Raw genomic sequence first — 57,671 nt, forward strand, 5'->3', positions numbered from 1 at the left:
CGGACGACGAGGCATGGGCGCGAGGGCCGGGGCCGGACGGGACGACGGGGTCGGCGCCGGGGCGGGCGGTGGCCGACGGTGGCCAGGCATCGCGGAGCTGGGCGCGCAACTGACGCCGCGAGCCGTTGCGTAGCCGCAGCGTCACCGTTGCCGAGCCACCGAGCCAGCAGGTCCGGTCGCCGTCGCGGCGCAGGGCGAGGTCCCGGAGCGGGGCGGCCATGGCCACGTCGACCGAGGCGAGCGCGACCACCGTGCCGGTCACCACGATCAGCCCCAACCACGGCTGCGGCCACCAGGGCAGGGTGGCCGCACCCAGACAGAGCAGGGCGGCTACGCGCCAGGTCACCATCGCTACCCGCCGGCCGGCTAGCGCGGCGCCGGTACGGTGGTCAGCACCGCGTCGAGCACCCCGTCCGCGGTGATCCCTTCCAGTTCGGCCTCGGGCCGCAACCGTACGCGGTGGCGCAGAGTGGCCCGGGTGACCGCCTTGACGTCGTCCGGGGTGACGTATTCGCGTCCGCCGAGCCACGCCCAGGCCTTCGCGGTGCCCAACAGCGCGGTGGTGCCCCGCGGCGAGGCACCGAGCTGGAGCGCGGGCGAGGTCCGGGTGGCCCGACCCAGGTCCACGATGTAGCCGAAGACCTCTTCGCTGACCCGCACCCGCCCGGTGGCCGCCCGGGCCGCGTCGAGATCGGCCACGCCGGCCACCGGGCGTACGCCGGCCGCGCCCAGATCGCTCGGATCGAATCCGCCATGATGGGCGCGTAGGACGCCGAGTTCCTCGTCCCGGCTCGGCAGCGGCACGGTCAGCTTCAGCAGGAACCGGTCGAGCTGCGCCTCGGGCAGCGGATAGGTGCCTTCGTACTCGATCGGGTTCTGCGTCGCGGCCACGATGAACGGCACCGGCAGCGCCCGGCGGCTGCCTTCCACCGAGACCTGGCGCTCCTCCATCACCTCCAGCAACGCGGACTGCGTCTTGGGCGGGGTCCGGTTGATCTCGTCGGCGAGCAGCAGGTTGGTGAAGACCGGGCCTTCCCGGAAGGTGAAAGCCGCGGTACGCGGGTCGAACACGAGCGAGCCGGTGACGTCGCCGGGCATCAGGTCGGGAGTGAACTGCAGGCGCTTGGCGTCCAGGTCGAGCGCTTCGGCGAACGTCCGGACCAGCAGCGTCTTGGCCACCCCGGGGCCGCCTTCGAGCAGCACGTGCCCGCGGCAGAGCAGGGCGATCAGCAGGCCGGTCACCACCGCGTCCTGGCCGACCACGACCTTGCCGACCTCGAGCCGCAGCCGGTGCAACGCGGCCCGGGCGTCGTCGTCGCCGGCTGTCACGGTCGGCCGGCCGACCGTGTCGGGTTGGCTCACCGCTGTTCTCCTTCGCTCGCTGATGGGCTACGGGGCGCCGGCAACCCGGCGGCTGTCGGCCCGACGGACGGCTGACCGGCGGACGGCTGACCGGCGGACGGCTGACCGGTGCCGGTCAGGGTAGCCAGCTGCTGTGTCAGGTGGAGCAGCTCGGCATCGGTGCTCGGCGGTGGACCGTACAACAGCATGTCGATGTGATCACGTGGCCGGCCGCTGCGTTTCGCCACGGCCCGGACCACGTCGGCCGCGTGCGCCTCGGTCGGCAGGCCGAGCCGCCGGGCGAGCCGGTCCAGCGTGGCGGTACGCAGGATCCGTGCGGCCGGTTCGCGGGCTCGCGCCCGGCGGTAGAGGCTTGCGCGACCGAGTACGGTCTCCGCCGCCGCCACCGTCACCGGCAGAGGTTCGGCGACCGGCGGTCCCAGCCGACGGGCTCGCCACATCGCCAGCGCGAGGGCCGCGACGGCGAGCTGCGCCAACAGCGCCCAAAACCATGCCGGGAACGCTGCCAACAATCGGTTCGGCGCTCGATCCGGGGCCGCCTGTTCGCGCTGTTCACGCTGAACTGATCCGCCGGGCAGCTGTGGCCCGGACGCGGAATCCGAACCGGGCCCCGGGCTCGTGGTCGGCCCGTGGGAGGCCGACGGCTCTCCCGGCCGCACCGGCTGGCCGGGGACCACCGGCGGCGTGTCCGGTCCGTCGAGGTCCAGCCAAACCACCTGCGGACGGGTACCGAGCAGGGCGGTGGCGAACCGGACGTTGCGGTGCTCGTCGATCCGATCGTTGCGGAACGGGTCGCTGGCACCGGCCACGACCAGCTCCACCTGTCCCCACAGGACCCGGGCCAGGCCCGCGTCGTAGCAGAGGTGGAACCGGTCCGGGTCCGTCTCCGGCGGTGCCACGTACCGCTGCCGTACCGTCGCCGCCGGCCCGACCGTGGCCACCTCGGACAGCCGACAGGGCTGTCCCCGCTCGCCGGGGCCACTGGCGGTGGCCGCCCACCGTCGGGCGGCGGGTACCACCGGCACCGGGTTACCGTGCAGCTGCCGGGCTGGCGGATCGACCAGCAATATCCGGGTGGTCGCCGGCAGCCGCGCGAAGACCTGCAGGTAGTCACGGTGGATGAGAGTCGGGGCGGGGACGAAGACGGTGGTCGGTCCCTGCCGGGCGGCGGTAAGGGCGTCCGCGGTGCGGTTGGCCGTCCGTACCGCTATGGCCCGCTCGCGCAAGGCCGCGGCGAGTTCGCTGCCGCCGTCGTGGCCGGCGTTGGCCGGCGACAGGAAGCCGGGCCGGGTGGGATCCGGATGCGCCAGCTGGTACGCCACGGCCGTGCCGGTGAGCAGCGCGCCGACCACCGCGAACGGGATTGCCAGCCGTAGCCAGCGCCGCCGACGGTCGCGCCTGGCGGTCACCACCGTGTCGCCGCCGTCCCATCGGGCTGTCCAACTTCGGGCGAGCCGGCGCGCGGATCACGACTGGCCAACGCGTGTCGCAACAGCTTGGTGAGTTCCTGCATCCGCCGGTCGTGGACGGCTTGGGCGGGCCGCTGTCCGTACCACAGGTCGGCGTGGAGCCGATCGGCCTCTACCAGGGCGGGGCGGGCGCCGGGCACCACTCGGGCAGCGGCGTCGGTCAATTCGGTGGTGGTCCGGCCGGGCTGGTTGGCGGCCAGGCCGTGTTCGGTGATCTCCCGCAGGATCCCCCGCAGACGCTCACGAACCGCCTCGGCGTACCGACCCTGCGCGGCCAGCAGGTCGGCGAGCTCGTCGCCGGCGCTACCCGCGATCCTCTGGTCCGTCCCGTTGCCGTCCGGCGGGTCGACGCCCGGTGGGTCGCCGGCCGGCGCGGCGGTGCGCGCCGCCGCGCTTGGCCGGTTCTTCGTCCCGACCCGCTGCCGCCGGCGACGATCCCGCCACCGTTGCCAGCGGCGTGCCAACGCCCGCCACCAGAGGTTGGGCCCCCGAAGGCTGGGACGCCCCCAAGGGCTGGGCCGCCCCCAGAGGCTGGGAAACGATCGGGCTGGCCACCACCGCAACCGCGGTAGTGACCACCAGCGTGGCCACCGCGACCACCAGCGTGGCCACCAGTACCAGCCGGCGCCGATCAGCCCGGCGCCGCTCACCAACAGCAGCAGAGCCAGTGGCAGCGGCACCAGATCGCCGACCGTCGCCACGAGCTCGGTCCACCAGCGGCTGACCTCGGCCGTCATCTGCTGGGCACCAGCTGATCTGCCGTGCGACGGCTGCCCGACGTGCGGGCCCGACGCAGCCGGATGTCCAGACCTTCGGTGCGGATCCTGGTCTCCACGTGCAGCAGGGCATCCAGACAAGCGAGCGCCGGATAGGCGATGGCGTTGATCGCGGTCCAGCCGACCAGGCTCGCCGCCGCGAGCCACCTCGCCTGCCCGTCGAGTGATCCCGCTTCCAGCAGCGTCAGCGCACCGAACCCGAGACCGGCCCGCACCGCCAGCCAGACCAGGTAGCCGAGGATCCGGATCAGCCCGGCGCGTAGGCCGGCCCGGCAGGCGAGCGCGGTGGACCGGGACAGCGACTGCCACACCGGCACCCGGTCGAGCACCAGCGCCGGGACGGCGAGTCCGAGCACCGCGTACGCCACGAACCACACCGGGCCGGCCAGCGCCGCGCTGAACATGACGACCCCGCCGGCACCGGCGACGAGCACGACGGCCGCGCACCGGCTGCCCCGAGGGTCGAGCAGCCGGTGCGCGGGCAGCCGGTGGCCCAGCGCCGCCGCGCCGGCCGCCCGGGAGGCGAGCCCGCCGAGCAACGCGATCAGCACCATCTCGCAGGCGGCCCCGGTAGCGAGCAGAAGCCAGTAGATGTCGAGCCGGTGCCAGGTGGGCAGGTAGGCCGGCGGGCTGACGCCGGCGGCCGTACGCAGCGGAAGCAGCACCAACTGTTCGGCGAGGGCGCCGAGCGCGCCGGCCGGCAGCAGCACCGGCGCGTAGCCGCGCAGCAGCGCGACCGCCGAGTCGAGTAGTTCGCCGGTGGTGAGCGGGCGCAGCGGCAGTACGTCGGACGGGCAGGCGTCGACCACGCTCGTGTCCGACGGGCCGGCGTGGTCCACGCGTACTCCTGATCGCCGCGGTTGACGGTGTTGCCGGAGGTGACTGACGGTGCGCATGCGGCGCCAGCATCCCATCGTGACACGCGGTTCCGTCGGAGGCCGGCCAGGGCCGGACGAGCAACCGGCGGTGGCGGTGCCGTGCGGTTCGCGGCGGGATGAAATATTGGTCGCATGAGAGCCCGCGTGCTGGTTGTCGATGACGATCCCGCCCTGGCGGAGATGATGGGTATCGTGCTGCGCAGCGAGGGCTTCCTGCCGTCGTTCGTGGCGGACGGCGAGCGGGCGCTCGCCGCGTTTCGCGACAACCGGCCGGACATCGTGCTGCTCGACCTGATGCTGCCCGGCATGAGCGGGATCGACGTCTGTCGGGCGATCCGGTCGGAATCCGGCATCCCGATCGTGATGCTGACCGCGAAGAGTGACACCGTCGACGTGGTTCTCGGCCTGGAGTCCGGTGCCGACGACTACGTGGTCAAGCCGTTCAAGCCCAAGGAACTGGTGGCCCGGATGCGGGCCCGGCTGCGCCGGGGTGAGGACGTGGCCCCGGAACTGCTCACCATCGGGCCATCAGGCAACCAGATCACCATCGACGTGCCCGCCCACACGGTCAGCCGTGACGGCGACGAGGTCAAGCTGACCCCGCTGGAGTTCGACCTGCTGGTGGCGCTGGCCCGCAAGCCGCGGCAGGTCTTCACCCGCGAGGTGCTGTTGGAGCAGGTGTGGGGTTACCGGCACGCGGCCGACACCCGGCTGGTCAACGTGCACGTTCAGCGGTTGCGCGCCAAGATCGAACCGGATCCGGAGCGACCGGAAATCATCCTCACCGTCCGGGGCGTGGGCTACAAGGCGGGTACGGGCTAGCCTGGTCTGCACTGTGGCTGGCCGATTCCGTACCGCGACCGTTCTACGCACCCGCGCGCTGAGGGCTACCCGCCCGGCGCGGGAGCTGGCGCTGGCCCGGTTCCGGGCGCTGGTCACGGTGGTCCGGGGGACGTGGCGGCGGTCGTTGCAGCTGCGGGTCGTCACCATCACCCTGGTCGCCTCCGGCCTGCTGGTCGGTGGCTTCGCGTACATGGTGGCCTCGCAGAGCACCAATATCCTGCTGGACCGGGCCCGGGAGGACGTCAAGCGCCGGCTGGAGCACGGCGGGGACTACGCCGCCGAGCAGATGAGCGTGCACCCGCAGTACTTCGACCCGCAGGTCCGGGTCACCTTCGAGCAGACGGTGGCGAACCTGGCCGGCGGCGAGCCGGACCAGGTGGGCGGGGTGGTCGTGGTGATGACGGCGAGTAGCTATCCGCTCATCCAGCCGGCCATCTCGCCGGCGGCCGACGTCAGCGGCATGATCACCCCGGAGCTGGCCCAGCACGTCGGTTCCGGTGCCCAGGCGCACCAGATCCGCTCCGGCGATCTCGGCGAGGGCCGGCTGAAGTACCTGGTGTACGGCTCCCCGGTGCCGACCAAGTTCGGCCAGGTGGAGCTCTACTACCTGGCCCCGTTGACGACCCAGGACCAGGCGGCCAACCAGATCCGGGCCACCGTGCTGATCACCGGACTTGCCCTGGTGATGCTCCTCGGCCTGCTGGCCGCGTTGGTCACCCGGCTGGTGGTGACACCGGTACGGGTGGCGGCGCGCACCGCGCAGCGGCTGTCGGCCGGTCTGCTCGACCAACGGATGGTGGTCGACGGCGAGGACGATCTGGCGATGCTCGCCGCCTCGTTCAACCAGATGGCCACCAACCTGCAGCGGCAGATCACCCGGCTGGAGGAGATGTCCCGGTTGCAGCGCCGGTTCACCTCCGACGTCTCGCACGAGCTGCGCACCCCGCTGACCACCGTACGGATGGCGGCCGACCTGCTGTTCGCCGAGCGCGACGGCTTCGACCCGGCGGCCGCGCGCAGCGCCGAGCTGCTGCAGACGGAACTGGACCGCTTCGAGAGCCTGTTGACCGACCTGCTGGAGATCAGCCGGTTCGATGCCGGGTTCGCGGTACTGGACTCGGAGCCGACCGACCTGGTGCCGGTGGTCCGGCGGGTGGTGGACCGCTTCGACGGGTTGGCCGAGCGACTCGGCGTACGGGTGGATCTGCGGCTGCCGTCGACGCCGGTGATCGCCGAGGTGGACCCGCGCCGGGTGGAACGGGTGCTGCGCAACCTGATCGGCAACGCGGTCGAGCACGGTGAGGGCCAGCCGGTCGTGGTCACGCTCGGCATGGACGACACGGCGGTAGCGGTCACCGTGCGTGATCACGGGGTGGGTCTGCGGACCGGAGAGGACAAGCTGGTGTTCAACCGCTTCTGGCGGGCGGATCCGTCCCGGGCGCGGCAGACCGGTGGGACCGGGCTCGGTCTGTCGATCAGCTTGGAGGACGCCCGACTGCACGGTGGCTGGTTGGAGGCGTGGGGTGCGCCGGGGCAGGGCGCCCAGTTCCGGCTCACGTTGCCGGCCCGTGCCGGTGACCGGCTGGTGTCCTCCCCGCTGCGGCTGATGCCGGAGGATCTTCCGGCCGATGGTTCGCAGTCGGCTGTCGCGCCGGCTGGTGAACCGCAGTCGGTCGTCGCGCCGCTGGCGACAGTGCCTGAACAGGCTGCCGGTGATCCGGCGGCGGCGGGAGCCCGGAAATGAGTCCGTCCCGGCTGCGCTGGTCGGTCGTGATTGCGGTGCTCGCCACCGTCGTGCTGCTGGGTGGCTGCGGCATCCCGGAGAACACCGATGTGCGGGTGGACGGGCAGGGTCCGGCACCGGGACTGCCGAGTGGCGGCGAAGGCGCGCAGACGCCGGCGTCGCGGCTCGACGAACGCAACAACACCGAGACGTTCGTGCTCAACTTCCTGCAGGCCGCCGCGGTCGAGGCGGAGCGGGCGGTGGAGCAGGTCCGCGAGTTCGTGGCGCCACAGCATCGGGCGGACGTCAAGGAGCCCAATCCCGAGGTCGTGCTGACCGTGGTGCGGCTGCGGGAACGCCCGCAGATCACCCGCGCCGAAGCCGGCGTCGACGAGGTCGCGCTCAGCGTCCAGCAGGTGGGGCTGCTGCGCCCGAACGGTGCGCTGGAACCCCTGCCGGCGCAGGCCTCCGAGTTCACCGAGTACACGTTCCAGGTCGGCGGGGTCGGTGGGGAGCAAGGTAAGTTCATCCTCAACCCGCCGCAGGTGCTGCTGCTCAGCGAGGAAGCGTTGAAGACGTTCTACTGGCAGCGCACGATCTACTTCTGGGACACCAGCCAGCGGGCCCTCGTGCCGGATCTACGCTACCTGCCGGTGGCGGTGCCGCGCGAGCGCCAGCGCACCGTCCTGCTCGAGTCGTTGATCAGCGGTCCGTCGACCTGGATCGCGCCGGCCGTCCAGGCGCTGCCCAGCGGGACCCGTTCGGGCGGCAACGTGCCGGACACCGGTGACCGGGTCAAGGTCACGCTGACCGCGGAGGCCATGCCGTCGAACGATCCACGTCAGCTCGACCGGTTGGCCGCCCAGCTGATGTGGTCGCTGTGGCCGGACTTCGGCAACGATCTGGAGTTGACCATCCAGGGGCAGAGCCCGCAGGTCTACCGGGGCGCCGACCTGCTCGCCATGAACAGCACCCAGGCGTTGCTGGAGACGCCCGAGCGGTTCGTCGTGTACGAGGGACGGGTGCACCGGCTGCGCAGTTCGGCGCGTGCCGGGGAAGCGGTCCCGGTGCTCACCGAGGACATCAACAAGGACGTCCGGACGGCCGGATTCACCCGTGCCGGTGGCACCACGTACGCGGCTCTCGCCGTCGCCCGTGAAGGCCGGCAGCGGCTGGTCGTCGGCTCCGCGACGGCCGCCGGCAGCAGCTTCGACACGATCTCCACCGCCTTCGACACGATCGGCCGACCGGTGTGGCTCAAGGCCCCCAACGACGTCGGCCTGGTCGTCGCGGACGGGATGCTGCATTCGTTCCGGGCGGGCAGCACGGCGATCGAGCCGGTGACGCTGCCCGGCCTCGACGGCGCGGTGGACTCGGTCGGGGTGGCACCGGACGGTCACCGGATCGCCCTGGTGGTCGCCGGAGAGTTGTACGTCGCGGCACTGAGCCGAGGCGAGCAGGTCGAGGTGTCGCCGCCGCGACGGGTGCCGACGTCGCTGTCCGACATCGCGCAGGTGGACTGGGTGGCGGAGACGTTGCTGGTGGCAGCCGGTACGAACCCGGACGGCCGGGTCACGTTGTACGACGTGACGGTGGACGGGGCCATCGAGACCAGTTCGCCCCGGGACCTCGGCGGCGCGAGCGTGACCCACCTGGCGGGATACCCGGCCAACCCGGTCAGCGGCGGCTCGGTCGGTGCCCGGATGTACGTCGCCAACGGCATCGCGTACGACCTGTTCGAGCCGAGCGAGCAGATCCGGTTGGAAGAGGTGGAAGGGGTGGATCCGGCCGCCGTCGAGGCGGAGCCGGAAGCTCCGGCCGGTAACCTCTCCGCACCCTTCTTCCTGTACTGACCGCCGTGCTCGGCGACACCTGGGCCGCGGACACCTGGGCCGCGCTGGCCGATCTCGTGCTGCCGACGGAGTGCGCCGGTTGCGCGGCGGGCCGGACCCGGCTGCGCTACGGCGTGTGCGAAACCTGCGTGGCGTCCGTCCAGCGGTTGCGGGCGCACGAGGTCCGTCCGCAGCCCGCTCCGGCCGGGCTGCCCCGGTGCGTGGCGCTCGGGGCGTACGACGGGGTGCTGCGCCAGTTGCTGCTGGCGTACAAGGAACGGGGCCGGCACGGACTGGCCCGCCCGCTGGGTCGGTTGCTGGGGCGTACGGTAGCCGCCGCCGCTGGACCGGACCGGCCGGTGCTGCTGGTCCCGGTGCCGACGACGGCTGCCGCGGTCCGGGCCCGGCACGGCGACCATCTGGCCCGGCTGCTCCGCCACGCCGTGGCCGAGCTGCGTTCCACCGGCCGGCCGGTCGCGGTGGCGAAGCCGCTGCGGGCCCGTCCCCGGCCGGACTCGTCCGCGCTGGACAGCGACGGGCGGTTCGCGGCGGCCGAGGGCGCCTTCGCGCGTCGGCGGGTCGGACTTGACATTGGCCGTGATCGCGATCCGCGACGGTGCGTAGTCGTGGTCGACGACATCATCACCACCGGTGCCACGCTGTCGACCGTCAGTCGCCTGCTCAGTACGGCAGGAGTGCCGGTGCAGGCTGTCGCCGTACTTGCCGCGACACGCCGTCGTCACCGGTAGTGAGCGGGACTGGTAGCCCGCTACCAGGGTTCTTTCGCGATGGGGAAATCTACGCGGACCGGTCTTGCCAGAACTGGTGACGTGCGGCCGTCAGCGGGTTAGCGTGTGCACATCGGGGGTATGAGCGGTGGTTGAACAACTGCCGCAGCCGCCGTCGTTAGGCGTCCCGGAGGGAGGTGCGAAACCCGACCCGACCGGTCGATGCCGCGACAGTCCTGGCGCACCGGCCGGTCCCGAAATCACATTCCAACCGATCGTCTCGTTCAACCGATCGTCTCGATCGTTTAGGGAGGTCACGCGTGGACATCGTGGTGAAAGGCCGCAACGTCGAGGTTCCCGATCACTATCGGGCCCATGTAGCCGAGAAGTTGGCCAAGGTCGAACGGTACGACCACAAGCTGATCCGCGTTGACGTCGAGTTGTTCCATGAGCGCAATCCCCGCCAGTCGGACCACTGCCAGCGGGTGGAACTCACCTGCCTCTCGCGCGGCCCGGTGATCCGGGCGGAGGCCTGCGCCAAGGACTTCTACAGTGCGCTGGACGCCGGTATCAGCAAGCTCAACACCAGGCTGCGCCGCGCCGCCGACCGGCGCCGGGTACACCGCGGCCGGCATGCGCCGGTGTCGGTCGCCGAGGCGACCGCCGGGCTGCCGACCGCCGGCCTGAACGGCTTCGCACCGCTTCCGCCAACCGTGCCGGAGGAAGCCTCGACGTCCGTGGCGGTACTTGACCGCGCGGCCCAGGATTTCACCCATGACCAGCGTGATTCTGCCCACGACGAGCAGGATTTCCAGTACGACGAGCAGGACGACCAGCCGTGGCACATCGTCCGGGAGAAGGAACACCCGGGTGATCCGATGACGATCGACGACGCGCTGTTCCAGATGGAACTGGTCGGACACGACTTCTATCTGTTCCTGGACAAGGAATCCGGCCGGCCGAGCGTGGTCTACCGCCGCAAGGGCTACGATTACGGCGTTATTGCGCTAGGTGAGCCAACAACTACTTGACGTTGATTCTTTGGGTCGACCAGAGCCGCCGGCACCCGCCACTGACCGAGGGTGCCGGCGGTGCCCGGTGTGGCCGAGACCGGCGCGCTCACCTGTCGTCGAGATCGGTCGGCAGCAGGGAGTACTGGATGCTGTCGTCGCGGACGCCGTCCGGACCGGGCAGTTGCGCCCGTTGCCGCCCTTCGTTGTGGAACCCGGCGCGCTGCAGTACCCGCTGCGAGGCGGTGTTCGTGGGCAGCGTGCCGGCGAGCAGCCGGGCGATGGTGGTGTTGTCGAAGAGCCACCGGGCGAGCAGCCGCACCGCCCGGGAGGTGTAGCCGCGTCCGCGCCACCGCGGCAGCAACGAGTAGCCGAACGTTGCCTCCCCGATCTCCGGGCTCGAGTAGTGCAGGCCCAGTTGCCCGGCCGGGGTACCGGTGACCGCGTCACAGATGACCACGTCCATCCGGCGGCCGGTCAGCCACTTGCCCGGTGCTTCGGCGCACCGCGACGCGATCGAGGACCGGGTCGGCGTCACCGGCGGGACCGAGGTCGCCACGACGTCGGGCAGCGTCTGCAGGCGGTACGCGAAATCGGCGTCGTCCGGCCCGAGTGGGCGTAGCCGTACCACGCCGTCGGACAGCTGCCCGCCGGGCAGGTCCGGCAGCACTCGTGGAGTCGGACCGGGTGGGTCGCCGGCCACCCTGGCCCACACCGCCAGGTCGTCCCGCTGCGTGGTCGGCGACTGACCGGGTCGGCTGGCGGCGCCGCGGCGTACCCCTTCATGGGTGAAGCCGGCGGCCAGCGCCACCCGCTGACTGACCGTGTTGGTGGCGTCGGTGAGCAGCTCGACCCGGCCGAACCCGCAGCGCAGCGCGTGCCCGGTGGCCGCGACGGTGGCCGCCGTGGCCGCTCCTTTGCCACGGGCCCGGGGCACGACCCAGTAGCCGACCTCGATCTGACCGCGCTCGGGTACCGGACGGCTCAACCCGACACAGCCGAGCAGTTCGTTCGAGGCGACGTCGGCGACCGCCCACGCCGCACCGCCGGCGGACCAGGCGGCGGCGACGCCCTCGGTGATCCATCGCATCGCGTGTCCGGCGGTGTACGGGCAGGGCATTCCGGGAATGAAATGCTGGGTCAGCGGGTCGTTGCAGCCGTCCACGACGGCCGGTGCGTCGTCGGGCAGGAACAATCGCAGCCGTACGCCGGCTTCGACGATCTCGACAGGTTTCACCCGGCAATCCTGGTCCACCGGGCCATCCTGGCGCAGCTTTCGCGCAGGGCATAACTGTCATGCCCGGTGAGTGCTGGGCTGCTTCATCCCTTTTGCCGGTAATCCTCCCGCTGGGAAGCCGGCCGCGACTGCCGGTAACGCAGTCGATGCGCCTACGATGGGGAACGCACACCGTCTAGGGGAGCGTTGATCCGTGTCGATTCTGGAGAAGGTCCTCCGCGCAGGCGAGGGCCGCATGTTGCGCCGGCTCAAGGCGGTCGCCGCGGCCGTCAACTCGATCGAGGACGACTACGTCGACCTCACCGACGCGGAGCTGCGCGAGCTGACCGACCAGTACCGCCAGCGGTACGCCGACGGCGAGTCCCTCGACGACCTGCTGCCGGAGGCGTTCGCCACCGCCCGGGAGGCCGCGTCGCGGGTGCTCGGTCAGCGGCACTACGACGTGCAGGTCATGGGCGGCGCGGCGTTGCACTTCGGCAACATCGCCGAGATGAAGACCGGTGAGGGCAAGACGCTCACCTCGGTGCTGCCGGCCTATCTCAACGCACTGTCCGGCAAGGGCGTGCACATCGTCACGGTCAACGACTACCTGGCCGAGCGCGACGCGGCCTGGATGGGGCGGGTACACGAGTTCCTCGGCCTCACCGTCGGGGTGATCCTGCCCAACCGGCCGTCCGCCGAGCACCGGACCGCGTACCAGGCGGACATCACCTACGGCACCAACAACGAGTTCGGCTTCGACTACCTGCGCGACAACATGGCCTGGTCAAAAAACGACCTGGTGCAGCGTGGGCACAACTTCGCCATCGTCGACGAGGTCGACTCGATCCTGATCGACGAAGCCCGGACACCGCTGATCATCTCCGGCCCGGCGGAGCACTCCGCCCGCTGGTACGGCGAGTTCGCCGCCGTGGTCAAGCGGATGCAGGCCGGCAAGGACGGCGAGGGCGACTACGAGATCGACTATGCCAAGCGCACCGTGGCGGTCACCGAGCGTGGTGTGGCCAAGGTCGAGGACCGGCTCGGCATCGACAATCTGTACGAATCGGTGAACACCCCGCTGGTCGGCTACCTGAACAACGCCATCAAGGCCAAGGAGCTCTACAAGCGGGACAAGGACTACATCGTCAACGACGGCGAGGTGTTGATCGTCGACGAGTTCACCGGCCGCATCCTGCACGGTCGCCGCTACAACGAGGGTATGCACCAGGCGATCGAGGCCAAGGAAGGCGTCGAGATCAAGCAGGAGAACCAGACCCTCGCCACCATCACGCTGCAGAACTACTTCCGCCTCTACGACAAGCTCGCCGGAATGACCGGTACCGCCCAGACCGAGGCCGGTGAGTTCAACAAGGTCTACAACGTCGGCGTGGTGACCATCCCGACCCACCGGGACATGGTCCGGGTCGACCGGGCGGACGTCATCTACAAGACCGAGAAGGCGAAGTTCAACGCGGTCGTCGAGGACATCGCCGAGCGGCACGCGCTCGGCCAGCCGGTGCTGGTCGGCACGGTGTCGGTGGAGAACTCCGAGATCCTGTCCCAGCTGCTGCGCCGCCGTGGCATCCCGCACGCCGTGCTCAACGCGAAGTTCCACGCCAAGGAAGCCGAGATCATCGCCCAGGCCGGACGTAGGGGTGCGGTGACGGTGGCGACCAACATGGCCGGCCGGGGCACCGACATCCTGCTCGGCGGTAACCCGGAATACCTGGCCGCGGCCCAGCTGCGCCAGCGCGGGCTCGACCCACAGGAACACGCCGAGGAGTACGCCAAGGCGCTCGAAGAGGTCATGCCGCAGGTCAAGCAGGCCTGCTCCGCCGAGGCGGAGGAGGTTTCCTCGGTCGGTGGGTTGTACGTGCTCGGTACCGAGCGGCACGAGTCCCGACGCATCGACAACCAGCTCCGCGGTCGGTCCGGCCGCCAGGGCGACCCGGGCGAGTCGCGGTTCTACCTGTCGTTGCAGGACGAGCTGATGCGCCGGTTCCGGGCCGGGGCCGTCGAAGCGGTGATGGAGCGCTTCAACATCCCCGAAGACGTGCCGATCGAGTCCAAGATGGTGACCCGGCAGATCAAGAACGCGCAGGCGCAGATCGAAGGCCAGAACGCCGAGACGCGCAAGAACGTCCTCAAGTACGACGAGGTGCTCAACAAGCAGCGCCAGGTCGTCTACGCGGAGCGGCTGCGGGTGCTCAACGGCGAGGACCTGCACGGCCAGATCACCAAGATGATCGACGATGTGGTCGGCGCCTACGTCGATGGGGCGACCGCCGAGGGCTACGCCGAGGACTGGGACTTCGACCAGCTCTGGTCCAGCCTCAAGCAGCTGTACCCGGTGCAGATCACCGTGGAGGAGCTGATCGAGGAGGCCGGCGGCGAGCGCAGCGGCGTCGACGCCGACTTCCTGCGGGTACGACTGCTGGAGGACGCGCACTCGGCGTACCAGCAGCGGGAGGAGGAGCTCAGCGCCGACGCATTGCGGCAGCTGGAGCGGATGGTCCTGCTGCAGGTGATCGACCGCAAATGGCGCGAACACCTGTACGAGATGGACTATCTCAAGGAAGGCATCAGCCTGCGCGCGTACGCCCAGCGGGACCCGCTGGTCGAGTACCAGCGCGAGGGCTACGCCATGTTCGCCACCATGATGGACGGTATCAAGGAAGAGACCGTCGGCTTCCTGTTCAACGTCGAGGTCCAGGTGCAGCAGCCGGAGCCGGCTGCGGCACCGGCCGGCCAGGGCGGTGCCCGGATCCCGGTGCCCGACGGCGGCGCACCGGTCCAGGTACGGGCCAAGGGCCTCGGGGCCGGGCCACGTCCGCAGGGGCTGCAGTACGTCTCGCCGACCATCGACGGTGCCGCCGGCACCGACGGCGGCGTACAGGTTCAGCAGGCACCGGCCCTGGGGGTCGGGGTCCAGCAGCCGGCGCGCAACAACAACCAGGGTGGCGGCCGGGCTGCCGCGCCGGCCCGCCCGGCGACCGCCGGGCCGGCCCCGGCCGGTGGTCGCCGCGCCGCCCCCGGGCAGGCGGTCAGCAACGGGCCGTCGCGTAACGCGCCCTGCCCCTGCGGATCGGGCAAGAAGTACAAGCGCTGCCACGGCGCTCCCAACGCCGGCTGAGTCCTGCGGGCAGTCACAACACCTGGACCGCCGTGCTCAGCCAGGCGCTGGCGCGGCGTTCCAACCGGAACGCGAGCGCCCAGCTGCGGCTGCCGGTGCCGAGCACCGCGGCCGTCTCCACGACACCGTGCGTCGGTTCGCAGATCCGTATCTGGCGTACCCGGAGCAGTTCGGTTGCCCGCTGCCGACCGCTGCCGGTGATCGGCGAGCCGTCAGCCCGGGTCGGGGAGCCGTCAGCGCGGGTCGGGGAGCCAGCGGCGCGGACCGGAGGACCGTTGCGCGTGGTCGGCGCGTCGCGACGCGGACCACGGGTGCCCCGGACCACACCAGTTGGCCGACCAAGACCTCGTGCCCGGTCCACCGCGATGGCCAGTTGCCCGCAGATCGTCTGGGCATGCGCGGGATCGGCGAGCCGGCGGACATGTCCGACCGGGCGAAACCCGTTGATTATCTCGACCGTCGCGGCCAGGAACCGATGTGCCGCCTGCCGGGCTTGCGGCGACGCCCCGGCCAGCGCGTCCGGGGGCAGCGCGGCGAGCACCAGATGCTGACCTGCCCCGCCGCGCCCGGCCCCGGGCCGGGCCGCGCCGCCGGTCAGGTCCAAGGCGAGTTGTCCGCCAGGGTCGATACCGAACTGGACAGCCTCGTCGGTGAACGGTGGATCCAGCGGCGGCGCGGACCGCAACCGGATGGGTGGGCGCCGGATCCGGGTCGGCACAGTCATCCTCGCTCCTGTCGGTCACGCTGCGGAATCCCCGCGAGCAACCTGGCTTCGCAATGATCTTGCGTTTGCCTTCGTTTGCTTTCGACAGGCTCAATTTGACCGCAGGAAGTCGCGTCCGTCAATACTGGACGGTGTCAGCCTTGCCTGGACGGCGCCGGCACGGAGCAGGAAGGCGGCGAGACGGTCAGTCGGGCTCGCGGTCGAGCAGCGGGTTGCTCTGCACCCACTCGGCGGTTTCGGCATATTTACGCTGGATGTACTCCTCCAGCTGGGCACGCTCCACCCGCCATTGTCCGCGTCCGCCGATCTTGATCGCGGGCAACTCGCCACTGCGGACCATGTGGTAGACCTGCGAGTCGGATACGTTGAGTTCGGCGGCGACGTCGGACAACTGCAGGAACCTCGGCTCCACGGTGACTCCCGGCTCGTCTACGTCGGTCGGTTCAGTGTGCCATCGCGGCCCGCGTGGACCTGCCGGCGGCGTACATTGCTCATCGACGACACTGCGGGGGAGACGTGCCTAGCAACCAACTCCGGGTCTACGTTCCGGCCACCCTGCCGGCACTGGCCGGGCTGCGCGATACCGGTCAACTCGCCGCCGACACCGCGCACATGGTCACCGGCGCGCTGCGCGAGTGGTACGTCGAGGGCGACGAGGAGGAGCTGGAGTACGTGGCGTTCACACGTGCCGCGCAGGACGCGCTCCGCCTGCTCCACGACGACCCCGCCGCTCCTCGGCGACGGGTCGTCGTCTCGGTCGACCTGCCACCGGAGGCGGTGAAGCGCTCCGTGGCCGAGCTCGGCTCGAGCACCATCACCCTGGTCGGACCGATCGCCTTCGCCTCGGTCGTGGCGATCCACGTCGACAGCGACGCCGCGGCCGACGACGTGGCAGTGGCCGCGGCGGCCGTCCTGGACGCCGCAGCCGGTGATCCGGATGCCCAGTTCGTCGTCGACGGGGCCGAGGACCACGAACTCGCCTGGTACGACGTGTCCGAGCTGGATCTGCTGCTGTGAACCGGTAACGGTCCGGCGGTCAGCCCATGTGCGGATAGCGGTAGTCGATCGGCGGTACGAACGTCTCCTTGATCGTCCGCGGCGACGTCCAGCGCAGCAGATTGTGCCAGGAGCCGGCCTTGTCGTTGGTGCCGCTGGCACGGCCACCGCCGAACGGCTGCTGACCGACGACCGCCCCGGTCGGCTTGTCGTTGACGTAGAAGTTTCCGGCGGCGTACCGCAGCACCCGGCCGGCCTCCTCGATGATCCGACGATCGGTGGCGAACAGCGAACCGGTCAGCGCGTACGCGGCGACCTCCTCCGCCTGCGCCAGCACCTCCCAGAACTGGTCGTCGTCATAGACCGACACGGCCAGGATCGGGCCGAAGTACTCCGTGGTGAACACCTCATGCCCCGGATCGGTACAGGTCACCAGGGTCGGCCGGACGAACCATCCCTCGCTGTCGTCGATCTCACCGCCGGCCAGTACCTGGCACGAGGGGTCGTTCTTGATCCGGTCGAGCACGGCGGCGTGCCGGGCGAACGCCCGGCCGTCGATCACCGCCCCGCCGAAATTGGTGAAATCGGCCACGTCGCCGTAGCGCAGCGAGTCGACCGTGGCGACCAGCCGGTCGCACAGCCCGCCCGACCACAACGACCTGGGCAGGTAGGCCCGTGACGCCGCCGAGCACTTCTGCCCCTGGTATTCGTACGCGCCCCGCACCAGCGCGGTGTGCAGCGCGTCGGGCTCGGCACTGGGATGCGCGACCACGAAGTCCTTGCCGCCGGTCTCGCCGATCAGCCGCGGGTACGTGCGGTAGCGCCCGATGTTCTCCCCGACGGTGCGCCACAGATGTTGGAAGACCCGGGTCGATCCGGTGAAATGGATGCCGGCCAGGTCGCGGTCGGCCAGCGCTACCTCGGAGACGGCCAGCCCGTCGCCGGTAACCATGTTGATCACTCCGGGCGGTAGCCCGGCGGCTTCGAACAGACGCATGGTGAAGTGCGCGGCGAACTGTTGGGTCGGCGACGGCTTCCAGACCACCGTGTTGCCCATCAGGGCCGGTGCCGACGGCAGGTTGCCGGCGATCGCCGTGAAGTTGAACGGAGTGATCGCGTAGACGAAGCCTTCCAACGGCCGGTGGTCGAACCGGTTCCACACCCCGGGCGACGACTGCGGCTGCTCGGCCAGTACCTGATGGCCGAAGGCCACGTTGAAGCGCAGGAAGTCGATCAGCTCGCAGGCGGAGTCGATCTCGGCCTGGTAGGCCGTCTTGGATTGGCCGAGCATGGTGGCGGCGTTCAGGGTGTCCCGCCACGGACCGGCGAGCAGGTCGGCGGCGCGCAGGAAGATCGCCGCCCGCTCGGCGTACGGCAGTCCGCGCCACCCGGGAGCCGCCTGCCGGGCCGCCGCCACCGCCGCTTCGGCGTCGGCCGGTTCGGCGTTGCCGGTGATCCCGAGTACGTGGTGGTGCCGGTGCGGCAGCACGACCTCGATCGGTGCCCCGGCCGCCATCCGGACCCGGCCGCCGATGGTCATCGGCAACTCGATCCGGGTCGTGGACAGCTCCGACAGCCGCCGTCGCAGGCTCGCCTGCTCGGCACTGCCGGGTGCGTAGTCGCGGATCGGTTCGTTGCGCGGCGAGGGGATAGCGGAAACGGCGTCCATCACATGCTCCTGGCGTGATCTCGACAACGTCGGCGGGGTGCCCTGGGCCGAGCCGGGGGCCCGGTGGGGCTGCTACCACGGCCGACCCGGTCCCATCGTCGCACGCCTCGCTGTCCGGTACCGCGATCCGCGTACGCTGGTGCGGGCTAGCAGGCCCGGACCAGTGCGAAACGACCAGGAGGTTAGCCGCGATGACCAGCAGACCAGCGGCCGACGGATCGGTGGCCGCGGCCATTGCGCTGGCCGGCTGTGGCGTCGCCTGGCTGGTGCTGCTGATCGTGTCCGTACTCGCTACCCTCGGAGCGTCCACCGACGGGGCGCTAGCGGTGACCGAGACCGCGTACGGCCTGCCCGCGGTGATCTTCGCGGCGTTGCTCGCCGGGGTGGCGGTCAGCCAGGCGGTCCGTAGGTCGGCCGACCGGTGGCTCGGACCGGCCGTGGTGCTGCGGGCGGTGGTCACCGTCGCCTGCGGCGGGCTGGTCGGTGCCGGTGCCGCGGCTGGCGTGGTCGTCGGCGACGGGCGCGGCGGATCGGCCGTGGCGATCCTCGGCTGGGCGTTGCTGGCCGGCGGTGTCACCGGCGGCGCACTCGTCGGGCTGCACCGGCGGGCCGGTGTGCTGGCCGGTGCGGTCGCCGCCGCCGCACTCGTCGTGGCCGTCCTGATGACACTGCGTGAGCTGTTCACGGCAACGCTGCTGGATTTGTTCGGCGCCGGTGACACGCCGGCGTCGGTCCTGGCCGCTCAGTCCCGCCTCACCTGGACCGCGGCGCTGCTCGCCGGGGCGCTCGCCGGTGTGGTGGCGTTCGGTCGTCTGCACCTGGCGGTCCGCCGCAGTGGCCGGCCGTTGCCGTGGCCGGCGTACCTGATCGCCGGGGGCGGCGCCGGACTGCTGTTGCTGATCGCCGAGCTGATCACCCGGGTCGGCGGTGCGCAGCTACTCGATCTGGCGCGCTCGTTCAGCGACAGTGACGACACGTTCCAAGCCCTGGCCAACGCCGCCCGGATCAATTCGGCGCTCGTCGTCGTGTTCGCGGGCGCGTTCACCGCGCTGCTCTGTCTCGGCCGTACGCTGCCCGGGCGGGCGGCCGCCGATGGCCCGGTGGCCGGCCGGCCACCGGGCGACCAGCCGGCGCCCGAGCGTGCGATGTCGGACCGGGCCGAGCTGGACCTGGGGTCGCGGTAGCGGTCCGGCGGGTGCCCGACCGCCTGCGGGCCCTCGGCGGACCGCGATCCCGGGTTCGTGCCAACGCCGTCGCGTGCCGGCCCCGCCGATCCGCGACGGCCTACCGTCACCGGGGTGGGCGAGCAGGACACGGTGCGACAGTCACCTTGCGGGCGGTACCAACTCGGTGCGCAGGTCGCCAGAGGGGCGACCGGTCTGGTGTACCGGGGGGTCGATCTGTGCGACGGCAGCGCGGTCGCGGTGAAACTGCTGCGGCCGGACGCGGCCCAGCAGCCCGATCTGGTGGAGGGCTTCGACGCCGAGGGTGCCGTGCTGTCGCGGCTGGACCATCCGAACGTGATCCGGCTGCGTGCCCGTACGACGGTCGGCTCCCGGTCGGCGCTGGTGTTGGACTTCATCGACGGCGAGGATCTACGGCAGCGGATCCGTCGCGCGGGTCCGCTGCCGCCGTCGGTGGCGGCCGGCATCGCCGGACAGGTTGCCGGCGCGCTCGCCTACCTGCACGACAACGAGATCGCGCACGCCGACGTCAAGCCCGCGAACCTGCTCGTGCCGGCGCTCGGCGGTCCCGTCCAGTTGATCGATTTCGGCGCGGCGCGGCTGGTCGGGGTCGACATGCCGGGCCGACCGACACTGGCCACACCCGAGTACACCGCCCCGGAGGTCGCCACCGGCGAGCCGCCGACTCCGGCCTCGGACATCTACGCGTCGGGCATCGTCCTGTTCGAGTTGCTCTGTGGACGCAGTCCGTTCCGCGGCGGCTCGGCCGACGAGGTGCTCGCCCGGCACGGCCGCTGCGTCGCGGTGCCACCCCCGGGGTTGCCGCACCCGGTCTGGCCGATCATCGAGCAGTGCCTGGCGGCCGATCCGGCGGCCCGTCCGCAGGCCGGCGTGCTGGCTGCCCGCCTGCGCGGACTGGAAGCGGCACTGGACGGTCTACCGGCGTCGCCGCCGCTGGCGCCGGACGCGGTCACCTGGTGGCCCAGGAGCGGGACGACCCGGTCGGTCGCGCCGGTGGGCGCCCGGCCGGCGCCGCCGGCCGACGGCCCCGGGCGACAGCCGCCACCGCCGCCCAGGCCGGCATCCCGGCGGCTGCTCGGGGTCGGCGGGGTGGCCGGGGGCGGCCTGGCGCTGCTCGCCGTCGTGACAGGACTTGCCCTGGCCGCCGGCCCGACCGGTGACCCGCCGGTGGGTGGGGTGGACGGCTCGGTGGGCGGGGTGCACGGTCGCCCGGTCTCCCCGGCGACGGCCATCCCGGACGGCGAGGTGACACCCCGACGGGCCGGTGGCGGGCTCGCGGAATCTCCGGCCGCGCCCGGTGCCGGTGCCGCTGGCAGGCCGGCGACCGGGCACTCTGAACCGAGCGGACCCGGTGGTTCCAGCGGGTCGGCCGGGTCCGGTGTGTCCGTTGAGCCCTCGTGGCCCGCCGATCCGGGGGCAGGCGTCGCCCTTCCGGCTGATCCGGGAGCCGAAGTGGGTGCCGCGATCGGGGATCCGCTGCCACTGTGGCCGACGGTCGGCCCCGCCGGATCGGACACTCCGAACTAGTCAGAAGAAGTAGACTTCATGCTTGAAAATTCCACAATAACCGCGCCAAGCGGGTCACTTGCGACTTGTACGATAGAGTTTGTCCGGTTTGGGGTCGGATGGGAAATATTGATCTTCCCCACTAGACTGTCGTCCACAGACAGTGCACAATAGAACACGTATGGTCGCGAATCGAGCGAAATCCTGGACGTAGAGGCGACAAAGTGGCAGCGTAGAGGGCATGGCGGATCTACGCATCAATCCTACCGCAGCAGCCCTGCTGGGCCTGCTCCATGAGGGACCCATGACAGGCGGCCAACTGATGGCCGCAGCCGAGCGCCGGCTGGGCGCGTACTGGTCGATGACCCGTAGTCAGGTCTACCGGGAACTCCCGGTCCTGGCCGAACAGGGACTCGTCCGACTCGGCAAACCCGGCCCGCGGTCGAGTCAGCCGTACGCGATCACGGCGGCCGGCAAGCGAGCCTTCCTCAAGTGGCTGTCCGACGCGCCGGGCCGCGACTCGGTGCGCAATCCGATCGCGTTGCGGGTCGCCTTCGGCGAGCATCAGACGGCGGACCAACTGAAGCAGGTCTACGCGGACGCGAGCGAGCATCACACGGAGGCGCTGGCCGCCGCTCGCGAGCAGGCACGCGAAGCGAAGAAGGATGGTGACACCTTCGGGGCAGCCGCGCTGGAGTTCGCCATTTCGTACCACAAGGCCGCGCTGTCCTGGCTCAAGTCGGCACCGGTGGGCTGAGCGGGCGCCCGCCTGCGGGCGCCCGCGCCGGACCGACGGGGGGTCACACCGGGTTGATCGGGGTCACACCGGGCTGGCTGCGGGCCCGGCTCGGCCTGCGGCAGTCACGACGTATTCTTGTCGGTTGTGACCAGCGCCGACTACACCGAACAGCTGAAAGATCTCGACGCCACGCTCCGCCGGATCGAGGCAGTCGTCGACATCGACCGACTGCGCCGCGACAAGGCCGAGCTGGAAGCGGCTGCCTCCGCCCCCGACCTCTGGAACGACCAGGCCCGGGCGCAGGAGGTCACGTCGCGTCTGTCGTACGCCAACGCGGAGATCACCAAGCTGGAGTCGTTGCGTACCCGGCTGGACGACGCGGCTTTGCTGCTGGAGATGGCTCAGGCAGAGGAGGACGCGGGCACGGTCGCCGAAGTCGGCACCGAGCTGGCCGGGTTGCACAAGGCGATCGAGGAACTTGAGGTACGTACGCTGCTTTCCGGGGAGTACGACGCCCGGGAGGCGCTGGTGGCCATCCGGGCCGGGGCCGGCGGTGTCGACGCCGCCGACTTCGCCGAGATGCTGCTGCGGATGTATCTGCGCTGGGCTGAGCGGCACAACTATCCGACGGAAGTCTACGAAACCTCGTACGCGGAGGAGGCCGGTCTCAAGTCGGCCACCTTCACGGTCAAGGCGCCGTACGCGTACGGCACCTTGAGTGTTGAGTCGGGTACGCACCGTTTGGTGCGGATCAGCCCGTTCGACAACCAGGGACGGCGGCAGACCAGCTTCGCCGGTGTCGAGGTGCTGCCGGTCGTGGAGCAGACGGACCACATCGAGATCCCGGAGAACGAGATCCGGGTCGACGTGTACCGGTCTTCCGGACCCGGGGGGCAGAGCGTCAACACCACCGACTCGGCCGTGCGTATCACGCACGTACCCACCGGCATCGTGGTCACCTGCCAGAACGAGAAGTCGCAGTTGCAGAACAAGGCATCGGCGTTGCGGGTGCTGCAGGCCCGGTTGCTGGAGCGCAAGCGGCAGGAGGAGCAGGCCAAGCTGGCCGGGCTGAAGACCGATGCCGCCGGGTCGTGGGGCGACCAGATGCGCTCGTACGTGCTGCACCCGTACCAGATGGTCAAGGACCTGCGCACCGAGCAGGAGACCGGTAACCCGACGTCGGTCTTCGACGGCGACCTCGACGCGTTCATCGAAGCCGGCATCCGGTGGCGCAAGCGGCGGGAACTCGGCACCGACGAGTCCTGACCGGTGACGGTGCCCGCGCACCGGCGGGAGCGATGTCGGACACCGAGAGCGCATAAGTGACTACTTCTAGTCTTCATGGTTCATATACAGGCTGTGACTGACCCCAGTATTTCGGGTGGTGCCCGTCCGGTCCGGACGGATGATTTCTCAGCTTTGGCGGGGATTGGCTGGTACGAAACCTCGCGCATTACCGACATAGGAGACATCGCCCATCAGGCTGGACTTGGCGTAGCCGTTACACCGCGTAGACTCACCACCCGTGATTGCGCTTGAGCAAGTGACGAAGACGTACCCGAAGGCGTCCCGGCCCTCGCTGGACAACGTGTCGGTCGCGATCGAGAAGGGCGAGTTCGTCTTCTTCATCGGTCCGTCCGGCTCCGGCAAGTCCACGATCATCAAGCTGCTGCTGCACGAGGTGACCCCGAACAAGGGCAAGGTCGTCGTCAACAGCAGGGACGTCACCGCCATGCGGTCCTGGAAGATCCCGAACTTCCGGCGCTCCATCGGCTGTGTGTTCCAGGACTTCCGACTGCTGCCCAACCGCACCGCGTACGAGAACGTCGCCTTCGCCCTCGAGGTGATCGGCAAGACCAAGGCGGTCGCCCGCCGGGTCGTCCCCGAGGTGCTGGAGCTGGTCGGCCTCGGCGGCAAGGAGCACCGTTACCCACACGAGCTCTCCGGTGGCGAGCAGCAGCGGGTCGCGGTCGCCCGGGCGTTCGTGAACCGGCCGCTGATCCTGCTCGCCGACGAGCCGACCGGAAACCTGGACCCGGACACGTCGATCGAGATCATGCGCCTGCTGGACCGCATCAACCGCACCGGTACGACCGTCGTGATGGTCACGCACGACTCCAACATCGTGAACCAGATGCGGCGCCGGGTGATCGAGATCGAGGCCGGCCGGATCGTCCGCGACCAGGCCCGCGGCGTCTACGGCTAGCTCGCCCGGCTGCCTCGGCCGGCCGCCGGCCGCCGGGCAGCGAAACAACCAGCATGTGGTGACCAAGAACGACCATTCTGCGGCAGATCCGGAAGAGGAACCCGATGCGCGCGAAATACGTCCTGTCCGAGGTGATGGTCGGGCTGTGGCGCAACGTGACCATGAGCATCGCCATGATCATCACGATGGCGGTGTCGCTCACCATGCTGGGCGCGAGCGGCCTGATGTACCTGCAGGTCAACTCGATGAAGAACTTCTACTACGACCAGATCGAGGTGTCCATCTTCCTGGTCTCCGACGTCTCCGAGGAGCAGCGCACCAGCCTGCAGAGCTCGCTGGACGCCGACCCGCTGATCGCCACCGTGACCTACGAGTCCAAGGAAGAGGCGTACTCCCGGTTCCGGACCCTCTACGAGGACGCCCCCGACCTGGTCAACTCGGTCAAGCCGGAGCAGCTGCCGGAGTCGTTCCGGATCAAGCTGGTCAACCCCGAGGAGTACCAGGCGATCTTCGACAAGTACAACGGCACCGAGGGCATCGACGAGATCGTCGACCAGCGACGGCTGCTCGACAAGATCTTCAACATTCTCGGTTCGGTGCAGAGCATGGCCCTGATCGCCGCCTCGATCATGGCGGTCGCGGCGTTGCTGCTGGTCGGTAACACCATCCAGGTTGCCGCGTACAGCAAGCGACGCGAGGTCGCCGTGATGAAGCTGGTCGGCGCCTCCAACTGGTTCATCCAGGCGCCGTTCGTGCTGGAGGCGGTCGTGGCCGGACTGCTCGGTTCGGTCCTCGGCTTCGGGGCCCTGGTGCTGGGCAAGATCTTCCTGCTCGACGGGTCGCTGCGGGATCTCACCGAGCTGCTCACCCCGATCGAGTGGAGCAGCGTACTGCTGATGTTCCCGCTGATGGCCGGCGTCGGTGGCCTGGTGAGCGCGGTCACCGCCTGGGTGACCCTGCGCTTCTACCTGCGGGTCTGACTGCTACGCCGCCGATCCGTCGCGGGTCTGCCGCTGTCGGGTGCGGTTGCCCGCCGGCACCGAAAACTGGTGCCGGCGGGCAACCGTGTGCGCGGTAGGATGGCGCGGCTGCCCATCGGCAGATGGCTCATTCAGACTCTTCCGGGAGGTGTCAGGCATGCCGCGGGAAAAGGGGCGGAAGGTCGTCGCCTCGAATCGCAAGGCCCGACACGACTACACGATCACCGACGTGTACGAGGCCGGCATGGCGCTGACCGGCACCGAGGTCAAGTCGTTGCGAGCCGGGCGAGCGTCGCTGGTGGACGCGTTCGCCCAGGAACGGCAGGGCGAGATCTACCTGTACGGTATGCACATCCCGGAGTACGACCGGGGCACCTGGACCAACCACGAGCCCCGGCGCACCCGCAAGCTGCTGCTGCACCGCACCGAGATCGACCGGCTGCTCGGCAAGCTACGGGAGGGCGGCCTGACTCTGGTGCCACTGTCGGTCTACTTCGCCGACGGCTGGGCCAAGGTGGAGCTGGCGCTGGCGCGCGGCAAGAAGTCGTACGACAAGCGGCAGGACCTGGCCAAGCGGGACGCCGACCGGGAGATCCAGCGGGTGATGGGTCGACGCGGCAAGGGGATGGGTTGAGCGTGCCGGGCAGTCGGGTAGCGCTGCGGCGCGAAGCCGACATATCGGGCAAAATCCCCCTATGTGGTCAGTGGTCGGGCCTGCACCAGTTTCCGACCAGGAAACCCGCCGGATGCCGGCAACCGGAATGATTGTTGTCGGCTCAGGCGTTAGAATTGGATGACGTCGACCGGCGGCAGCGCGGTCGACGGGAGATCCGGCCGAGCGTCGGTCGGCGCACACCAGGGGGTGACTGGTTTCGACTTCGTACGTTACGGCAGGGGAAGCGAGCCGAGGAAGCCGACGTCGTCTCGTGAATCGGTCGTCGGAAACCAATAAGCGCCAACTCTAAGCGCGCTGACTTCGCTCTCGCCGCCTGAGGCGGGTAGCGAGTCTGTCGGTCTGGGAGTGCCTTCGGCCCAGTAACCGGCATCAGTAAGAGGGCTGGCCAACCGAATCCGGTCGCGGGGTTCGTGCGGCGAGATCAAACGCGACTGGGCCCGTCACACCGACTCGCTCGCGTGATCGGTGGGGTCGAGTAGAGGCACAGCGAGCTGCGCTCGGAGAAGCCCTGGCAAGACGCCGAAGGACCCGGGTTCGATTCCCGGCACCTCCACCCGTAGCCGGCCTCCCGCCACCATGGCGGGAGGCCGGCTTCACTATCTGTAGTCGAAGCGGTGGTCGACTCCGGAACCAATCGGCGATCCGGCGCGTCTGACCCGACATGCGCGGATTTACCGCCCTGCTGGGCATCTCACTGATCCTCATCGCCGGCTGTGCCCGTACCGATGGTTCCGGTGCCGGCAGCCCTGGCCGCTCCGACGAAGAACGCCAGGAAGCCTTCCAACAGCGCGCCGACGAGGTCGCCGCGGCGTGGCGGACAGCTGCGGCCGGGCAGCAGCAGTGGCAGACCGGCTACGCGCCACTGCAGAACGCGACCGTGCTGCCTGCCGACCCTGAGTTCACCCCAGAGACCGAGCAGGCATTCCACGCCGGCTGGTATCTGACCGAGGTGACGCTGCCGCAGCAGTCACCAGGTGACGGCACCATCGCCTTCCCCGACGGAACGCTCACCGTGCCGCTGGTCAGCGCCGCCGAGGCGTACGACGCGCTGCGCCAGGGCGACCCGCCACAGTGCCCGTCGACCGGGCAGCCATCGGGTCGGCCCGGACCCGAGCCGGCACCCTCGGACCTGCCCGGCTCCGGCTCGACTGGCTCCGGCTCGACTGGCTCCGGCTCGACCGGCTCAGACCCGGCTGGCACCGACCCGAGCGGCACGGCCGGTGACACGCCGGATGGCAGCGTCAGCTCCGGCGAGAACGCCTCGTGCCAGGTGCTCACCGTCACCGGCGCCACGCTCGGCTCGGTCGACGTGCTCACCAGCCGCGGCACGGCGCAGGTACCCGCCTGGCTGTTCCAGGTCGCTGAACTCGCGGCACCGGTCGCGCAGGTCGCGGTCGTCGAGTCGGAACAGGCTCCGGTGCCGAGCCCGCAGGTCCCGCAGCCGGACGGTCTCGACGACTTCGTCGCCGCCCAGGACATCACCGGTGTGGCCGACACCGAACTCGGCATCCGGCTCGGTGTCGGCGCCTGCGACGACGAGATCACCCCACTGGTCCAGGAGTACGCCGACGCGGTGGTGGTCACCGGTACCGTCATCCGGACCGCCGACGTGTGCACGGACCAGTTGCTGCTGCATCCGGTAACGGTGCCGCTCGGCGAGCCGCTCGCCGCACGTACCGTGTTGGACGCGCTCACCGGCCGACCACTGCGCCTCGTCGCCGCCGCGGCCGGTTGAGCCATGCCGCAACCGTACGGCCCGGACCAGGAATCCGGTGCCGACGCCACCACCATGTCCCGGCTGCTCGGGCGCCTGCTGCCGCGACAACGTCGGCCCGTCGTCAGCTCTCCTGACCTGGTGGCGGCCGATGTCGGCAGCGAACCGGTGTCCGCCGCGAGCGGTGCCGGCCTGGTGCCGGCCGACGAGCCGATCGGCCTGGCCCCCGGCGAGGCCGTCATCCTCGCCGGGGACGCCGCCACCGCCCGGCGGATCCGGATGTGTCTCGACGTCGCCGGGATCAGCGCGGCGGTACTGGTGCTGGCCCCGTCAGGGCAACTCGAAGGGCAGGGTGATCCCGTCGAGTGACCGGGCGCAGGCACACTCCCGGTCCGCGGGCCAGCCCGCCAACGCGGCGAGCAGCAGCGTACGCAACCGGGAGGTGTTCTCGCCGAACACGCGGAACACCTCCTCCTGGGTGACCGACTCTCCGCCCTCGACACCGGCATCATGGTCGGTGACCAACGCGATGGAGGTGTAGCACAAGGCCAGTTCCCGGGCGAGCACCGCCTCGGGATGGCCCGTCATGTTCACCACCGCGCCGCCGATCGCGGTGAACCAACGTGACTCGGCACGGGTGGAGAAACGCGGCCCCTCGACGACCACCACCGCGCCGCCGTCGTGTGGCTGCAGGCCCTGTTCGGAGGCCACCTTCAGCAACACCGACCGACCCACCGGGCAGTACGGATCGGCGAAGCTGACGTGCACCGCACCCTTGTCGTAGTAGGTCTGTGTCCGGCCGCTGGTCCGGTCGATCAGCTGATCCGGCACCACGAACGCGCCCGGACCGAGCTCCGGCCGTAACCCGCCGACCGCACACGGCGCCAGCACCTGGCGTACGCCCAGTGCCCGCAGCGTCCACATGTTGGCCCGGTACGGGATCCGGTGCGGTGGGTACCGGTGGTCCCGTCCGTGCCGGGGCAGGAACGCCACCCGCCGGCCACCCACGTCGGCGATCGTGATCGCATCGGACGGCTCGCCGTACGGGGTCTCCACACGATGCTCCACCGCGTTGTCCAGCAACGCGTAGAGCCCGGAGCCGCCGATCACCGCCAGCTCTGCCTGCGTCTGCATCAGGTCCTCCCCGGAATCGGGCGGGGTGGTCGGAACCGCGGCCGGAAACACCATTGCCACGCCCGCGCCGTTAGACCTTAACCGGGCATTGCCAAGCAAGCTATGGTGCCAGACATGGCGTTCACTGCACCCGTGGTGGCGGGCGATCCTCCGAACCTGCGGGCTTTCCGGCTGGCGTGGCGGCGACGTGCGACTCGCGCAGGTCACGGAGGTCGAGGTGCACGGTGAGGGTCAGCGGATCGGGGGACGGTCGATGGCGTCGATGACCGGTCAGCTGCTGGTCGCGACGCCCACGCTCAAGGACCCCAACTTCGACCGTACGGTCGTGCTGCTGGTCGCTCACGAAGCCGGCGGTGCGCTCGGCGTGGTGCTCAACCGGGCCACCGAGGTCCCGGTCGCCGAGGTGCTGGGCGGGTGGAGCAATCTTGCCCGGGATCCGTCCGTGCTGTTCGAGGGCGGCCCCGTGCAGCCGGAGTCGGCGATCTGCCTGGCCCGTACCCGCACCCAATCCGGTCGGGTCAGGGGCTTCCACCGCATCTCCGGGGTGCTCGGCACGGTGGACCTGTCGACTGATCCCGGCCCGCTCGCCGAATCGATCGCCGGTATCCGGGTCTTCGCCGGCTACTCCGGCTGGTCGGCCGGGCAGTTGGAGGACGAGATCAACGCGGGATCGTGGTTCGTGCTGGACGGTTTGCCGGACGACCCGTTCATGTCCCGTCCCGAGGACCTGTGGCCGATGGTGCTGCGCCGTCAGGGCGGCATGATGGCCGCGGTGGCTCACTTCCCGGCCGACGTCTCGTCGAACTGACCCCCGCGAGGTGACCGGGCGGGGCGGCGTGTGTACTATTGCGCGGGTGCTCGGGTGACCGAGTAACACCGGGGGCCGTGGCGCAGCTGGTAGCGCACCACACTGGCAGTGTGGGGGTCAGGGGTTCGAGTCCCCTCGGCTCCACCCCAAGAAACGGCAGGTCAGCGGCCTGGTCGAGCGATCTTCGACTAGGCCGCTGATTCGTCTTCCGGCCCGTTTTTCTCACACTTTCTCACATCGGGTTCGCGTGTCACGTTGTCCTGCTGCGTGCCGTCCGCTGCCGCCTCCTTCTCCGTAGTGCCGTACACCGCCCCGAGCGTGCCTCCCGCAGCCTTCAGCGCCTCGTCCTGGGAGTGCACGTAGGTCTTCATCGTGAAGGCCACATTGGCGTGGCCCAGCCAGGCCGAGATCACGGCGGCGGGAACGTTCCGAAGGTGCATCAGGGTGCCGCAGGTGTGCCGGGTGTCGTGCAGCCGGATCAATGGCAGCCCGGCCCGCCTCACCAAGACCTCGAACCGGTCGGAGTACGACTCCGGATCCACCTCCTCGCCGACCTCGTCCACGAAGACGTGGCTCTCGTTGCAGGTCTGGCACGAGGACCGGTAGTCGCGGCCCGCCTTGAGCCTTTCCTGCGCGCGGCGGGACTTGAGACGGCGTAGCGCCGTGACGAGGGTGTCGTCCAAGGGAAGGGTGCGCTTCGAGCGCGCCGACTTCGGCGTGCTGTGGAGAACCTGGTCCTTGACGATGATGCGGGTGACGCAGACGGTCAGGGTCTTGGCCTCCAGATCGATGTCACACAGACCGGGTGCCCTCACCCTGCGTGGTCAGCGTCGCCGGGGGTGCCGGTCCCACCGGCCGGGGCTGTTGAGCTCGCACCAGTCGCTTCTGTAGCCTGTTGTTTGTCCTGCCGCGTGGCTGCGCCTGAGCGGAGCTATCCGCGAGAACCGCCTGAGCTACGCGCCGGGTCACCGCCATCGGCTGAACCTGGCCACCTGGGTAACCGGAGATAAAACATGCGGCTATCCGAACTCTCGTTCAGCGATCTGGACGAGTTCTCTGACCTGGTCTGGCGCACCGTCGCCCGCCACCCGCACTCCGACCTCTCCCGGCTCGCCGAACGCCTGAACCGGCCCGAGGTGGTCGTCCAGGTCGAGTTGCGCCGCCTCGCCGAGCTCGGCCTGCTGCACCAGGTCGGGAACCGGTGGGAACCGCAGGGCCCGGTCGCGGTGCTGGCGCCGGTACCCGCCGACTGGCAGACCAAGCTCAGTGCCGAACACGCTGAGATAGCCGCTGAACGGGCATGGCTGTACAGCTCCGGCCTTCTCGACGAGCACGAAATCGACCAGCGGCGTATCGGCACGACCAGTGGTGTCGAACGGTTCTCCCGCAGTGAGATCCTGCCGGGGGTGACCGAGCCGATACTCGCAGATCCACCTGTCGCGCGACCGGCTGCCCAGGCGGCGGACCGCATCCGGTTTCTGCTGACCGGCCCATCCTCGCCCGGCCGGGGTGCCGCCGTCCCACATCTGCTGGACCTGGCGAGCGAGCACGGCGTCGAACTGACGAACTGCTGGACGGCGGCGGGCCGGCACGGCATCCGCCAACTTCAGTGTGGCGAACACCTGCCGGTGTTGGGCCGTCTGCGGGTGACCGACGGCAATTCGTCCCAGATGACAGCCAGCAGCGACCGCGGCGCGCTGCTGTCGCTGTACGAGGACGGCCTCGGTCGCGGCGGATTGTCGATCGCTGCGCCCACCCTCGTTCCGGCGGTGGCGCACCTGGTGAACCGGGTGACGCAGGGGCCGTTGGCGCGGGGGGTCGGGAGCACGACCGACGGGCCGGCGATCGCCCGGCGGCAGCACGCCCTCCTGTTGCTGTTCGGCCGGGGCTACGACGACGCTCGCGCCGCCCGCGAGCTGCGGGTGTCGGTACGGACGGTCAAGCGCGACGTTGAGAAGCTCTACGCGCGGTGGGGTGTGAGTTCGCGGTTCGCGCTGGGTGCCGCGGCGGTCCGCGTCGGGTGGCTGTGGGACGGCCGGACAGCCTGAGCGCAACCTGATGTCCCGAAAGGGACATCGCCCAGCCCTTCTCGGGTGTGTGCGGGGCCGCTATGTTGTGGATCTCGGCGGATATAGTAAGTAGCTTCTTGTATCTTCATCTGACCGGGCGTGCGGGACCGCCCACCCGGTTGGGCGTCCAGGTCGTCCGACGAGAGGTGGCGTTGTGCGAAACTGGCCAATCCGGCCACAGGTGATCCTGGTGCTGGTCCTGCCGCTACTCGCCTTGACCGGGACCGGCTTCTGGGTGGTGGCTGACCAGCTCGCGCAGGCCCGTTCCAGCGAACAGACTCGGGACACCGCCACCTGGCTGGTCAGCGTGAACGAACTCATCCATGCGCTGCAGGAGGAACGGTACGCGGTCTCCAGCCTCGTGGGATCCGGCTACCGGGTGACCAGTTTCGCGGATCAAGCTACTGCCGCAGCGACGAAGGTCGATGACGCGTTCGCCCAGGTCACCGCGTCGACACGGGCGCTGCCCGACGAAAGCCGCGACCGTGTCACCGACGCCGTGACGGCGGCCCGCGGCCACATGAGCGGCCTTGCCGACCTGCGCGCCTCGGTGGCGGAGCGCAGCTTGCAGCCCGGTCCGGGCACGGTCGCCTACTCCAACATGATCCACAGCTGGCTGGACGCCGGCGCGTCCTTGACCGGGGTCGGTAGCGAGGACACGGATCTGATCCGGATCGCCTCGGCGCTGTCGGCGATCTCCTGGACCAGCGAACAGGCAAGCCAGCAGTACGGATACCTCTCCGCTGCGGTCAACCTCGGCGACGTGATACCGGGCAGCGAGACTCGCGTCCAGGCCGCGATCGGCGCCGAGCAGGCCTGGATCAAGCAGTTCCGTTCCACAGCGTTGCCCGATCAGATCGAGTTCTTCGATCAGACCGTGGGATCCGCGGCGGAGCGGGTGGCGGGCCTGCGTGACCGGGTCCTCAACGGCCAGGCGGAGTCCGTCTCGTTCCCGGAGTGGGCCGAGGCGAGTTTGGCCAAGGAGGATGCATTACGGGTGGTGGAGGCCCGAATCGTCGCGGACCTGGAGCAGAACGCCGCCCGGCTGGCCAGCGCCGCCAACCAGCGAGCGTTGTTGTCGGCGTTGCTGATCGCGGGCACCCTGGCGGTGTCCCTCGTGGTCTCCGCGGTGGTCGCGGCCGGTCTGGTCCGGGCGATGCGGGAACTGCGCGCCGGAGCCCTGCGAGTGGCCGAGAAGCGGCTGCCCGAGGTCACCGCGAAGCTGCGTGCGGGCAACGTCGTCGACCCCGGCGGGGAGCCGCCCGTGTTCGACCGGCCGCCGCGCAACGAGATCGGTGACGTCGCGCAAGCATGTAACACGCTCTATGGCGCGGCCATTACCGCGACGTACGAGATGGCGACGGTCCGTAGCACGGGGGATGTCATGCGGACGCTGGCCCGGCGCAGCCTCAGCTTGACCCGTCGGCAATTGAGATTGATCACCGAGGCCGAGCGGGAGGAAGAGGACCCGAAGATGGTCGAGATGCTGTTCGGTATCGATCATCAGGCGACGCGGATGCGCCGCCTCGCGGAAAGCCTGCTGGTGCTTTCCGGCGAGCAGCCGCATCGATCGAGCCGGGAGGCCGCGGCCCTTCGGGACGTGCTTCGCGCGGCTACCGCCGAGGTGGAGGACTACACCCGGATCCGTATCGCCCCGGACGGTGGCGAGGTCCGGATCGTCGGCAGCGCGGTGGGCGACCTCACTCACCTCCTTGCCGAGCTACTGGAGAACGCGATCGCCTTCTCACCGGCCGGGGCGCCGGTGGAGGTGCGAACTGGCCAGGTCGGACACGGATGGGCGATTGACATCGAAGACCGTGGCGCCGGGCTGGATGACGCGACGCTCGCCCAGATCAACGGGCGACTGGCCGAGCCGCCGCCGTTCGAGCCGGAGCGGGGCGGGCAGATCGGACTGGTGGTGGTCGCTCGCCTGGCGGCCCGCCACAAGATCATGGTACAGATGCGGCGCGGGCTGTACTTCGGGGTGCACGTCGTCATCATCCTGCCATCCGGTGTGTTGCACGGACTCGACGCCGCCCCGCACCCGGTCGCGGCGCAGCCGAGTCAGCGGAGCAGGGGCGGGGACCGGTCGGACGTACGGCGACACCGGCGGGGCCGGCGGGCCGAGCCGATGGGTTCGCCGGCTGGCGCCACATTCGAAGCGCCGCGAACCGTTCGACAGTCCGTGCTGGAGATGGATCCGCAGGAAACGATGGCGGAACTGCCCAAGACTGACCCGGCGTGGGTCGATGACCGAACGCCCGTCAACGCCCCGGACGGCTTCGTACCGCCCGTGGTCCCGGATCCTTATCCGCCGGGCCCGGTGGTGAGCGGCACCGGGACTCGGGCCCCGGAGAGCGCGCCGCCGGCTGCCGGTCAGCTGCCGCTCCTGCCACACCGGATCCGCGGCGCGCACCTGGCTGACCAACTGCGTACCGCTCCGGAGACGCTGACGGGCGCGGCCAACCCGCCTACCCCGGCCACCCGCGACCCGGCTACCAGCGCCGAGGACGCCAGACGCCTAGCGGCCGGCTTCATGAACGGCTACACCCGCGGCCTCAACGCGTCCTCGAACGAGAACGGGAGATAGACCGATGCCTGCCGACCTCTCATACCTGTTGGACAGATTCGGGCAATCAGTCGCCGACGTGCGGTCGTCCGTGGTGCTCAGCGCCGACGGGCTGCTGCTGGCCCGCTCGAGCGATCTCGACCAGACTGCCGCCGACCAGCTGGCGGCCGTGGCGGCGGCGGTCAACGGCTTGGCACGGGGGGCGGCACGGCAGCACGGATGGGGGCACTCGCGCAAGACCATCATGGAGATGGAGTCCGCCTATCTGTTCATCACCGCGCTGGGCCCGGACAACTCGGCCTGTCTGGCGGTGTCTGCCGAGATCACCGCCGACGTGGGCCAGATCGCCTTCGAGATGGCCGTGCTGTCCGGCCAGGCAGGTGCCTTCTTCGCCCCAGGCGCGCGGGCTGGCGCCGCCGTGATCACCTGACCTCCGCCCCGGACAGGAAGGAGGCACGGTGGACCGCCCAGCAGCCGCCGACGGTTGGGACGACGAACCCGAACCGTTGGTCCGACCGTACGCGATGACGAACGGTCGGATAGCCCCCGCAGCGCCGCTGGTGATGCTCGCGTTGGTGCGCACGACGAGCTCGGGACAGCAGGCACTGTGGAGCAAGCACCCGTTGGAGCCCGAGGCACGGGACATCGCGATGCTCTGCTGCCAGATCCACTCCGTCGCCGAGATCAGCGCACTTCTGCACCTGCCGCTGGTGGTGGTGCAAGTCCTGGTCGATGATCTGCACCGTGCCGGGCTGGTCTCGATACACCAGCCACAGGAGTCAGATAGACCCAGCCGTGAACTACTGGAAAGAGTGTTGAATGGGCTCGTCCGGCTCTGACGAAGCAGCGCCTATCGCAGTCAAGGTGCTCGTCGCGGGCGGATTCGGCGTCGGGAAAACTACCTTCGTCACGTCCGTCAGCGAGATTCCGCCGCTGACCACCGAAGCGCCGCTCACCATGGCCAGTGTCGGCGTCGACGACACCGCGAGTGTCGGCGGCAAACTCACCACCACCGTGGCGCTCGACTTCGGCCGGATCACTCTCGACGCGGACGGGGTGATGCTCTATTTGTTCGGCACGCCCGGTCAGGACCGGTTCTGGTTCATGTGGGACGAACTGGTTCGCGGGGCGATCGGTGGCATCGTTCTGGTGGACACGCGCCGGATGGCGGATGCGTTTCCCGCGATCGACTTCTTCGAGAGCCGTCGGATACCGTTCCTCATCGCGGTGAACCAGTTCCCCGATGGGCCGGTGTATCCGTTGGCCGACGTCGCGCGTGCCGCCGACCTCTCGACCAACCACCCGGTCGTCTACTGCAACGCCATGGAACGTGCCAGCGCTCGCGATGCGCTTATTCGGCTTACCGTGCACGCCCTCCAACTCACGCCATGAGACGGCCGGCCATGGACGGGCGGCGGTGCGAGCGCCCATCCATAGCCGAGAGTGGCTTCCGCTCGTTCGGTCGGAGAAGAGTTCGGGAGCCGTCCCGCCGGTTGCCCGCTGTCGTCGGGCCAGGACCAGGTCAGGAACCGGCGATGACCGGCTCCTCCCAGTCGATCTCGTAGTCGTTCATCCACCGCGCCTCAGCGGCCGACCGGCGTAGCCCGATGGGGATCATTCGGCTGCGGATCCATCTGCCGACCAGGTTACGGGCGCCGAGCGAACGACCGTTGCCGCGCGCCGCGGCCGCCACCCGGGCCTGTCGCGGCTGACGGATCCGCTGGTAGGCCGCGAACGCGGCGCCTGTGTCGGGGACGTCCCGTAGGCACTTGGCAAGCGTCACGGCGTCCTCCAGTGCCATTGAAGCGCCCTGTCCCGCATGTGGCGGGATGGCGTGCGCGGCGTCGCCCACCAGACATGCCCGACCGCGATGCCAGTCGTCGAGAGCACCCAGTCGGTAGATCGGGTGGCGGGTGATCGTCGGCGTGGTGGTGATGAACTCGACAGCCGGGGAGAAATCACCGGCGAAATCGGCGATCAGCCGCTGTCGCCAGTCTTCCTCGGCGATCTCCGCGGGCTCGGTACGTCCCGGCTCGGGCGGAACGATGGCGTCACACGCCCACGATACCTCGCCGGATTCACGGATGAAATACCGGATCGACGTACGGAGTCCGAACGCCATCTCCAACGCGCTGTTCGTCGGCGCGTGCGACGTGGTGTGGCAGAACCCGATGGTGGAAATGAATCCCGTGTATCTGAATCGAGGTGCCTCGGGCATGATGCTCTCCCTGACCCGGGAGCGGAGCCCGTCGCAGCCGACGAGCAGATCTCCTTCATCCGACGTGTGGTCCGCGAACTCGGCCGTAACCGAGTCAGGTGCGTCGTGGACGTCGATCAGGCGCTTGCCGAACCTGACGCGGACCCCCTGCTGCGCGGCCCGCTCGCGCAGGACCCGATGGAGGAATCCTCGCCGGACGGACAGCGCACCGGGGGTCGGTATTTCCGCCAGGTACTTGCCGCGATGATCCCGGAAGGAAATTCGTTCGCATCTGAACTCGGTATCGAGTTGGGTCGTCACGCCAAGCATGTGCAGTACTCTGCGGCCGTTCGGCATCACGTTCAACCAGCCGCCCGTCAATGCGTCCGGCTCTGGCCACGCCTCGTGAAGCACGACGTCCAATCCGATTCTGCGGAGTGCGATAGCAACTGCCGGACCCGCGACGCCACATCCGATTACAAGAGCCTTCCTTGTCGTTGATCCAGATCGTGTCATCACCACTCCCATCGCTGATGGTGGTACTCGTGAGTATGCAAATTTCTCAAGAGGTTTCGAAAACTGCGAGAGCGGGCATCCCACCCTGGTGTGCCAAACAGGCGGAAACAGAATGGTCGTGATCTACCGGGGGCGCGACAGGTCAGGAACGGGAAAGCGTCGCCGTGTCCGGCAATGCATCCTGGATTCCGCCGATCCGAACGACAGGCGCCAGCAGTACGACGATGACGCCGGCGAGCAGCATCGGGCCAGCGGCGAGCAGGAGGATCATGCGTCCCGACGACCCGAGCGAGAGCAGCAGTCCACCGACCGCCGGACCGACGATCGAACCGATCCGGCCGAGGGCCACGGCCCAGGCGATGCCCGCCGTGCGGACGGCTCGGTCGTACATGCCGATCGCCAGGGCCGACTGCCCGGCGGGCCCTGCGGCGACGCCGGCTCCGGCGAGCCCCAGCACGAGAAGCAGGCCCCCGGCCGCGAGCGAGGCGACCGCGACCAGCACCAGGAACGTCGTAGCCAGCCCGCACATCACGACGAGCACGTGTGGTGTGCCGAACCGTGTTGCGGCACCCGCGAGTACCGCACCACCGACGATCCCGCCGAGACCCCAGGCGGCGGTGCCGAGCGGCGCGCGGTCGGGAGCGAATCCGTACTCGCCGAGCAGCGTCGGCAGCCAGGTGTTCAAGGTCTGGCTCACGACGAAGACGAGGAACGCGAAAGCCCACAAAAGGGCGGTGCGGGTGCGGAGTCCCGCTCCGACCAGCGCGCTCACCGTCACCGCGGTGGTCGTACGCCTTCTGCCCGATTCGTCGTCCCGGGGCAGGCGCCACCACAGCAGCACGGCGAGGACTCCGGCGAGCGCGGCCGGGATCCAGAACACGGCCCGCCAGCCCAACCCCGTGATGACCGATCCACCGGTCACTCCGCCGATCACCGCGCCGACGGCCATGCCGAGGACGATGAGGACCGTAGCGGCATCGCGGCGCTTCGGCGAGACCAGATCGGCCGTCAGCGAGACCACCGACGGCAGGACGGTGCCGAGGCCCAGCCCGGTGAAGAACCGGATGACACCCAACGTCGTGACCGTGGTGGCGGTGACGGTCGCGACCGCACCGGCCGAGAAGACCAGGACCGACGCCCAGATCACCCTGCTCCGCCCGAACCGGGCGGAGAGCCGGGGGCAGCAGACGTAGCCGATGACCGCGCCGATGTTCGTCACCACGAGCGGCATGGTGAAGCCGGACGGGTGCAGGCCCCACTCCGTCGACAGGGCCGGGATCACGAAGCTGAGCGAGGCGGTGTCGTACCCGTCGGCCACGATCGTGGCGAACAACAGGACGAGGACCATTCGCCCGCCGTTGGCGGGGCGGCCGGCGACGCGCGCTCCGCGGCTGACGCCGGGTGCCCGCCGTACTGCAGTTTCTGGCTCGTGGTCCGCCACCACGACCTCCTCGCGAACGTTGGTCTCAGCCGACAGTAGGGCGCGGCCGGTCGGAAAAGATCGGCCAAGTGGCTACCGGCCGTCGGCGCTGTCCGATCGGGCCTCGTGTCGGATCACGGCGGCAGCGAGCTCGGCCCGGTTCGACACCCCGATCTTCGCGAAGATCCGGGCCAGATGCGTCTTGGCGGTCGCCCGTGAGACGAAGATCCGTTGCGCGATCTCGGTATTGGTGTGCCCCTCCGCCACCAACCGGGCGATCTTGAGCTCGGTGGGGGTCAGGCTGCCCCAGCCGCTGGACGGACGACCACGAGGACCCCGGCCGCGTAGGGCGAACGCGATGGCTTCCGGCAACGTCAACGCGGCTCCCTGACGAAGGGCGGTCCGCAGCGCGGCCAGATCGACCGTACGGGCCAAGGCGGTGCGTCCGGCCCGGTGCCGGAGCTGATCGGCGCGGCAGCGACGCGCACCCAACCGGCGCCGGGCGGCCGATGCGGCCCCGAACAGGCGTGCCGCACGCAGCGGCTCGTTGTCGAGGGCGGCCATGCCGGCGAGTGTCTCCAGCGTCGCGACCGCGTCGAGGTGGTACCCGCCGTCGCGCTGCGCGGCAAGCGCCCCGCTGGCCAGCTCGCGTGCCCTGATCCGGTCCCCGGCCAGGTCGGCCGCGCGGGCGAGCAGGATGTCGGTCAGGGCCAGCAGCCACTTGTCATCGACCGCCTCGGCGGCCCGGGCCGCGCGGTCGAGCAGGGTCGCAGCATCCGTCGGTCGCTCGAGCAGCAGGGCGATCTCGGCGAGGTCGAGCGCGTGTGCGCCCTCCACCGCCCTGCGGTGGCTGCGGCCCGCATTGCGCATGGCGTGGTCCAGGTATTCTGCGGCCTCGTCCAGCCGGCCGAGCGCGATCGCGCATTTGCCCATTGCCGCTTGGACGTACATCGCGACCGACGGGCCCCGGGCGGAGAGGTCGAGCTCCGCGTCGAGCGTGGCCGTCTCGCGCCAGGCCGACCGCGCCCGTCCCTGCCAGCAGCTGATCTCCGCCTGGTACGCCACCACCATCGCCTGACACACCGGGTCCGCCAGTTCGACGGCGAACCGGCGGGCCTGCGTCGCGGCTTCGGCGGCCGCGGTCAACTCGCCGCCCCGCAGCGCGACGCCGGTGGTGACCACGAAGTGCCAGGCGAGAAACTGGGGTGAGCTCACGTCCGCGACGAGCCCGGCAACCTCCGCCAAGGCCTGCCGGGCCGGCCCGAGCCGGCTCTGCACGGACCATGACAGCGCCACGTGCCCCAACGCCTGGGTGAGGCACCACGTGTCATCCACCTGCCGGGCGAGCCGGACACTCTCCGCCAAGTACGAACGGGCCCGTTCGGGCGCCCGGGTAGCGGCGAGCCCGCCGAGCACGGTGAGCGCGCGTGCCGCCGCCTGCGGGTCGTCGCATTCCTCCGCCATCTGCAGGGCGGCCTCCGCCCGTCGGACGGCGAGCTGCACGTCGGCGGAGATGAAGGCGACGTACGCCGATCCCCAGAGGACGCGGGAGCGGTAGCGGGACGGACCCGGGTCACCCACGGCCAGGCTGTCGGCGAAGAACCGCTGTCCCTCGGAGAAGTAGCCGCGGATGCCGAAGAACGCGCCCACTCCGGCGGCGAGGCGCAGCGGGGCAAGCCGGTCGTCTCGGCGCAGCGACCATTTCAGCGCGGTTCGCAGGTTTCCCCGTTCCTCGTCGAGCTCGTCCAACCAGTCCGCCAGGCGGGCGGCGGAACCGCTCGACACCGGCTCCCGCCCGGTGAGGTCGATCATGTAGGCCAGGTGACGGTCGCGCACCGCCTCCGACTCTCCCGATCCGTTCAGCTGCTCCTCGGCGTACTGCCGGGTCGTCTCCAGCAGTCGGAACCTGCGCCGGGCAGCGCCGTCATCGACTGAGACCAGCGACTTGTGTACGAGCGAGACGAGGGTTTGTACCACTGCTGCCCGGTCGAGCCGGTCGTCGGTGCCCACCTGGCGGGCACCGTCGAGCGTGAAGCCGCCGCGGAAGACAGCGAGCCGGGACAGCAGCAACCGCTCGTCGCCGGTGAGCAGCGCGACGCTCCACTCCAGCGAAGCCCGCAATGTCCGGTGTCGTGGATGACCGCCGCGGCTACCTCTGGTGAGCAGCCGGAGGCTGTCGTCGAGCGCGGGGGCGAGCTCCGCGGGACCGAGCGCCGGGGACTGCGCGGCGGCCAACTCGATCGCGAGCGGCAGGCCGTCCAGCCGCGCGCAGATGCGGCCGATGGCGCTCGCATTGGACTCGTCCAGGCGGAATCCGGGCACGACCGACTGAGCCCGGTCGACGAAGAGCTGGACGGCGTCGAGCCGGGCGAGCTCCGCGAACTCGGCCGGTTGCCGCGGTACCGGCATGGTCGGTACCGGCCACACGATCTCGCCCGGCACGACGAGGGCTTCGCGGCTGGTGGCGAGGAACCGCAGACCACCCTGTTCGGCGAGGAGCCCGGTCAGGACCCCGGCGCACGACTCCAGCACGTGCTCGCAGTTGTCGAGCACGATGAGCGCGGTGTGGCTGGCCGCGTACCGGCGGAGCACCTCGACGTGGGTCAGTCCCGGCTGCTCGCGCAGCCGGAGCGCGGCGCAGATGGCCGGCGCGACGGACTGGTCACCGGTCAGCCGCTGCAGATCCACCCACCACACGCCGTCGGGGTGGTCGGTGGACAGCGACCTACCGACCTCGATGGCGAGCCGGCTCTTGCCGCACCCGCCAGGTCCGACGGAGGTCACCACGCGGGACCGGGTGACCAGCTGGCGCAGCGAGGCGACTTCCTCGGACCGTCCGACGAAGCGAGTCGACGGAGTCGGCATCCGGCCGAGGAGCGGCCGTGTTTCGTGGGCTGGCCGTGTTTCGTGGGCTGACCGGTCGGCGGCGGGAACCGATACCGGCTGTCCCGCTCGGTCGAGGCCGGGGTGCGGCGGCTCGTCGGCGGCGCAGATCGCCATCAACAGGGCCCGCAGATCCGTCGCCGGGGCGGCCGGGTTTCCGATGCTGCCCGTGTCGGACAGCGCCTCGGCGATGAGCGTTCTCATCCGTCTCGCGGTCTTGGCGCTGACGCCGAGTTCCGTCGCGAGTTGGACGGTCGGTACGGTCCCTGCGGAATTCGCCACGGTGACGATGGCCTGGAACCACGTCCGCAACCCGGTCGAGGAGTTGGCGAAAATCGTGCCGGCGGTCAAGGACAGGCACCGTCCGCAGTTCCGGCATCTCGCCCAGTCGTCGGTGGTGCCGAAGCGCACGGACCACAGCAGGTCCAGACACGCGTCGTCATCCGGGAAGGCCAGTTCGACCTCGGCCGGGCCGCCCTGTGCGGTCTTCCCCTCCCGCGCGGTGACGGCCGATTCGTTGACCAGGTCCGACACGTGATCAAGTAGCTCACCCGAGGTCCTCGACGTCAAGCCTGCGCCGGCCACGGGCAACGAGGTCCGCCAACGCGGACCGGTGCGCGGCGAAGCCCAGGGAACCGCACAGCCTAAGTCTTGATCAACGAATTTGGGCAACACGCCACCTGCCATGACCTGCCGACTAGCGTCTGCGCCGACCGCCGGTGCCGGATGCCGGTGAATTCCGGGAGGTGAAGATGGACTGGGTACGGCAGGCAATCGTGCCGTCGATAGCGTCGGTGAACTCGACTGACGAATCTGTCGAGGGTTCGTGGCGTGGTCCGGTGCGACGAGTACTCGCGGCGGTGTCCGCGGTGGCGGTGATTCTGGTGGGCAGCTTCGCGGCCGTCGTGTTGCAGCCGGTGTTCGCTCAGGAATCCGTGAGCGGCTCCGATCAGCTGGCCAACGCCGGTCAGGCGGACTGCACCACGGACGACGAGGGTTACTGCCTCATCGGGCACAATCTCGGGCGGGTGCCGACGGCGGTGACCGTGACCCTGTTCGCCCCGCTGACCGGACGCGACCAACTGCCGTTCGATCTGGCGACGGATCAGTTCACCGACGAGACGTTCCGGCTGAGGGCGCTCACGACCGACGGCGTCGAGTACGTTGGCGAACTTACGGTGAGTTACATCGCGTACGCCTCGACGACCCTGCCGGAGCCGACCCCGACGCCGGGTGGCTCCACCGCACCGGGTCCGGAACCTTCATCGCCGGAATCGGTGCCCGCACCGTCGGTGACACCGTCGCCCACGGACAGTGCCCCGCCGGTCGGCAACGTCGCCGCCACCGGCGGCACCCGGTCGGGCCTGCCCTGGATGTCCGGGGCGTATCTCAACTACACGCCGCAGACGTACGACGCCTTCGGACAGTGGCGTGGCCGTCCGGTCGACGTGGCGCACGTCTTCACCGCCCGCAAGAGCTGGAACGACCTGGTGCAGCCAGCGTTTCCGATCAACAACATGGCGGGCTTCCCGGGCAAGCTGGTGATCAGCCAGCCGCCGTACCCGGGTGGCCGCGGCGCGGTCGAGACCGGTAACAACGCCGCGTGTGCCCGAGGTGAGTACGACGAGCGGTGGAAGACGTTCGGCCGGTACCTGGTCGCGAACAACCGGGCGGACTCCATAATCCGGATCGGCTGGGAGTTCAACGGGACGTTCATGTACTGGCACTCCGACCCCGACCCGACCAACTGGAAGGAATGCTTCCGCAAGGTCGCTACCGCGATCCGCTCCACCAGCCCGGAGGTCCTGATCGACTGGACCTTCAACGCACACGCTACGCCGGTGCCGACCGGGAACGACCCGTACCGGGCCTATCCCGGCGACGAGTACGTCGACATCGTCGGTATCGACTCCTACGACTGGTATCCGCCGTCGACGAGCGAGGCTGCCTGGACGGCGCAGTGCGAGGACAAGAACGGCCTGTGCCACCTGTTGCAGTTCGCCCGCCAGCACGGCAAGAAGGCCAGCGTGGGCGAGTGGGGAGTGGCTTCGTGCAGCAGCTCGGGCAAGTCGCACGTGATTGGCGGTGACAACCCGCTGTACGTGCGGAAGATGTGGGAGACCTTCCAGGAGTACCAGGACGTCCTCCTCTACGAGACCTACTTCCACGAGGCGCATGCGGGCAACGTCTGCTCGACGATCCAGGGCGGTGGGCAAAACCCGAAGTCGTCGCAGGAGTACCTGAAGTACTGGGGATCGGCCCAAGTCTGAGCCTCACCGGTCACCGGTCGCGGGTGGCGGGGCCTGCCGCCACCCGCGACCGGACCGGATCGCCGGTCCGCGTACCCGACGACCCGGACCAGGCCCGACCGCGCGGACGTGACTGCTGTGGCGCGCGACCGTCGCGGCACAAGTCAGCCACCTGGCCGACCTATCGACCCGACCGCCGACCTAGGTTCGGACCAGGCCATCCCCTGCCGGCGAGCGTCGCCCAGGCCGCTGTCGGTCGGTCAGGTTCCGCCAATCCACATGTCATCACGAAAACCGATTGCAGGGAGAGTGTTGTGGCGGTCTACGAGATTCGCGTCATCCGGGGCGATGACCAGACCAGCGGCATACCGGGTGACGAGGTTCTGCTGCGGGTCGACACCACCACCGGCCGCACGAGCACCGTCGGAACGGCGGGCCATCCTGCCGGAGTACCCGGCTGCGTGCCGGCCATCGACATGAGCGCCCTGCTCGAGGCGCTGGAACCGTCGGTGTCCGGGGCCGACCGGGGAGCGAATGTCGGGCATTTCAGATTACGGCCGCCGCAGGCGCGACACCGACCGCACCGGGTGGTTCGCCGCGCTCGTGCTCAGTAGCGACGACGGGTAACACAAGCCAGATCATGCCGACGCGGGTGGGGATGTGGGATGCGCTCGACGATCTCGAAGCTGACGGGCCGCGTCGGGCAAGGCGCCCGGCTGCGGGTCGGACTGCTCATCGTGGCGTTGCTGGGTATGGGAGCCACGACCGCGTTCGCCAGCAGTCAGGTAGTCGGTACCGCGACTGACGTGGCCGCCGTCCCCCGCCTCAGCCGGACGGGTGCTCAGCTGAGCCTCGACGACGAGCCGACCAGTGTGGTCGGGTACAACCTGCCTGGTCTGGTCGGCTGCGGCAGCGCGCCGGACCCGGACACGCTCGACGTGGCGCTGCGTGACCTGCGGCCGGGCGCGGTCGTCCGGACGCGAGTGCCGATCGGCGCGGAGTTGAGCCACGTCAAGCAGGTCGTTGCCGCCGCCGACCGGCACGACCTGTTGGTGACGCTGGTGCTCACCGCAGACCTGGCACCCTGCTCGGCCGAGGCGGGGCCACCCACCGGAAGTCCGCGACCGCATTCCGTCGAGTGGTTCACGGCGACCTTCGACGAGTTGTTCCTGCCCTGGGTGCGCACAATCGTGCCGCAGTTCACCGATTCCGCAGCCCTGGCCATGTGGGAGGTGAACGTGCTGCCGGAAAGCACCGTGGGCTCGGCGGAACTGGGCCGGTTCTACGACACCGTCAGCGGCCAGATCCGGACGCTGGACGCGAAGCACCTGATCGCCATAGGTGGCCTGGAACCGCTTGTGGTGAGTGACGATCCGGATTGGCCGTCGCTCCTTGACAGTCCCGGCATCGACGTCGTGACCGTTCGTGATGTTTCGGCGGGATACGAGGTGTCCTCGCCGGTCGATGACGCCATGCGGGCCGCCGGGTCTGTCGGACTACCGGTGCTGGTCGAGGTGGGAGTTGCGGCCGGCCCGGCCGGAAGCGAGTCGTCCGGCCGGGCCGATGACGATGCCGACACCCCGTGCACCGGTCTGGATGAGCGCGCCAAGATCGTGGCGGGCAAGATCGACACGGCGTTTCGTGCCGGATTCGCGGGTGTCGTCGCCTGGAGTCCCGCCCTGACTCCACCGACCGGGACCTCTTGTACGCTGCTGGCCAGCGGCGACGACGACCCGCTGGTTGGCTTGTTGCGTGACTACCGCCCGCCCGCCGATGGCGGCACCGAGCCGCCGGCAGCCGTCGACGACCAGCCGGGCACGCCTGCCGCGTCACCGACCGTGTCGTCGACCCCGGCGTCGAGCACGGGCGCCGACCCGGCACCGTCGGTCGACCGCAGTACCAAGGGACCGACCAGATCGTCCAAGCCGGGGGTGCCGGGTGGTCTGCGGGTGGTGTCGGTGGGCGATGGTCAGGTGCGGATTTGTTGGTCGGCGGTTGCTGGGGCGGATGGTTATGTGATCTATTCCCGTAATGTTGTTGTGGGGGAGGATTGGTTTCGTAATCCGTATCCGGTGCTTGATACGTGTTACGTGGTTCGGCAGATGATCAATGGGCAGGCGTACGAGCTTCGGGTGCGGGCGGGTAACGCTGCGGGTGAGGGTGGATACTCGGCGGTGGTGCGGGCCACCGCCCAGGCGTCCTGACGACATCGCGCGGATGACCTCTCACCAGCTGCTGGTCTCGTCGCTCCCGGCAAGGTGTGCGGCGATCGACAGGTAGGCGCGCCTGGTCGCCGGCCGCAGCGCCGCCGGGTCGATCCGGCTGCTGCCGGCCAGCGCCCGGTCGTACGGCACGACGACGACGCGGGCGGCGGCGTCCGCACCGATCTCCCTTCTCAGCGTCCTGACAAGCTGGTGCCGGACGCCGGCACGGGTACGGCGGACGACCACGAAGACGGTTTCCGCGACGTGTTCCGCGATGTGATAGGCGATCCGCTCGAGAGCGACGCGGGCAGACTCGACCGATCGGTGGTCGTCGTCGATGACCACGACCGCTTGATCGGCGTTCACCAGAGCGGCATCGGCGGCTGGCGCACCCGTCCCGATGTCGAGAATGGTGAAGGCATGGCCATCGGCCAGCCGATGGAGCGCGTCGAGCGTCTCCTCGTCGTGGCCCGGCTCGGGCCATGGGCTGCCGTCGACGAGGCCGAGACCAGCCGGGGTCGACGGCGGTGTGGACCCGGATGGACCCGGTCCTAGTTCGGCGAGGCTCGGCACCGCCCGTCCGAGTAGCCGGACACCCAGGGAGGTGCCGGCGCCGGCCGTGGCGTCGATCAGAACGGTCGCGTCGGCGCGTAGCGCGGCCAGGGTCAGCGCAACTCCTGCCGCCGTGGTGGTGCTTCCCGTGCCGCCCTTGGCCGAGAGAACCGCCACCACTCTGGATCGTGACTGTGCGGCACAGGCCGCGGCGACGAGGCGGCGTTCGGTGTTCTGGGCGGTCAGGGCACCCGGGTCGACAAGGCCCGCCACAGCGGCGCGGGCCAGCGCGCCGATCCGTGCCCAGCCGGGGCGGGGTGGCCTGGCGCCGCTGGCGAGGTCGCTCAATACCTCGGCGACCGGCAACGACCGGGGGCTGCCGTGTCCGGGTTCGGGCGCCCCGCCGGCAGCGGCCGGTTCCATGTCATCCATCTCGCTGGTCACCTCAGGCGGGGCCGGAGCGCGAGCAGCACCGTGGCCTGGTGCGCGCCTGCGGCGCGGGTGGCCGTACGCGTTCCGGTGCTTCCCGCGCTCACGGTCTGGTCGTAGACGATCATCCCGCGCCACGCGGCGGTCTCGACCGCCGCCCGGCGGGTCATTCCGCCGGGCGTTCCCGTCCACGGTGCCGGCGCCTCGTTCGAGGCGACAGCGACCACCATCACGAGTCTGCTTCCGGAGGATGCGGACAGGCCGGGCGCGGTCATCGTGGCGCTGCCGTTGTTGAACGCGGTGGTGACCGCGACAATCGGCGTACTCGTGTCGACGCCGCGGTACACGGCGACCGCTGAGGTCTTGGCGGTGTAGTCGGCGAAACCGATCTCGATCGTCCGCTCTCCGTCCGCCAGCCGTTTCCAGAAGACGGCGAGCTCCGGCCGGTAGCGATCGCCCCCGGTCGCCGTCGCGACGGGGGCGAATCGGGCGGGAACCGGGAGTGGTTCCGCCTCGTACACCTCGGCGGCGGCGAGGATCAGATCACCCGCGCGGGACTGTGTGGGAAGGGTGTGGACGTGGGCGATGAGCTGCCCGGGGTCGGAGATCATGCTGACCGCACCGACGAGCCCGATGGCGGCGAGTGCGGACTCGGTCGCGGTTTGCCCGCCCGACGCCGGCTGCCCGCCGCCAGGCTCGCCTGACTCGCCGGTCGGGTCGGGATCCGCAGGGGTGCCGGGGTCTGCGGTCTGGCTTTCGGCGGCGCTCGGATCTGCGGTGGGCTGCGGCTGGAGGCTCGGCGTCGCCGATGCTGGAGTCTGGCTCACAGCGGGCGGCCACATCGATACCGTCGCCTCACGGCTCACCGATGCGGTGGAGCTCGGAGAACCCTGGCCCCGGTCGGGCTCGTCCGTGATCAGCCCGGCGGCACCGGTGATGGCGAGGGCGCAGACCATCGCGGCTGCCCGCACATGCGGCGACCAGTGGATACGGGCGGCGGGCATGCGAAACCTCCTTCTCCGTCGGCGCCCTTGGACCCCGAGCCGGCCGGACTGCGGTGCAGGATCTTCGTCGGCCAGGCAGCTGTCCTATAGGCGACATACAAGATAACAGCCCTTGCCCCGACGCCACACCGAGTCAAGCCCGCCCGGCGACATCAGCGGCGCCGCGGTGTTGGCGTGAGGCATCGCGGGTCGGGTAGCCTCACGATGGCGTTACTCTTGTGTGATATCGAAACCGTGTTAATCGAAACCGGATTACCGATCGTGGACCGATCCCAGGGCCGGCGGCGGTGCTGGAGGGAGGCGATGATGACTCAATACACCGTGGTCATCTCGGCCGCTGGTGACCAGATGGAGACGGTCGTGTCGGTCGAGACGGTGGCCGGCGCTCCGCGCGTGACGGAGGTCGCCGTACGGTCGCGGGACGGAAGGGACATGGCCCTCGGCCAACTGCCCGCTATCGACCTGCGGATGCTCGTGCACGCGCTGTGGCCCTCGGGCCGTGTGGTCGAGAGCGATGCGGTCGAGAGCCAGGTGGTCGCGGTCGATGCTGGCGTGGTCGACGCGCCGGCTTCCGGGGCCGGCCCGGTGAAGACGGTTCCGGTGCGGACCGACGGTGGACGCAAGCCAGCGGCCGCCGGCCGGGCGACGACGGCACCGACTCCGGGGAAGTCGACCGTACGGGCGGGTCGCATCTACCGTAAGATGCCGAACGACCTGGCGGAGGTCTATGCCGAACAGGGCACCATCGTCGGTGTCGCCAAGCACTACGGTGTGCCGCGGCACACCGCGCAAGGGTGGGTGGGACGGCTGCGTTCGAGCGCCCGATAGCCGCTGCCCGGCCCCCGGGCCGGTCAGTCAACGGCCGCGTCCAGCAGCCCGTACGCGGCCGCGACAGCGCACATCATCGCGATGACCGCGGTCGACTCCAGCAACCGCAGCAGACGGCCGCCGAACCCCGCGCCGAGTGCCGGCGACTCAGCGATGAGCAGGAATACCCCACACACCAGTGCGGCGGCGATCGGTGCCAGCTGGACCAGGCCGGGCGGGCCGACGGCGAGATGGTAGCCGGCGACCAGCATGACGAGTCCGCCCCCGGCCGCCGTGGTCATGGCGGCCCAGGTCTTGCCGAACAGCGGCGATCGCAGTGTGAGGCAGGCACCGACGGTGACGGCGACCAGCCGGTCCGCGACCCCGGCCCGGGTGGCCAGCCACAGCGCGGAGCCGGCCGCCAGGGTGGTGACGCCGAGCACCAGACCGGCCAGCCGCATCCCGGACACGTGCACGCGTGCCGCCAGCTCCGTCGCGGCCGACGTACCACCTCTGCGGACCACGAAGTCGGCGGTGGCCACGCCCCCCAGCGAGATCGCGGTGCGCGCGAGGACGCCCAGCAGAAGGACACCGCCAGCCGCCGCGGTACGCAGCGCCGCGGCCTGGGGGATCGTCAGCTCGTCCACCACCAGCAGGAGGAGGGCCGCGCCGACGCCGACCGCGAACGCCGGGGTCGCGACGTGGCGGTACCCGGCCGTCCGACGGACCGGGGCCGACCATGAATCTTCCACGAGCTCATCTCAACATACGACAAGGATCAGTGGTACCCCGGTCGGCGGCGTCCAGAGCTGGTCAGGCCGGCCGGATCACGTCGACCGACGGGTATCTTGTGTCAAGGGTTCCAGTGGGGCGCGGTGGGGAGGGTGGCAGCGCGATGACGACCGCACCGAAGCCACCACAACCACGATGACCCGGTCGGCGCGCGGCTGGCTCGCCGATACGGCCAGGACGCTCGTCGCCGGCGTGCTGGACCCCGCCGCGATCGAACCGCTGCGCCGGGAGCGGGAAACGGTGACTGCGGCGCGCACCCCGCAGGAGCGTTCGTGGGTGGTCGGCGTGGTGTCCGGAGGCCCGCGCGTGGGTGCGACCACGACGGCGATCGCGACGGCCGTCACGCTGGCCGCCCTGCGCGACGACGGCGTGGCGGTCATGACGACAGCCGCCGATGAGCGCCTGTCCGGCCGGTTGGGGCGCCCTTCGGCGCCCCGGCTTTCGGAGATCGCCGACAGATTGCCCGGTGACGTGCCGCGGGCGGCGGGCGTGTGCGTGGTGGACGGGCCGACCGTCGGCGAGCGGGTGCCGCAGGCCCAGCTACGCAACGCCGTCGACGTCCTGGCGTACCGGCACACGTTCGTACTGCTCGACATCGGCGGAGCCGAGACCGAACTCGCCCACGACGCGCTCGCCTGTGTCGACACTGTCGTGGCGGTGGCCCGCACCGGCCCGGACGCGGCTGTCGAGGCAAGCCGTGCCCTGGACCGGGTCATGCGCGTCGCGCCCGGTGCCTATGAATCGGCCGTCGTCGCTATCGTCGGCGGCCGGCCGAGGACCCGGCGTACGATCGCCGACCAGCTGTGCGAGTGGCCCGGCGTCGCCGCGGACCGGATCGTCGGCGTCGCGAACGACCGGTCACTCGCCAGTGGGTCGTACGCTACCGGACAGGTCAGCAGCACCACCCAGGTCGGATATCTCCGGATCGCCGCGCTCCTCGGTGCCGCGACCGGCTGACCGGACGGCCCGGCACGAGCGCACCGGGAGATGGAGCGGTGGGCGGAGGAGCGGTGGGCGGTGGAACTTGGTGCACCCGTCCGTGCGATGTAGTATCTGTAAGCGTATGTAGTATGGCCCCGGCTGACATTTTGGGGGCGGGGTGCGGATCCTTCTGGTCGAAGACGACTACCGGATCGCCGGCATTGTCAAGACGGCGTTGGAGCATGACGGATACCACGTAGTACATGTGCCGATGGCGGCGGATGCCTTGGCCGCGCCGCAGTGTGATCTCGTCCTGCTCGATATCGGCCTTCCCGACGGAGACGGCCTGACGCTCTGCCGCCAGTTGCGCCGCGACTCCGACGTGGCGATCATCCTGTTGACCGCACGAGGCGACGAGCGGGCCCGGATCGCCGGTCTGCGCAGCGGCGCGGACGACTACATCGTCAAGCCGTTCAGTCTCGGCGAGATGCAGGCCAGGGTGGACGCGGTGATCCGCCGGGCCCGTCCGCGCGGCACCGGCATCCGTACCGTCGGTGACCTGCACGTCGATCTCGACCGACACACCGTCGTCGTCGGTGACACCACCATCGTGCTCGCCCGCAAGGAGTTTCATCTCCTGGCGCTGCTGGTGGCCCAGCCTGGCGTGGTAATCGAGCGGGAGCGGCTGATCGCCGAGGTGTGGCTGAGGCCCGGGCCAGGCACCTCCCGGACCCTCGACGTGCACATGGCCCGGCTACGTGCCAAGTTAGGCGACGCGGTCCGGGTGGAGACGGTCCGCGGCGTCGGGTATCGCATCCTTCCGGCCCGCCGGGCACAGCCGACAAGCCAGGCCGTGACGTAGGGCCGGCATGGACCGACGGCTCGTCGCCACCCGGATCGGTCTGCTGGCGATCCTGCTCGGCGGCCTCGGGGTCGCGCTCGCGATCGAGATCGGCGAGCGGCACACCAGATCTGCCTATCTCGACCAGCTCCACTACACGAGCAACCTGGCGGACCTGGTCGCTGCGATACCCGCCGAGGGATCCGTGGTCTCGGCCGACAGGCCACCGGCCGAGGCGCCTGCCGAGACCGGGCTGGAGTCGTTGCCCTACCCGGTGCCCGACGGCACGGCGTTTCTGGTGCTGGATGCCGCTGGGCAACCCGTCGCCCGCTCGACGACCGAGTTGGCCGTCGCCCGGTCGGCCATCGAGCCCGACATCGACACGGCGCTGGTGGGACGGGTCAGCCAGCCGCCACCCAGCCGGCCGTGGCGCGGCGATCCACTCGTCGTCGTCGCCCCGGCACGGGCCGGCGCGGACATCGTCGGGGTCGTGGTGACGACCAGCCGCGCCGACGGCGTACGCCGTACGACGCTGCTCGTATGGGCCGTGCTGGGTGTCGGCGTGCTCCTGGTCGTCGGCGTGGCCGCGGCGGCGGAGACGGCCGCGGCGCGTACCACGGGTCGAGGGGTCGACAACCTCACCGCGGCTGCCCGGGCGGTCGCGTCCGGGCAGCTCAAGGAGCGGGCCCCGGTGCCTGCCTGGCCGCCCGAGCTCCGCCGCCTGACCCAGTCGGTCAACACAGCCGCGGATCAGCTGGTGTCCCTGCTGGAGCGGCAGCGCACGTTCATCTCCTACGCCAGCCATCAGCTGCGTACCCCGCTCGCCCCGTTGCGGCTGGGCCTAAGCCGGCTCGCCGGTGACGTGTCCGAGCCGGGACGCGACACACACCGCATGCTCAGCGAGGAGGTGGACCGGTTGGCGAGGGTCTGCGAGGCGTTGCTTTCCTTCGCCCAGGCCCAGCACAGCGCGGTCGCGGGGGAGGAGGTGGACATAGTCGGGATGGTCGAGCGGCGCGTGATGACCTGGCGGTCGTTGGCGGACGAGCGCGGGGTGGACCTCGTCTGCGTCGACGTCCCGGCCGCCATCCCACCGGCCTGGATCTCGGCGGACATCCTCGAACAGGTGCTTGACGTGCTCATCGACAACGCGATCAAGTACGCCGGTCGGGGCGCCACGGTCCGGCTGGTGGTCCGCCAGCCGGCCACCGCCCGCATCGACGTGCACGTCATCGACGACGGACCCGGGATGTCGGCCAACGAACTCGTCCGGACCGGGAGTGCACTTCGCCGCCGTGGCGGTGGCACCGGCAGTGGCGGTGGGGCGGGACTGGGTATCACCATCGCGCAGGCCTTGATCACGGCCGCCGGTGGGCAACTTCGCCTTGCCCGCGCGCACCCCGGCGGCGTGGACGCGCGGATCCGCGTGCCAGCGGCGGCCGGGCCGGCGTAGGACCCCCAGGCTACGCGTCGCCGAGCAGCGCGGCGATCGTCAGAAAGGCGTGCCGGGTCCGGCGGCCCAGCCGGCGGGCGCGCAGCGGGCCGGCGGCGGCCATCACCCGATCGTGCGGAACGACGACCATCCGTGCCACGTCAGCGCCGATCTCCCCCCGTAACATTCTGGTCACCCTGGCATGGCCGGTCGGGCGGGTGCATACCACCACCACTACGGCGTTCTGGAGCTGGACGCCATCGGCGCGACCGGTGATCCGCCGGAGCGCGACGCTCGTCGCCTCGGCAGACCGCTGGTTGTCTCCCGTCACCACCACGAGCTGGTCGGCTGCGGCCAAGGCCGACTGCGCGGTGGTGGACGTGTCGTTGCCGACGTCCAGCACGGTGAAGGCGTACTGCGAGGTCAGCAGCTCCAGCACGGCGGACAGATCGCCACCGAGCGGATCGAACCACGGCGCCCCATCGAGCAGCCGCAGGCCTCCCGGAGCCACGAAGGGTGGCAGGTACGGGTCGCGGATCAGGTCGACCACGTTCGGCACCGGCCGACCAACCAGGCCGGCCGCCAGGGACGTTCCCGCGCTGCGGGTGTCGACCAGAATCGACTGGTCGTCGCGCAGCGCGGCCAGCGTCACGCCGATGCCGGCGGCCGTTGCCGTCGCCCCGCTGCCGCCGTTGCCCGACACCACCGCGATCACCCGAGGACCGGGTTGTCGCAGGCGGGCCGCTGCGACGAGCGTGCTCTCCCGGGCCTGTGCCTCGGCGGCACCCAGGTCCACCAGTCCCGCCGTGGCTCCCCGCAGCAGCGTGGCGAGCGCCCGGCGGACCGGGCGTTCGTTGGCGTGTTCGGCGAGGTCGCGCAGGTGGTCGACGATCGGCTGGCCGGCCGGGTCCGCTCGGCGAACCGTTGGTTCGGGCGGCAAGGTCAGTGCGTTTTCGAGCTGCCTGGACAGCGCGTCGGTGGGCGGCTCCGGAGCCGCGTGGCGGGGCCGGTGCCCGCGGTCGTCGTCTCCGCCTGCGATGCTCTCGGGCATGCTCAGCCGGGGCCACGAGCCGGTACCGATCTCGACGCCCCGCAAGTCCCAGCTGCCCTCGGGCGCGAATCGCTGATCGGGTGCTGCCCGGGACGACTCTCGCTGGTCTCTCTGGTCGGTCTCGGCCCGGTGCTGGATTTCGCCGGCCGACGACCTGTCGTCCGGCGAGTCGTCCGGCGAGGCCACACCGGTGTCCGAGCCGGTGCCCGGGCCAGGCGCCTCGATCCAGCTCAGGTCGGGCATCCGGGCCAAGTTGTCGAGGTGATCGACCAGCGGATCGCGTGGCCCGCTACCGGCGGTGGCCGCGCTGTTGTCCGCCGGATGGGCGTTCCGCCGAGCTACCGACGGCACGACCCGGGCGTCGGCCGGGTGATCGTCGTAGCTCCAGCGCTCGGCCGCCTGTGTCATCGAAAGCCCTCCCCCTGTCAGCCGAATCCGGCCGAGCTACCGACGCGTCCGAATCCCCACGCGCCCGCGACCGCGCAGACCAACGCGATCAGTGCGGTCGTCTCGCCCCAGACCAGCAGCCGACTGCCGCTGGTCGCCCGACCATCCGGGGCCGCCAACCCGGTCGCGGCGGCCAGCAGCGCGCTGGCCATCAGGGCGATCACCAGCGGTGTCAGCCACCGAAACCCGGCGGGCGGCTCCCGAACCAGCCAGTAGGCCGCCGATGCGACATCGACGCCGCCGGCGACCAGGAGCACGATCCCGCTCCGAGTACCCTCGAAAAGGCGCGAGCGTAGCATCAGACATACCCCGACCAGGGCCACGACCAGCCGATCCGCTGATCCGCCCTGGCTGGCGAGCCACCAGCTGCAACCCACCGCGCCTGCGGCGACGGCGATGACGAGACCGGACACGCCGATCGCGGAGGCTCTCATCCGGGCGGCGATCACCTCGACGCCCAGCACGTTCTGGTTGCGCACGAGGTAGTCGGCGGCGGCGAAGCCGCCAAGCGAGATTGACACCCGCGAGGCAAGGCCGAGTACCAGCACCGACAGCACCATGCCGCCCCGCAGCCCGGCCACCTCTCCGGTGATCCTTGCCAGGAACGTCACCCGACTACCTCCGTACGCCAGCTACGTCGGCGCCACCCGATCCGCCACGGCAGGAACGACGAGGAGACCCGACTGCGCCCAGTTCACGGACCCACCGTAGATCCCAGATGTTACATACAAGATTCTTCCTGGAGTAGCTGGTTGTCCCACTGATCGGCGGAGAACGCGTCCACCTCGATGAAGTACGGATTCTCGACGTCGACCTGTGGTGCCCAAACCCGCTCGATCTGGCTGCGCAGCGCGACGCTCACCGCCAGGTGCTCCAGACGCAGCCACCCCTGGTGGACCCCGACCACGGTGTAGTCGATACCGCGCCACCGGCACACGGCCCGCAGGTACGTCAACGACTGAAGCCCGTCGACGTCCACCAACTGCGGTGGTCCGGTGAGCCGCCCGGGCTCGCCGGGAAACAGGTACACGCCCTTGGGGCCCGGCACGGCGAGATGCTCCACATCCCGGTATCGCGCTAACCATCCGTCGCCGACGCTGCCCCGCAGCGGATCGATCGCTGGCGGACCGTCACGCCGCCACCGGTGTGCGACGGCGTCGAACTCGCCTACTGCCTGCTCGGAGCCGTCCGCCAGGATCCGGATCAAGCGGGCGCCGTCGGGCAGCCGGGCACCGGCCACCGCCCATCGTGGCCGCCCACCCTCGAGCCGCCGAAACGCGCGTTCGCCGAAGGCGAGCCATCTGACCACGTGCACCGACCGGGCGTCGCCGTCGGCGAGCCTGGCCTGCGGCGGCCCGCCCGGCAAACCGACGAGCTGGGATGGGCCGAGCCCGGCGACGTCCGGCGTCCGGTAGGCGAGGCCACTGACCCGGTCGTGGCCGTCGTCGAGATAACGGGTGACCTGATCGGCGGTGAGTAGCACCTGGACCGTCGGGACCGCAGGTCGGCGCGGCGACTCGGGCCAACGCGGCGACTCGACAATCACTGGCACTGGCTTCGGCTTCGGCTTCGGTGTCTGGCCTGCGGCGGGTCGGTCGCCGGCACCGCCGAGGCCGGCGGCCCCGGTGGCACCGCCAGCGAGTGTGGCGAGCTGGTGGATCACGTGCTGGGGGAGCCTGCTGCCGATGGGTAGGCCGGGGTCCACCGCGAGTCCCCAACCCGGATCCGGCCAGCCGGCGGCGAGCTCGCCGATCTCCAGCAGGAGGTGTGGCTCGATCCGGCCGGTGACGGTTCGCATGGCGTCGCGCGAGGTGAAGGCGACCACGAGGGTACGGTCATGCTCGACCGCGGTGCGCCACCGGGGCGGCTGGGCGGACGCCCGCTGCGCCGGGTGGACCAGCACCAGCAACCGGGTGGTGGCCAGCACGGCGACGTACCGATCGAGGTCGCCGTCGACGATCGCCGCCGAGAGCGCCTGCTCGGAGGTGTTGGCCGGAGACCAGGGGACCTCCGGCCGTCGCGCCAGGGTCTGCGCCGGCACGGCCGTCGAGCTCGCGGGGGCGTCGGCATGGACGAGGTCATTCGACATACGCACGTACCTCCGCCACCAGCCAGCCGGTCCATAGGTCGCGGTCGAGGGTGAAGAAGAGTACGACATGCGGGCCGGGCCCGGTCCAACCGTCCCGGCCGTGCGCGATGCCCTCGACGATGAGCTGCCGATACGCGGTCGTGCCGGTGTCGGGCGGGTGCGGTTCGTTCCCCACGGTGACCTGCACGCTCGTCCACGCCTCATGCGCGGCCCAGGCGTTCCACCGCGCGCCCGGCGCCGCGTACGGCATGTACGAGTGCTCGACCGCCGCCGCCTCGGGGGTCAAGTAGCGGGTGGCCCGTAGCACGGCGTTGTGCGGCGTGGCGTCGTACAGGGTGTCGTAGCTGTAGGCATGGATCGCCCACGCCGTGGCCACCGCCGTCGGATCGGCCAGGTCGACGGCGCCGACGGTGGGGACGCGTGCGTCGGGTGCCGGTGTCCGGGCGGTCGGATACGGCCCGACCGAGGTGTCGTCGACCGCGCCCGGTGCCGCGACGGTCGTGGGGACGGCACCGGCGGGGGACGGCTCCGGACCAATGGCGGGCGACCCCGGCGACCGACCGGCCGACGGCACCGCTGGCACCGACGGCCCGGTCGGGGAACAGGCGGCGAGACCAACCAGCAGGATCGCGGTCGTCAGGACGGCCGCCGATCGCGGGCGGGACACCGCTGGCGTCATGACCGCAGCACCGTCGGCCGCCGTAGATGGATGGTCCCTGCGGGATAGTTACCGAGGTAGCCGTCGAGCGAGCCGACCCTGATCTGTTTGCCGGTGCTCGGTGCCACGACGATCGCGTGTGGCCAGTCGTTCGCGCCGTCGGCGTAGGCACCGATGTACATCGCCACGTGACCGTTGGCGTCGCCGTCCGGGCCGGGCGCGAAGACGAGGTCGCCCGGCTGAAGCTCCGCGAGCGTGGCCACCACGACGACATTCGCGGCATCGACCTGCTCGTACGTCGTACGCGGGAGCCCGACGCCGCCGGCCAGCCAGGCTTGCTGCATCAGGCTGGAGCAGTCGCACCACATCGCCGGATTGCCGCCCAGCGGGCTGAGACACGACCCACCGAAGTGGTACCAACCGCCTACCGCGTCCAGCGCCCAGGCGATGGCCCGCTGCGCCGCTTCGGTCGCGTTGGCGGCGACCGGCGTGGCCGCCGCGTACAGGCTGGCCCACTTGGGGATTTTGTCGACGTAGGCCAGGGTCTCCCGGAACACCGGTATGCCATGGAACGACTTGACGCGACCGGGCCCGGCGTTGTACGCGGCCAGCATCAGGGAGGTGATGCCGTCGACGTCGGCGCACCGTATCTGAAGGGCTACCTGGTCGAGGTGGTCGTTGTTGAGCGCGGCGTCCACCTCGTCGAGGAAGCTGGCGTTGGTGGCCTTCTCGCATTCCTCGTAGACCGGCCGGACCTCGTCCGCCAGATGGCACATGTACCGGGTCTGGGCGACGATCGAGTCCTCGGGATCGAACGGCCTCGCGTCGCCGTCGCCGTCGTAGTCGTCACCGAACTCGGCCCACGTGTCGTCCATGAACTGGCTCAGCCCTTTCGCGCCCGCCGGGCTGACCGCCTCCGGGTCGAACGTGCTCTCAACCGCGATCTGAGCCGCGAGCAGCGGGGCGTCGACCTCCGGGCAGCCGTACCGGCCGAAGCCGTTGCCCGCGTCGATCAGCGGCTCGACCAGGTAGCCAGGGATGCACGGCGGGTCCTGCGACGCCGGCGGCTGCCCGTCCGCGCACGCCATGGCCCGGTCGAGGTCCCGCGACAGGCCCAGCCCCGAGCCGGACCCCGCAACGCTCTGCCGCGCGATGTACACGATGACCACCAGCACCATGGCGATCACCGCGACCCAGACGGCGCAGTAGTACAG

Annotated in this window: 51 protein-coding genes, 1 tRNA gene and 1 other RNA gene (2 of these 53 cut by a window edge); 31 read left to right on the top strand and 22 right to left on the bottom strand. The window is 70.2% G+C overall.

Annotated elements, in window-relative coordinates; translation table 11 throughout:
* The 5 genes in view from ACN27F_RS23060 to ACN27F_RS23080 are tightly spaced (at most 17 nt apart) and all read right to left on the bottom strand, a layout consistent with a single transcriptional unit that may run on beyond the window.
* Positions 1-349: the 5' portion of a DUF58 domain-containing protein gene (locus ACN27F_RS23060; protein WP_421436767.1), read on the bottom strand. 1,034 nt of this gene lie to the left of the window's left edge; only the first 349 of its 1,383 coding nucleotides appear in the window; its start codon is at positions 347-349; its stop codon lies beyond the left edge, outside the window.
* Positions 350-366: 17 nt separating this feature from the next.
* Positions 367-1,362 (bottom strand): AAA family ATPase, encoded by a 996-nt coding sequence (locus ACN27F_RS23065; protein WP_421436769.1) that lies wholly within the window; start codon positions 1,360-1,362, stop codon positions 367-369.
* The gene (locus ACN27F_RS23070; protein ID WP_421436771.1) at positions 1,359-2,771 is read right to left on the bottom strand and encodes a DUF4350 domain-containing protein; all 1,413 of its coding nucleotides are present in this window, start codon (positions 2,769-2,771) and stop codon (positions 1,359-1,361) included. The genes ACN27F_RS23065 and ACN27F_RS23070 overlap by 4 nt, the downstream gene beginning before the upstream one ends.
* Positions 2,768-3,568, bottom strand: a complete 801-nt coding sequence (locus tag ACN27F_RS23075; RefSeq protein ID WP_421436773.1) for a DUF4129 domain-containing protein — start codon at positions 3,566-3,568, stop codon at positions 2,768-2,770. The genes ACN27F_RS23070 and ACN27F_RS23075 overlap by 4 nt, the downstream gene beginning before the upstream one ends.
* Positions 3,565-4,446, bottom strand: coding sequence for a hypothetical protein (locus ACN27F_RS23080; protein WP_421436775.1), 882 nt, complete (start codon positions 4,444-4,446; stop codon positions 3,565-3,567). The genes ACN27F_RS23075 and ACN27F_RS23080 overlap by 4 nt, the downstream gene beginning before the upstream one ends.
* A gap of 171 nt (positions 4,447-4,617) precedes the next feature.
* On the opposite strand from ACN27F_RS23080, the gene mtrA reads away from it, so the two are divergent.
* From mtrA to hpf, 5 genes are all read left to right on the top strand, one after another.
* Positions 4,618-5,307 carry an MtrAB system response regulator MtrA gene (gene mtrA, locus ACN27F_RS23085; protein ID WP_421436778.1) on the top strand — a complete coding sequence of 230 codons (690 nt, stop codon included), beginning with the start codon at positions 4,618-4,620 and terminating at the stop codon, positions 5,305-5,307.
* A 91-nt stretch (positions 5,308-5,398) separates the two neighbouring features.
* The gene (mtrB, locus tag ACN27F_RS23090; protein ID WP_421440407.1) at positions 5,399-7,072 is read left to right on the top strand and encodes an MtrAB system histidine kinase MtrB; all 1,674 of its coding nucleotides are present in this window, start codon (positions 5,399-5,401) and stop codon (positions 7,070-7,072) included.
* Entirely contained in the window at positions 7,069-8,904 is a 1,836-nt protein-coding gene (locus ACN27F_RS23095; protein ID WP_421436781.1) for an LpqB family beta-propeller domain-containing protein, read from the top strand. The genes mtrB and ACN27F_RS23095 overlap by 4 nt, the downstream gene beginning before the upstream one ends.
* A 5-nt stretch (positions 8,905-8,909) precedes the next feature.
* Positions 8,910-9,632 (top strand): ComF family protein, encoded by a 723-nt coding sequence (locus ACN27F_RS23100; RefSeq protein ID WP_421436783.1) that lies wholly within the window; start codon positions 8,910-8,912, stop codon positions 9,630-9,632.
* Positions 9,633-9,931: 299 nt separating this feature from the next.
* Positions 9,932-10,642 (top strand): ribosome hibernation-promoting factor, HPF/YfiA family, encoded by a 711-nt coding sequence (hpf, locus tag ACN27F_RS23105; protein WP_421436785.1) that lies wholly within the window; start codon positions 9,932-9,934, stop codon positions 10,640-10,642.
* Between the two features lie 88 nt (positions 10,643-10,730).
* Here the strand turns inward: hpf and ACN27F_RS23110 are convergent, their stop codons facing one another.
* Positions 10,731-11,858, bottom strand: coding sequence for a GNAT family N-acetyltransferase (locus tag ACN27F_RS23110; protein ID WP_421436787.1), 1,128 nt, complete (start codon positions 11,856-11,858; stop codon positions 10,731-10,733).
* Between the two features lie 193 nt (positions 11,859-12,051).
* Here ACN27F_RS23110 and secA point away from each other — a divergent pair, with 193 nt between their 5' ends.
* Positions 12,052-14,973, top strand: a complete 2,922-nt coding sequence (secA, locus tag ACN27F_RS23115) for a preprotein translocase subunit SecA (protein ID WP_421436790.1) — start codon at positions 12,052-12,054, stop codon at positions 14,971-14,973.
* 13 nt (positions 14,974-14,986) lie between these two features.
* On the opposite strand, the gene ACN27F_RS23120 is transcribed toward secA, so the two are convergent.
* A complete protein-coding gene (locus tag ACN27F_RS23120) occupies positions 14,987-15,697 on the bottom strand; it encodes an Rv3235 family protein (protein WP_421436792.1) in 711 nt (236 codons plus the stop codon).
* A 184-nt stretch (positions 15,698-15,881) separates the two neighbouring features.
* On the bottom strand, positions 15,882-16,109 hold the full coding sequence (locus ACN27F_RS23125; RefSeq protein ID WP_421436795.1) for a helix-turn-helix transcriptional regulator: 228 nt from the start codon (positions 16,107-16,109) through the stop codon (positions 15,882-15,884).
* Positions 16,110-16,213: 104 nt separating this feature from the next.
* Here ACN27F_RS23125 and ACN27F_RS23130 point away from each other — a divergent pair, with 104 nt between their 5' ends.
* The gene (locus ACN27F_RS23130; RefSeq protein ID WP_421436797.1) at positions 16,214-16,714 is read left to right on the top strand and encodes a DUF6912 family protein; all 501 of its coding nucleotides are present in this window, start codon (positions 16,214-16,216) and stop codon (positions 16,712-16,714) included.
* Positions 16,715-16,733: 19 nt separating this feature from the next.
* Here the strand turns inward: ACN27F_RS23130 and pruA are convergent, their stop codons facing one another.
* Entirely contained in the window at positions 16,734-18,362 is a 1,629-nt protein-coding gene (gene pruA / locus ACN27F_RS23135; RefSeq protein WP_421436798.1) for an L-glutamate gamma-semialdehyde dehydrogenase, read from the bottom strand.
* Positions 18,363-18,553: 191 nt separating this feature from the next.
* Here pruA and ACN27F_RS23140 point away from each other — a divergent pair, with 191 nt between their 5' ends.
* From ACN27F_RS23140 to ACN27F_RS23185, 10 genes are all read left to right on the top strand, one after another.
* Positions 18,554-19,546 carry a hypothetical protein gene (locus ACN27F_RS23140; RefSeq protein ID WP_421436801.1) on the top strand — a complete coding sequence of 331 codons (993 nt, stop codon included), beginning with the start codon at positions 18,554-18,556 and terminating at the stop codon, positions 19,544-19,546.
* A 114-nt stretch (positions 19,547-19,660) separates the two neighbouring features.
* The gene (locus tag ACN27F_RS23145; protein WP_421436804.1) at positions 19,661-21,094 is read left to right on the top strand and encodes a serine/threonine-protein kinase; all 1,434 of its coding nucleotides are present in this window, start codon (positions 19,661-19,663) and stop codon (positions 21,092-21,094) included.
* Between the two features lie 220 nt (positions 21,095-21,314).
* Positions 21,315-21,830: a PadR family transcriptional regulator gene (locus ACN27F_RS23150; RefSeq protein ID WP_421436807.1), complete on the top strand. Its 516-nt coding sequence runs from the start codon at positions 21,315-21,317 to the stop codon at positions 21,828-21,830.
* A 126-nt stretch (positions 21,831-21,956) separates the two neighbouring features.
* Entirely contained in the window at positions 21,957-23,078 is a 1,122-nt protein-coding gene (gene prfB / locus ACN27F_RS23155; protein ID WP_421436810.1) for a peptide chain release factor 2, read from the top strand.
* 259 nt (positions 23,079-23,337) lie between these two features.
* A complete protein-coding gene (gene ftsE, locus ACN27F_RS23160) occupies positions 23,338-24,018 on the top strand; it encodes a cell division ATP-binding protein FtsE (RefSeq protein WP_421436812.1) in 681 nt (226 codons plus the stop codon).
* A 104-nt stretch (positions 24,019-24,122) separates the two neighbouring features.
* A complete protein-coding gene (gene ftsX / locus ACN27F_RS23165) occupies positions 24,123-24,998 on the top strand; it encodes a permease-like cell division protein FtsX (RefSeq protein ID WP_421436815.1) in 876 nt (291 codons plus the stop codon).
* A 157-nt stretch (positions 24,999-25,155) separates the two neighbouring features.
* Positions 25,156-25,632, top strand: coding sequence for an SsrA-binding protein SmpB (gene smpB / locus ACN27F_RS23170; RefSeq protein WP_421436818.1), 477 nt, complete (start codon positions 25,156-25,158; stop codon positions 25,630-25,632).
* Between the two features lie 224 nt (positions 25,633-25,856).
* Positions 25,857-26,230, top strand: a transfer-messenger RNA (tmRNA) gene (gene ssrA, locus ACN27F_RS23175).
* 105 nt (positions 26,231-26,335) lie between these two features.
* Positions 26,336-27,409, top strand: a complete 1,074-nt coding sequence (locus ACN27F_RS23180; RefSeq protein WP_421436821.1) for a hypothetical protein — start codon at positions 26,336-26,338, stop codon at positions 27,407-27,409.
* 3 nt (positions 27,410-27,412) lie between these two features.
* Entirely contained in the window at positions 27,413-27,757 is a 345-nt protein-coding gene (locus ACN27F_RS23185) for a hypothetical protein (protein WP_421436822.1), read from the top strand.
* Here the strand turns inward: ACN27F_RS23185 and ACN27F_RS23190 are convergent.
* Complete coding sequence (locus tag ACN27F_RS23190) at positions 27,719-28,522, bottom strand: S-methyl-5'-thioadenosine phosphorylase (RefSeq protein ID WP_421436825.1); 804 nt, start codon at positions 28,520-28,522, stop codon at positions 27,719-27,721. The genes ACN27F_RS23185 and ACN27F_RS23190 overlap by 39 nt on opposite strands.
* A 253-nt stretch (positions 28,523-28,775) precedes the next feature.
* On the opposite strand from ACN27F_RS23190, the gene ACN27F_RS23195 reads away from it, so the two are divergent.
* Positions 28,776-29,330 (top strand): YqgE/AlgH family protein, encoded by a 555-nt coding sequence (locus ACN27F_RS23195; RefSeq protein WP_421440409.1) that lies wholly within the window; start codon positions 28,776-28,778, stop codon positions 29,328-29,330.
* Between the two features lie 71 nt (positions 29,331-29,401).
* Positions 29,402-29,474 (top strand) — tRNA-Ala (locus ACN27F_RS23200).
* 44 nt (positions 29,475-29,518) lie between these two features.
* Here the strand turns inward: ACN27F_RS23200 and ACN27F_RS23205 are convergent.
* Complete coding sequence (locus ACN27F_RS23205) at positions 29,519-30,145, bottom strand: site-specific integrase (RefSeq protein ID WP_421436828.1); 627 nt, start codon at positions 30,143-30,145, stop codon at positions 29,519-29,521.
* 198 nt (positions 30,146-30,343) lie between these two features.
* On the opposite strand from ACN27F_RS23205, the gene ACN27F_RS23210 reads away from it, so the two are divergent.
* The 5 genes from ACN27F_RS23210 to ACN27F_RS23230 all read left to right on the top strand — a co-directional run bounded on the left by ACN27F_RS23210 (position 30,344) and on the right by ACN27F_RS23230 (position 35,360).
* The gene (locus ACN27F_RS23210) at positions 30,344-31,378 is read left to right on the top strand and encodes a helix-turn-helix transcriptional regulator (protein ID WP_421436830.1); all 1,035 of its coding nucleotides are present in this window, start codon (positions 30,344-30,346) and stop codon (positions 31,376-31,378) included.
* A 175-nt stretch (positions 31,379-31,553) separates the two neighbouring features.
* Complete coding sequence (locus tag ACN27F_RS23215) at positions 31,554-33,989, top strand: nitrate- and nitrite sensing domain-containing protein (protein WP_421436832.1); 2,436 nt, start codon at positions 31,554-31,556, stop codon at positions 33,987-33,989.
* 4 nt (positions 33,990-33,993) lie between these two features.
* Complete coding sequence (locus ACN27F_RS23220) at positions 33,994-34,398, top strand: roadblock/LC7 domain-containing protein (protein ID WP_421436834.1); 405 nt, start codon at positions 33,994-33,996, stop codon at positions 34,396-34,398.
* Between the two features lie 28 nt (positions 34,399-34,426).
* Positions 34,427-34,807, top strand: a complete 381-nt coding sequence (locus tag ACN27F_RS23225) for a DUF742 domain-containing protein (protein ID WP_421436836.1) — start codon at positions 34,427-34,429, stop codon at positions 34,805-34,807.
* Positions 34,788-35,360, top strand: a complete 573-nt coding sequence (locus tag ACN27F_RS23230) for a GTP-binding protein (protein ID WP_421436837.1) — start codon at positions 34,788-34,790, stop codon at positions 35,358-35,360. Before ACN27F_RS23225 ends, ACN27F_RS23230 begins: the two co-directional genes overlap by 20 nt.
* 130 nt (positions 35,361-35,490) lie before the next feature.
* On the opposite strand, the gene ACN27F_RS23235 is transcribed toward ACN27F_RS23230, so the two are convergent.
* The 3 genes from ACN27F_RS23235 to ACN27F_RS23245 all read right to left on the bottom strand — a co-directional run bounded on the left by ACN27F_RS23235 (position 35,491) and on the right by ACN27F_RS23245 (position 41,518).
* On the bottom strand, positions 35,491-36,693 hold the full coding sequence (locus ACN27F_RS23235; protein ID WP_421440411.1) for an FAD-dependent oxidoreductase: 1,203 nt from the start codon (positions 36,691-36,693) through the stop codon (positions 35,491-35,493).
* Positions 36,694-36,823: 130 nt separating this feature from the next.
* Entirely contained in the window at positions 36,824-38,122 is a 1,299-nt protein-coding gene (locus tag ACN27F_RS23240) for an MFS transporter (protein ID WP_421436840.1), read from the bottom strand.
* Between the two features lie 72 nt (positions 38,123-38,194).
* Positions 38,195-41,518: a LuxR C-terminal-related transcriptional regulator gene (locus ACN27F_RS23245; protein ID WP_421436843.1), complete on the bottom strand. Its 3,324-nt coding sequence runs from the start codon at positions 41,516-41,518 to the stop codon at positions 38,195-38,197.
* Positions 41,519-41,823: 305 nt separating this feature from the next.
* Between ACN27F_RS23245 and ACN27F_RS23250 the strand changes: the two genes are divergently transcribed.
* From ACN27F_RS23250 to ACN27F_RS23260, 3 genes are all read left to right on the top strand, one after another.
* On the top strand, positions 41,824-43,254 hold the full coding sequence (locus ACN27F_RS23250) for a glycoside hydrolase family 26 protein (protein ID WP_421436845.1): 1,431 nt from the start codon (positions 41,824-41,826) through the stop codon (positions 43,252-43,254).
* Positions 43,255-43,547: 293 nt separating this feature from the next.
* Positions 43,548-43,847 carry a hypothetical protein gene (locus ACN27F_RS23255; protein WP_421436848.1) on the top strand — a complete coding sequence of 100 codons (300 nt, stop codon included), beginning with the start codon at positions 43,548-43,550 and terminating at the stop codon, positions 43,845-43,847.
* A gap of 51 nt (positions 43,848-43,898) precedes the next feature.
* Positions 43,899-45,437 (top strand): hypothetical protein, encoded by a 1,539-nt coding sequence (locus ACN27F_RS23260; RefSeq protein ID WP_421436849.1) that lies wholly within the window; start codon positions 43,899-43,901, stop codon positions 45,435-45,437.
* 21 nt (positions 45,438-45,458) lie between these two features.
* Here ACN27F_RS23260 and ACN27F_RS23265 read toward each other — a convergent pair whose 3' ends face one another.
* Complete coding sequence (locus ACN27F_RS23265) at positions 45,459-46,421, bottom strand: hypothetical protein (protein ID WP_421436850.1); 963 nt, start codon at positions 46,419-46,421, stop codon at positions 45,459-45,461.
* Between the two features lie 8 nt (positions 46,422-46,429).
* Complete coding sequence (locus ACN27F_RS23270; RefSeq protein WP_421436853.1) at positions 46,430-47,422, bottom strand: hypothetical protein; 993 nt, start codon at positions 47,420-47,422, stop codon at positions 46,430-46,432.
* Positions 47,423-47,728: 306 nt separating this feature from the next.
* Between ACN27F_RS23270 and ACN27F_RS23275 the strand changes: the two genes are divergently transcribed.
* Positions 47,729-48,250, top strand: a complete 522-nt coding sequence (locus tag ACN27F_RS23275) for a hypothetical protein (protein WP_421436855.1) — start codon at positions 47,729-47,731, stop codon at positions 48,248-48,250.
* 23 nt (positions 48,251-48,273) lie between these two features.
* Here ACN27F_RS23275 and ACN27F_RS23280 read toward each other — a convergent pair whose 3' ends face one another.
* Positions 48,274-48,981, bottom strand: coding sequence for a hypothetical protein (locus ACN27F_RS23280; protein ID WP_421436858.1), 708 nt, complete (start codon positions 48,979-48,981; stop codon positions 48,274-48,276).
* A 175-nt stretch (positions 48,982-49,156) separates the two neighbouring features.
* Between ACN27F_RS23280 and ACN27F_RS23285 the strand changes: the two genes are divergently transcribed.
* The 3 genes from ACN27F_RS23285 to ACN27F_RS23295 all read left to right on the top strand — a co-directional run bounded on the left by ACN27F_RS23285 (position 49,157) and on the right by ACN27F_RS23295 (position 52,233).
* A complete protein-coding gene (locus ACN27F_RS23285) occupies positions 49,157-49,978 on the top strand; it encodes a hypothetical protein (protein ID WP_421436860.1) in 822 nt (273 codons plus the stop codon).
* Positions 49,979-50,120: 142 nt separating this feature from the next.
* Complete coding sequence (locus ACN27F_RS23290) at positions 50,121-50,804, top strand: response regulator transcription factor (RefSeq protein WP_421436863.1); 684 nt, start codon at positions 50,121-50,123, stop codon at positions 50,802-50,804.
* Between the two features lie 7 nt (positions 50,805-50,811).
* The gene (locus ACN27F_RS23295) at positions 50,812-52,233 is read left to right on the top strand and encodes a HAMP domain-containing sensor histidine kinase (protein WP_421436864.1); all 1,422 of its coding nucleotides are present in this window, start codon (positions 50,812-50,814) and stop codon (positions 52,231-52,233) included.
* Between the two features lie 10 nt (positions 52,234-52,243).
* On the opposite strand, the gene ACN27F_RS23300 is transcribed toward ACN27F_RS23295, so the two are convergent.
* From ACN27F_RS23300 to ACN27F_RS23320, 5 genes are all read right to left on the bottom strand, one after another.
* A complete protein-coding gene (locus tag ACN27F_RS23300) occupies positions 52,244-53,671 on the bottom strand; it encodes a hypothetical protein (RefSeq protein ID WP_421436866.1) in 1,428 nt (475 codons plus the stop codon).
* 17 nt (positions 53,672-53,688) lie between these two features.
* Positions 53,689-54,321 (bottom strand): hypothetical protein, encoded by a 633-nt coding sequence (locus ACN27F_RS23305; protein ID WP_421436868.1) that lies wholly within the window; start codon positions 54,319-54,321, stop codon positions 53,689-53,691.
* A 110-nt stretch (positions 54,322-54,431) separates the two neighbouring features.
* On the bottom strand, positions 54,432-55,799 hold the full coding sequence (locus ACN27F_RS23310) for an SseB family protein (protein ID WP_421436870.1): 1,368 nt from the start codon (positions 55,797-55,799) through the stop codon (positions 54,432-54,434).
* Positions 55,789-56,478 carry a hypothetical protein gene (locus tag ACN27F_RS23315; protein ID WP_421436873.1) on the bottom strand — a complete coding sequence of 230 codons (690 nt, stop codon included), beginning with the start codon at positions 56,476-56,478 and terminating at the stop codon, positions 55,789-55,791. The genes ACN27F_RS23310 and ACN27F_RS23315 overlap by 11 nt, the downstream gene beginning before the upstream one ends.
* Positions 56,475-57,671 carry the 3' portion of a transglycosylase SLT domain-containing protein gene (locus tag ACN27F_RS23320; RefSeq protein WP_421436876.1) on the bottom strand. Its footprint extends 105 nt past the window's final position, so the window shows 1,197 of its 1,302 coding nt (coding positions 106-1,302); the start codon falls outside the window, past its right edge; it ends in the stop codon at positions 56,475-56,477. The genes ACN27F_RS23315 and ACN27F_RS23320 overlap by 4 nt, the downstream gene beginning before the upstream one ends.

This window comes from Solwaraspora sp. WMMB335, from assembly GCF_049179075.1.
In the GTDB taxonomy this organism is placed as follows: Bacteria; Actinomycetota; Actinomycetes; order Mycobacteriales; family Micromonosporaceae; genus Micromonospora_E.

Bases quoted from the DNA above. Each gene is read 5' to 3' on its own strand.
- ACN27F_RS23220 (WP_421436834.1), top strand. From the start codon at position 33,994: ATGCCTGCCGACCTCTCATACCTGTTGGACAGATTCGGGCAATCAGTC.
- ACN27F_RS23095 (WP_421436781.1), top strand. From the start codon at position 7,069: ATGAGTCCGTCCCGGCTGCGCTGGTCGGTCGTGATTGCGGTGCTCGCC.
- ACN27F_RS23195 (WP_421440409.1), top strand. From the start codon at position 28,776: ATGGCGTCGATGACCGGTCAGCTGCTGGTCGCGACGCCCACGCTCAAG.
- ACN27F_RS23300 (WP_421436866.1), bottom strand. From the start codon at position 53,671: ATGACACAGGCGGCCGAGCGCTGGAGCTACGACGATCACCCGGCCGAC.
- ACN27F_RS23265 (WP_421436850.1), bottom strand. From the start codon at position 46,421: ATGGATGACATGGAACCGGCCGCTGCCGGCGGGGCGCCCGAACCCGGA.
- ACN27F_RS23310 (WP_421436870.1), bottom strand. From the start codon at position 55,799: ATGTCGAATGACCTCGTCCATGCCGACGCCCCCGCGAGCTCGACGGCC.
- ACN27F_RS23120 (WP_421436792.1), bottom strand. From the start codon at position 15,697: ATGACTGTGCCGACCCGGATCCGGCGCCCACCCATCCGGTTGCGGTCC.
- ACN27F_RS23230 (WP_421436837.1), top strand. From the start codon at position 34,788: ATGGGCTCGTCCGGCTCTGACGAAGCAGCGCCTATCGCAGTCAAGGTG.
- mtrA (WP_421436778.1), top strand. From the start codon at position 4,618: ATGAGAGCCCGCGTGCTGGTTGTCGATGACGATCCCGCCCTGGCGGAG.
- ACN27F_RS23295 (WP_421436864.1), top strand. From the start codon at position 50,812: ATGGACCGACGGCTCGTCGCCACCCGGATCGGTCTGCTGGCGATCCTG.
- ACN27F_RS23150 (WP_421436807.1), top strand. From the start codon at position 21,315: ATGGCGGATCTACGCATCAATCCTACCGCAGCAGCCCTGCTGGGCCTG.
- smpB (WP_421436818.1), top strand. From the start codon at position 25,156: ATGCCGCGGGAAAAGGGGCGGAAGGTCGTCGCCTCGAATCGCAAGGCC.
- ACN27F_RS23275 (WP_421436855.1), top strand. From the start codon at position 47,729: ATGACTCAATACACCGTGGTCATCTCGGCCGCTGGTGACCAGATGGAG.
- ftsX (WP_421436815.1), top strand. From the start codon at position 24,123: ATGCGCGCGAAATACGTCCTGTCCGAGGTGATGGTCGGGCTGTGGCGC.
- ACN27F_RS23235 (WP_421440411.1), bottom strand. From the start codon at position 36,693: ATGGGAGTGGTGATGACACGATCTGGATCAACGACAAGGAAGGCTCTT.
- ACN27F_RS23210 (WP_421436830.1), top strand. From the start codon at position 30,344: ATGCGGCTATCCGAACTCTCGTTCAGCGATCTGGACGAGTTCTCTGAC.
- ACN27F_RS23285 (WP_421436860.1), top strand. From the start codon at position 49,157: ATGACCCGGTCGGCGCGCGGCTGGCTCGCCGATACGGCCAGGACGCTC.
- ACN27F_RS23270 (WP_421436853.1), bottom strand. From the start codon at position 47,422: ATGCCCGCCGCCCGTATCCACTGGTCGCCGCATGTGCGGGCAGCCGCG.
- ACN27F_RS23180 (WP_421436821.1), top strand. From the start codon at position 26,336: ATGCGCGGATTTACCGCCCTGCTGGGCATCTCACTGATCCTCATCGCC.
- ACN27F_RS23140 (WP_421436801.1), top strand. From the start codon at position 18,554: ATGACCAGCAGACCAGCGGCCGACGGATCGGTGGCCGCGGCCATTGCG.
- pruA (WP_421436798.1), bottom strand. From the start codon at position 18,362: ATGGACGCCGTTTCCGCTATCCCCTCGCCGCGCAACGAACCGATCCGC.
- ACN27F_RS23075 (WP_421436773.1), bottom strand. From the start codon at position 3,568: ATGACGGCCGAGGTCAGCCGCTGGTGGACCGAGCTCGTGGCGACGGTC.
- ACN27F_RS23190 (WP_421436825.1), bottom strand. From the start codon at position 28,522: ATGCAGACGCAGGCAGAGCTGGCGGTGATCGGCGGCTCCGGGCTCTAC.
- ACN27F_RS23315 (WP_421436873.1), bottom strand. From the start codon at position 56,478: ATGACGCCAGCGGTGTCCCGCCCGCGATCGGCGGCCGTCCTGACGACC.
- ACN27F_RS23260 (WP_421436849.1), top strand. From the start codon at position 43,899: ATGCGCTCGACGATCTCGAAGCTGACGGGCCGCGTCGGGCAAGGCGCC.
- ACN27F_RS23185 (WP_421436822.1), top strand. From the start codon at position 27,413: ATGCCGCAACCGTACGGCCCGGACCAGGAATCCGGTGCCGACGCCACC.